Origin of the sequence: Shewanella sp. GutCb (assembly GCF_002836135.1) — a bacterium.
GTDB lineage: Bacteria > Pseudomonadota > Gammaproteobacteria > Enterobacterales > Shewanellaceae > Shewanella.
This window is the reverse complement of record NZ_PJBL01000005.1, coordinates 1-57,671: the sequence shown is the minus strand read 5'-3', so window position 1 is coordinate 57,671 and position 57,671 is coordinate 1. Positions and strand designations below refer to the sequence as shown.

56 protein-coding genes (1 of these 56 running past the window's edge) are annotated in these 57,671 nt (G+C 43.1%); 25 read left to right on the top strand and 31 right to left on the bottom strand.

What is annotated here, in order from left to right; genetic code table 11:
• Nucleotides 1-374: the 3' end of a PAS domain-containing hybrid sensor histidine kinase/response regulator gene (locus tag CXF86_RS05395; protein ID WP_101089705.1), read on the top strand. The gene continues 3,055 nt to the left of window position 1, outside the view; only the last 374 of its 3,429 coding nucleotides appear in the window; its start codon lies beyond the left edge, outside the window; the stop codon is at nt 372-374.
• Nucleotides 375-429: 55 nt separating this feature from the next.
• On the opposite strand, the gene CXF86_RS05390 is transcribed toward CXF86_RS05395, so the two are convergent.
• Nucleotides 430-762, bottom strand: coding sequence for a hypothetical protein (locus CXF86_RS05390; RefSeq protein WP_101089706.1), 333 nt, complete (start codon nt 760-762; stop codon nt 430-432).
• 401 nt (nt 763-1,163) lie between these two features.
• On the opposite strand from CXF86_RS05390, the gene CXF86_RS05385 reads away from it, so the two are divergent.
• Nucleotides 1,164-2,453, top strand: coding sequence for an NAD(P)/FAD-dependent oxidoreductase (locus CXF86_RS05385; protein WP_102038533.1), 1,290 nt, complete (start codon nt 1,164-1,166; stop codon nt 2,451-2,453).
• A gap of 60 nt (nt 2,454-2,513) precedes the next feature.
• Here the strand turns inward: CXF86_RS05385 and CXF86_RS05380 are convergent, their stop codons facing one another.
• The gene (locus CXF86_RS05380) at nt 2,514-3,173 is read right to left on the bottom strand and encodes a response regulator transcription factor (protein WP_101089708.1); all 660 of its coding nucleotides are present in this window, start codon (nt 3,171-3,173) and stop codon (nt 2,514-2,516) included.
• Nucleotides 3,174-3,389: 216 nt separating this feature from the next.
• Nucleotides 3,390-3,815 (bottom strand): acyl-CoA thioesterase, encoded by a 426-nt coding sequence (locus CXF86_RS05375; RefSeq protein WP_101089709.1) that lies wholly within the window; start codon nt 3,813-3,815, stop codon nt 3,390-3,392.
• Between the two features lie 275 nt (nt 3,816-4,090).
• On the opposite strand from CXF86_RS05375, the gene CXF86_RS05370 reads away from it, so the two are divergent.
• Complete coding sequence (locus CXF86_RS05370; RefSeq protein ID WP_101089710.1) at nt 4,091-4,513, top strand: GNAT family N-acetyltransferase; 423 nt, start codon at nt 4,091-4,093, stop codon at nt 4,511-4,513.
• A gap of 158 nt (nt 4,514-4,671) precedes the next feature.
• On the opposite strand, the gene CXF86_RS05365 is transcribed toward CXF86_RS05370, so the two are convergent.
• On the bottom strand, nt 4,672-5,736 hold the full coding sequence (locus CXF86_RS05365; protein WP_102038532.1) for a 3-deoxy-7-phosphoheptulonate synthase: 1,065 nt from the start codon (nt 5,734-5,736) through the stop codon (nt 4,672-4,674).
• A gap of 236 nt (nt 5,737-5,972) precedes the next feature.
• Entirely contained in the window at nt 5,973-6,785 is an 813-nt protein-coding gene (locus tag CXF86_RS05360) for a posphoenolpyruvate synthetase regulatory kinase/phosphorylase PpsR (RefSeq protein WP_101089712.1), read from the bottom strand.
• Between the two features lie 125 nt (nt 6,786-6,910).
• Here CXF86_RS05360 and ppsA point away from each other — a divergent pair, with 125 nt between their 5' ends.
• The 5 genes from ppsA (at nt 6,911) to CXF86_RS05335 (ending at nt 14,481) form a co-directional block, all read left to right on the top strand.
• Nucleotides 6,911-9,286: a phosphoenolpyruvate synthase gene (gene ppsA / locus CXF86_RS05355; protein WP_101089713.1), complete on the top strand. Its 2,376-nt coding sequence runs from the start codon at nt 6,911-6,913 to the stop codon at nt 9,284-9,286.
• Nucleotides 9,287-9,772: 486 nt separating this feature from the next.
• Complete coding sequence (locus CXF86_RS05350; RefSeq protein ID WP_101089714.1) at nt 9,773-12,838, top strand: D-2-hydroxyglutarate dehydrogenase YdiJ; 3,066 nt, start codon at nt 9,773-9,775, stop codon at nt 12,836-12,838.
• Nucleotides 12,839-12,964: 126 nt separating this feature from the next.
• On the top strand, nt 12,965-13,399 hold the full coding sequence (locus CXF86_RS05345; protein WP_102038531.1) for a DUF1285 domain-containing protein: 435 nt from the start codon (nt 12,965-12,967) through the stop codon (nt 13,397-13,399).
• 147 nt (nt 13,400-13,546) lie between these two features.
• A complete protein-coding gene (locus CXF86_RS05340; RefSeq protein WP_101089716.1) occupies nt 13,547-13,966 on the top strand; it encodes a MarR family winged helix-turn-helix transcriptional regulator in 420 nt (139 codons plus the stop codon).
• 98 nt (nt 13,967-14,064) lie between these two features.
• Nucleotides 14,065-14,481, top strand: coding sequence for a PliI family lysozyme inhibitor of I-type lysozyme (locus CXF86_RS05335; protein WP_102038530.1), 417 nt, complete (start codon nt 14,065-14,067; stop codon nt 14,479-14,481).
• Between the two features lie 8 nt (nt 14,482-14,489).
• On the opposite strand, the gene CXF86_RS05330 is transcribed toward CXF86_RS05335, so the two are convergent.
• Together CXF86_RS05330 and CXF86_RS05325 are read right to left on the bottom strand one after the other, a co-directional pair.
• The gene (locus CXF86_RS05330; protein WP_101089718.1) at nt 14,490-14,834 is read right to left on the bottom strand and encodes a hypothetical protein; all 345 of its coding nucleotides are present in this window, start codon (nt 14,832-14,834) and stop codon (nt 14,490-14,492) included.
• 168 nt (nt 14,835-15,002) lie between these two features.
• Nucleotides 15,003-16,034 carry a Leu/Phe/Val dehydrogenase gene (locus tag CXF86_RS05325; RefSeq protein ID WP_101089719.1) on the bottom strand — a complete coding sequence of 344 codons (1,032 nt, stop codon included), beginning with the start codon at nt 16,032-16,034 and terminating at the stop codon, nt 15,003-15,005.
• Between the two features lie 268 nt (nt 16,035-16,302).
• On the opposite strand from CXF86_RS05325, the gene CXF86_RS05320 reads away from it, so the two are divergent.
• Nucleotides 16,303-16,740 (top strand): DUF4826 family protein, encoded by a 438-nt coding sequence (locus CXF86_RS05320; protein ID WP_101089720.1) that lies wholly within the window; start codon nt 16,303-16,305, stop codon nt 16,738-16,740.
• A gap of 264 nt (nt 16,741-17,004) precedes the next feature.
• On the opposite strand, the gene CXF86_RS05315 is transcribed toward CXF86_RS05320, so the two are convergent.
• The 6 genes from CXF86_RS05315 to CXF86_RS05290 form a co-directional block, all read right to left on the bottom strand.
• On the bottom strand, nt 17,005-18,132 hold the full coding sequence (locus tag CXF86_RS05315; RefSeq protein ID WP_101089721.1) for a cupin domain-containing protein: 1,128 nt from the start codon (nt 18,130-18,132) through the stop codon (nt 17,005-17,007).
• A 107-nt stretch (nt 18,133-18,239) separates the two neighbouring features.
• Nucleotides 18,240-19,610 (bottom strand): adenylosuccinate lyase, encoded by a 1,371-nt coding sequence (gene purB / locus CXF86_RS05310; RefSeq protein ID WP_101089722.1) that lies wholly within the window; start codon nt 19,608-19,610, stop codon nt 18,240-18,242.
• A 29-nt stretch (nt 19,611-19,639) separates the two neighbouring features.
• A complete protein-coding gene (hflD, locus tag CXF86_RS05305) occupies nt 19,640-20,257 on the bottom strand; it encodes a high frequency lysogenization protein HflD (protein ID WP_101089723.1) in 618 nt (205 codons plus the stop codon).
• A gap of 3 nt (nt 20,258-20,260) precedes the next feature.
• Nucleotides 20,261-21,376: a tRNA 2-thiouridine(34) synthase MnmA gene (mnmA, locus tag CXF86_RS05300; protein ID WP_101089724.1), complete on the bottom strand. Its 1,116-nt coding sequence runs from the start codon at nt 21,374-21,376 to the stop codon at nt 20,261-20,263.
• Between the two features lie 143 nt (nt 21,377-21,519).
• Nucleotides 21,520-21,972: an NUDIX hydrolase gene (locus CXF86_RS05295; protein WP_101089725.1), complete on the bottom strand. Its 453-nt coding sequence runs from the start codon at nt 21,970-21,972 to the stop codon at nt 21,520-21,522.
• Nucleotides 21,965-22,648 carry a pseudouridine synthase gene (locus CXF86_RS05290; RefSeq protein WP_102038529.1) on the bottom strand — a complete coding sequence of 228 codons (684 nt, stop codon included), beginning with the start codon at nt 22,646-22,648 and terminating at the stop codon, nt 21,965-21,967. The genes CXF86_RS05295 and CXF86_RS05290 overlap by 8 nt, the downstream gene beginning before the upstream one ends.
• 296 nt (nt 22,649-22,944) lie before the next feature.
• Here CXF86_RS05290 and CXF86_RS05285 point away from each other — a divergent pair, with 296 nt between their 5' ends.
• The gene (locus CXF86_RS05285) at nt 22,945-25,170 is read left to right on the top strand and encodes an NADP-dependent isocitrate dehydrogenase (RefSeq protein WP_102038528.1); all 2,226 of its coding nucleotides are present in this window, start codon (nt 22,945-22,947) and stop codon (nt 25,168-25,170) included.
• A 95-nt stretch (nt 25,171-25,265) separates the two neighbouring features.
• Here the strand turns inward: CXF86_RS05285 and cspD are convergent, their stop codons facing one another.
• Complete coding sequence (cspD, locus tag CXF86_RS05280; RefSeq protein ID WP_101089728.1) at nt 25,266-25,472, bottom strand: cold shock domain-containing protein CspD; 207 nt, start codon at nt 25,470-25,472, stop codon at nt 25,266-25,268.
• A gap of 505 nt (nt 25,473-25,977) precedes the next feature.
• On the opposite strand from cspD, the gene clpS reads away from it, so the two are divergent.
• On the top strand, nt 25,978-26,286 hold the full coding sequence (clpS, locus tag CXF86_RS05275; RefSeq protein WP_101089729.1) for an ATP-dependent Clp protease adapter ClpS: 309 nt from the start codon (nt 25,978-25,980) through the stop codon (nt 26,284-26,286).
• Between the two features lie 36 nt (nt 26,287-26,322).
• On the top strand, nt 26,323-28,581 hold the full coding sequence (gene clpA / locus CXF86_RS05270) for an ATP-dependent Clp protease ATP-binding subunit ClpA (protein ID WP_101089730.1): 2,259 nt from the start codon (nt 26,323-26,325) through the stop codon (nt 28,579-28,581).
• 148 nt (nt 28,582-28,729) lie between these two features.
• Here the strand turns inward: clpA and infA are convergent, their stop codons facing one another.
• The 3 genes from infA to aat all read right to left on the bottom strand — a co-directional run bounded on the left by infA (nt 28,730) and on the right by aat (nt 30,492).
• Nucleotides 28,730-28,948, bottom strand: coding sequence for a translation initiation factor IF-1 (gene infA / locus CXF86_RS05265; RefSeq protein ID WP_005500725.1), 219 nt, complete (start codon nt 28,946-28,948; stop codon nt 28,730-28,732).
• A 112-nt stretch (nt 28,949-29,060) separates the two neighbouring features.
• Nucleotides 29,061-29,792 carry an arginyltransferase gene (locus CXF86_RS05260; protein ID WP_101089731.1) on the bottom strand — a complete coding sequence of 244 codons (732 nt, stop codon included), beginning with the start codon at nt 29,790-29,792 and terminating at the stop codon, nt 29,061-29,063.
• Nucleotides 29,782-30,492, bottom strand: a complete 711-nt coding sequence (gene aat, locus CXF86_RS05255; protein WP_101089732.1) for a leucyl/phenylalanyl-tRNA--protein transferase — start codon at nt 30,490-30,492, stop codon at nt 29,782-29,784. Before aat ends, CXF86_RS05260 begins: the two co-directional genes overlap by 11 nt.
• A 53-nt stretch (nt 30,493-30,545) precedes the next feature.
• On the opposite strand from aat, the gene CXF86_RS05250 reads away from it, so the two are divergent.
• Both CXF86_RS05250 and CXF86_RS05245 read left to right on the top strand, forming a co-directional pair.
• Complete coding sequence (locus CXF86_RS05250) at nt 30,546-31,022, top strand: outer membrane lipoprotein (protein ID WP_102038536.1); 477 nt, start codon at nt 30,546-30,548, stop codon at nt 31,020-31,022.
• Nucleotides 31,023-31,598: 576 nt separating this feature from the next.
• On the top strand, nt 31,599-32,789 hold the full coding sequence (locus CXF86_RS05245) for an AAA family ATPase (protein WP_102038527.1): 1,191 nt from the start codon (nt 31,599-31,601) through the stop codon (nt 32,787-32,789).
• A 372-nt stretch (nt 32,790-33,161) separates the two neighbouring features.
• On the opposite strand, the gene CXF86_RS05240 is transcribed toward CXF86_RS05245, so the two are convergent.
• Nucleotides 33,162-34,529 carry an aminotransferase-like domain-containing protein gene (locus tag CXF86_RS05240; RefSeq protein WP_102038526.1) on the bottom strand — a complete coding sequence of 456 codons (1,368 nt, stop codon included), beginning with the start codon at nt 34,527-34,529 and terminating at the stop codon, nt 33,162-33,164.
• 105 nt (nt 34,530-34,634) lie between these two features.
• Here CXF86_RS05240 and CXF86_RS05235 point away from each other — a divergent pair, with 105 nt between their 5' ends.
• Nucleotides 34,635-35,240 (top strand): LysE family translocator, encoded by a 606-nt coding sequence (locus CXF86_RS05235; protein WP_102038525.1) that lies wholly within the window; start codon nt 34,635-34,637, stop codon nt 35,238-35,240.
• 68 nt (nt 35,241-35,308) lie between these two features.
• On the opposite strand, the gene CXF86_RS05230 is transcribed toward CXF86_RS05235, so the two are convergent.
• Nucleotides 35,309-35,959, bottom strand: a complete 651-nt coding sequence (locus CXF86_RS05230; RefSeq protein ID WP_102038535.1) for a glutathione S-transferase — start codon at nt 35,957-35,959, stop codon at nt 35,309-35,311.
• Nucleotides 35,960-36,228: 269 nt separating this feature from the next.
• On the opposite strand from CXF86_RS05230, the gene CXF86_RS05225 reads away from it, so the two are divergent.
• Nucleotides 36,229-37,212 (top strand): oxygen-dependent tRNA uridine(34) hydroxylase TrhO, encoded by a 984-nt coding sequence (locus CXF86_RS05225; RefSeq protein ID WP_102038524.1) that lies wholly within the window; start codon nt 36,229-36,231, stop codon nt 37,210-37,212.
• A gap of 49 nt (nt 37,213-37,261) precedes the next feature.
• On the opposite strand, the gene CXF86_RS05220 is transcribed toward CXF86_RS05225, so the two are convergent.
• On the bottom strand, nt 37,262-38,041 hold the full coding sequence (locus CXF86_RS05220) for a slipin family protein (RefSeq protein ID WP_374702324.1): 780 nt from the start codon (nt 38,039-38,041) through the stop codon (nt 37,262-37,264).
• A 22-nt stretch (nt 38,042-38,063) separates the two neighbouring features.
• A complete protein-coding gene (locus CXF86_RS05215; protein ID WP_102038523.1) occupies nt 38,064-39,458 on the bottom strand; it encodes an NfeD family protein in 1,395 nt (464 codons plus the stop codon).
• A gap of 298 nt (nt 39,459-39,756) precedes the next feature.
• Here CXF86_RS05215 and yegD point away from each other — a divergent pair, with 298 nt between their 5' ends.
• Both yegD and CXF86_RS05205 read left to right on the top strand, forming a co-directional pair.
• A complete protein-coding gene (gene yegD / locus CXF86_RS05210; protein WP_102038522.1) occupies nt 39,757-41,127 on the top strand; it encodes a molecular chaperone in 1,371 nt (456 codons plus the stop codon).
• A 48-nt stretch (nt 41,128-41,175) separates the two neighbouring features.
• Complete coding sequence (locus CXF86_RS05205; RefSeq protein ID WP_102038521.1) at nt 41,176-41,664, top strand: CreA family protein; 489 nt, start codon at nt 41,176-41,178, stop codon at nt 41,662-41,664.
• A gap of 149 nt (nt 41,665-41,813) precedes the next feature.
• Here CXF86_RS05205 and CXF86_RS05200 read toward each other — a convergent pair whose 3' ends face one another.
• On the bottom strand, nt 41,814-42,389 hold the full coding sequence (locus CXF86_RS05200) for a type II secretion system protein (RefSeq protein WP_101089740.1): 576 nt from the start codon (nt 42,387-42,389) through the stop codon (nt 41,814-41,816).
• Between the two features lie 245 nt (nt 42,390-42,634).
• Between CXF86_RS05200 and CXF86_RS05195 the strand changes: the two genes are divergently transcribed.
• From CXF86_RS05195 to CXF86_RS05165, 7 genes are all read left to right on the top strand, one after another.
• Complete coding sequence (locus CXF86_RS05195) at nt 42,635-43,675, top strand: XdhC family protein (RefSeq protein ID WP_102038520.1); 1,041 nt, start codon at nt 42,635-42,637, stop codon at nt 43,673-43,675.
• Entirely contained in the window at nt 43,672-44,397 is a 726-nt protein-coding gene (locus CXF86_RS05190; protein WP_102038519.1) for a nucleotidyltransferase family protein, read from the top strand. The genes CXF86_RS05195 and CXF86_RS05190 overlap by 4 nt, the downstream gene beginning before the upstream one ends.
• Nucleotides 44,398-44,499: 102 nt before the next feature.
• Nucleotides 44,500-44,979: a (2Fe-2S)-binding protein gene (locus CXF86_RS05185; protein WP_101089743.1), complete on the top strand. Its 480-nt coding sequence runs from the start codon at nt 44,500-44,502 to the stop codon at nt 44,977-44,979.
• Nucleotides 44,976-47,222, top strand: a complete 2,247-nt coding sequence (locus tag CXF86_RS05180; RefSeq protein WP_102038518.1) for a xanthine dehydrogenase family protein molybdopterin-binding subunit — start codon at nt 44,976-44,978, stop codon at nt 47,220-47,222. The genes CXF86_RS05185 and CXF86_RS05180 overlap by 4 nt, the downstream gene beginning before the upstream one ends.
• A gap of 268 nt (nt 47,223-47,490) precedes the next feature.
• Nucleotides 47,491-48,537, top strand: a complete 1,047-nt coding sequence (rsgA, locus tag CXF86_RS05175) for a ribosome small subunit-dependent GTPase A (RefSeq protein ID WP_102038517.1) — start codon at nt 47,491-47,493, stop codon at nt 48,535-48,537.
• Between the two features lie 359 nt (nt 48,538-48,896).
• Nucleotides 48,897-49,388, top strand: a complete 492-nt coding sequence (locus CXF86_RS05170; protein WP_102038516.1) for a DUF1097 domain-containing protein — start codon at nt 48,897-48,899, stop codon at nt 49,386-49,388.
• A gap of 104 nt (nt 49,389-49,492) precedes the next feature.
• A complete protein-coding gene (locus CXF86_RS05165; RefSeq protein WP_102038515.1) occupies nt 49,493-50,950 on the top strand; it encodes a methyl-accepting chemotaxis protein in 1,458 nt (485 codons plus the stop codon).
• A 184-nt stretch (nt 50,951-51,134) separates the two neighbouring features.
• Here the strand turns inward: CXF86_RS05165 and xthA are convergent, their stop codons facing one another.
• The 9 genes from xthA to CXF86_RS22680 form a co-directional block, all read right to left on the bottom strand.
• The gene (xthA, locus tag CXF86_RS05160) at nt 51,135-51,941 is read right to left on the bottom strand and encodes an exodeoxyribonuclease III (RefSeq protein ID WP_102038514.1); all 807 of its coding nucleotides are present in this window, start codon (nt 51,939-51,941) and stop codon (nt 51,135-51,137) included.
• Between the two features lie 17 nt (nt 51,942-51,958).
• Nucleotides 51,959-52,258 (bottom strand): YciI family protein, encoded by a 300-nt coding sequence (locus CXF86_RS05155; protein ID WP_101089749.1) that lies wholly within the window; start codon nt 52,256-52,258, stop codon nt 51,959-51,961.
• A complete protein-coding gene (locus CXF86_RS05150) occupies nt 52,258-52,803 on the bottom strand; it encodes a septation protein A (RefSeq protein ID WP_101089750.1) in 546 nt (181 codons plus the stop codon). Before CXF86_RS05150 ends, CXF86_RS05155 begins: the two co-directional genes overlap by 1 nt.
• Before the next feature lie 331 nt (nt 52,804-53,134).
• Nucleotides 53,135-53,506 (bottom strand): hypothetical protein, encoded by a 372-nt coding sequence (locus CXF86_RS05145; RefSeq protein ID WP_101089751.1) that lies wholly within the window; start codon nt 53,504-53,506, stop codon nt 53,135-53,137.
• A 457-nt stretch (nt 53,507-53,963) separates the two neighbouring features.
• Nucleotides 53,964-54,674 carry an HAD family hydrolase gene (locus CXF86_RS05140; protein WP_101089752.1) on the bottom strand — a complete coding sequence of 237 codons (711 nt, stop codon included), beginning with the start codon at nt 54,672-54,674 and terminating at the stop codon, nt 53,964-53,966.
• Between the two features lie 491 nt (nt 54,675-55,165).
• Nucleotides 55,166-55,759 (bottom strand): hypothetical protein, encoded by a 594-nt coding sequence (locus CXF86_RS05135; RefSeq protein WP_102038513.1) that lies wholly within the window; start codon nt 55,757-55,759, stop codon nt 55,166-55,168.
• A gap of 427 nt (nt 55,760-56,186) precedes the next feature.
• Nucleotides 56,187-56,549: a GNAT family N-acetyltransferase gene (locus CXF86_RS05125; protein WP_257985293.1), complete on the bottom strand. Its 363-nt coding sequence runs from the start codon at nt 56,547-56,549 to the stop codon at nt 56,187-56,189.
• A 227-nt stretch (nt 56,550-56,776) separates the two neighbouring features.
• Nucleotides 56,777-56,986 carry a hypothetical protein gene (locus CXF86_RS05120; RefSeq protein ID WP_102038512.1) on the bottom strand — a complete coding sequence of 70 codons (210 nt, stop codon included), beginning with the start codon at nt 56,984-56,986 and terminating at the stop codon, nt 56,777-56,779.
• A gap of 152 nt (nt 56,987-57,138) precedes the next feature.
• Nucleotides 57,139-57,671: hypothetical protein (locus CXF86_RS22680; protein ID WP_180961018.1), on the bottom strand; the 533-nt coding region annotated here is incomplete at its 5' end.

The following is a 57,671-nucleotide window of genomic DNA, read 5'->3' as shown; positions in this document are numbered from 1 at the left end:
CGGGCATCAAAGTATTATGCATTGATAATGAAGAGGCTATCTTAGCCGGGCTTGAGAGTTTATTGACGCGTTGGCAATGTGAAGTGATTTGCGCCAGTGATTTTGCTGATGCTCGAATTAAATTAGGCCTTAAAGGGGTCGCGCCTGATATCGTTCTTGCCGATTATCACTTGGATAACAATCAAAATGGGGTCGATGCAATGGACGGTGTACGTAGTCTTTATGGCGAGCATTTACCAGGCATTTTGATTACCGCCAATACGCGTAAAGATTTGATTGATGATGTACATGCTCGTGGTTATCACTACATGGCTAAAATGGTCAAACCTGCTGCGCTAAGAGCCTTGATTTCAAGCTTGATAAGAAAAGGGTAGTATAGATATAAAAATGGCACACTGATTAAGCGTGCCATTTTCTATCAATGACTTGTTACTCAACTTTTACTGGCGTTAAACCTTTATCACGAGAATCTACTGCACTTTCGACATCAAATCCGCCTGTTTTCCAACTGTTGGCTTCTTTAGCATCAAAAGATTGGTTCTTCCAGTTACTGGCATTCGTTAGGTTAAAGCCTTGTTTTGACCAACTTTCAGATTGCTCTGGGCTAAATCCACCGCCTTTCCATGCTTGAGCTTGTTCAGCGTTAAAACCAATATCTTTCCATGCTGCAATGTCTCGCTCAGACATGCCTTTCCACGTGGCAGGCGATGACGCACAGGCACTGAGGGCGAAGATCACAATAGCTAAACCGAGTTTTTTCATATCACAGTCCTTCTTTTGAATCGTTACTTAATCTGCCGAACCTGCAGAGAGCAATCCCTGAATACCTATCGACAATGAATTTGTATCATTTTTAAGCTATACCGTTCGCCATCGACGCGCCTTGGGATGAAATCCCAGCACTTTGAACTCATCACCATTTAATGATTAGGGTATTAAACGCTTACTATTGAAGATAGTCGCTGAAATATCACTCGACAAGTTATAGCTTCGAATAGACTAAACAGCCCTCAGTCTGAAGAGAGGTAACAACGGATTAACTTATTTCATCGAGACTAGTATTGGTTTTAAGACTGCTTGACCAAACGATACAGATGGATATACTGAACACAATGTAAAAAATATAAAACAAGAAGTAATCTATTACTCAAAAGGAAATTGTCATGCCAGAACCGCGCTGCAACTCATACTATAACGCTACCATTACAGATGAGACTGATTATCCTCAATTAGAGGGCGATATTCGCGTTGATGTTGTGATTGTTGGTGGCGGTTTTACCGGTGTGGCGACGGCGGTAGAGCTGTGTGAAAAGGGCTATAAAGTCGCAATTGTTGAAGCTAATAAGATAGGTTGGGGGGCGACAGGTCGTAATGGAGGGCAGGTCACCGGTAGTCTTTCTGGCGATGCCGCGATGACTAAGCAATTAAAGAACAAAGTGGGTGCTGAAGCTGAAGATTTTGTGTGGAATATGCGTTGGCGTGGACATGAGATTATTAAAGCCCGAGTCAAAAAATATGCCATTGAATGTGATCTTAAATTTGGCCATTTACACACCGCTTATAAAGCCAGTCATATTGACGAGCTGAAGCAAACCTTCGATGAAGGCTGCCGCCGTGGTATGGAAAGTGAGCTAGCGCTATTATCAAAAGAGCAGTTGCCCGATTACATCAATACGCCTTTGTATCATGCAGGTCTACTTAACAAACGCAATATGCACCTCCATTCAGTCAACCTTTGCATTGGTGAAGCGAGATCTGCTGAAAGTATGGGAGCGCTGATCTTTGAAGGATCAGCTGTATTGAATATTGAAGACGGTATACTGGCTACTGTCACAACTGCAAAAGGCAAAATCACTGCTAATAGCGTGGTGCTAGCGGGGAATGCCTACCATAAATTAGCGCGTAAAAAGCTACGAGGAATGCTGTTTCCTGCATCGCTTGGCAATTGCGCTACTGCACAATTAACGCCTGAGCAGGCGCAAAACCTTATTCCCAAAGATGTCGCAGTTTATGATACTCGCTTCGTATTGGATTATTATCGTTTAACGGCTGATAATCGCTTGATGTTTGGCGGTGGAACCAATTACTCAGGCCGAGATTCAAAAGATGTTGCCAAGGCACTTAGACCGGCGATTGAGCGAACATTTCCTCAGTTAAAAGGGGTCGAAATAGAATACCAGTGGACGGGAATGGCAGGCATAGTGCTAAACCGTATTCCACAACTGGGCAAAGCATCAGCCAATGTTTTTTATTGCCAAGGTTACTCTGGGCATGGCGTTGCAACGTCCCATATCATGGGTGAAATAATGGCCAATGCTGTTGTTGGAGAGCTACAAGAATTTAGTTTGTTTGCTGAAATGTCGCACTTACGGATCCCAGTCAATGAATGGGTTGGAAATCAGGCGCTAGCATTAGGAATGATGTATTACAAAGTGATGGAGAACTTTAGATAGTAAATCAAGCATAAAAAAACCGCATTTTATTGCGGTTTTTTATTGATAATTTTTATTGGATTAAAGGTCGACTTTTTCCATCTCTAGCTGCTGTAATGCGATAACAGCTTGAGTTCTATTTCGAACGCCGAGCTTTCTGAATATTGCTGTAGCGTGGGCTTTAATCGTGGCTTCTGATACGCCTAAGTCATAGGCTATCTGCTTATTAAGCAAACCTTCGGCAAACATCTGTAGCACCTTATACTGCTGTGGCGTCAGATCCGATAGCTTACTGGCGACTTGATCGGTGCCATCGTCACTGACCTCTTTTAGCTCAACCCCCTCAGGCAACCAAACATCCCCGAATAGAACCGCTTCGAGTGCTGTTGCAAGTGTCTCCATTGATGAAGACTTAGGAATAAACCCCGAACTACCATAATGAATGGCACGGCTAATAGTCGTATTATCTTCATGAGCGGAGATAACAACCACCGGGAGTTCTTGATAGTGAGTTCTAAGATGGATCAGCGTTGAATAACCGTGAGAGCCGGGCATCTGCAGATCGAGCAATACAACATCATATTCAATGTCTTTATTGTCTAATAGCTTTTGTAGCGCATCAGCGCTATCAGCTTCAAACCATTGGGTATTTGTAAATGCAGATGACAAAGCTTGTCTCAATGCATTTCTAAACAAAGGGTGGTCGTCAGCAATAATTATATTTAAGTTTTCAGGCTTCATGGCTTTATAGGGTTATTTTCGTTGCGCGTGAAGGTGCTTCAATGTAACAGATAAATGATAAGGGGTTCTATGGATTTATTAGGAAAGGTTATAATTTCGCGAAACCTTATACAGAGTTAGACTTTGGTCTAAAGACTAAGCTAGCGTTTAATAGATATGTTTAAGCGTTGAAATAAAGCAATGAGGATTATGCTCATAACCCTCAATCTAAGCGGGTTACTTCGGGGTCCAAACTTTGGTGGGTTTTCTTTCATCATCAACCGCGACAAAGGTAAATACACCGCGTATTGCATGCTCACGATGATCTCGATACATGTCTTCAACGAAGATGTTCACTTCAACTTTGATTGAGGTGTTACCCACGTGAACCACTCGCGCAATAATTTCTGCTAACGAGCCAGCAGGGATCGCTTTATTGAAATCGATTTTGTCTGAGCTCACGGTGACTAGCGTTTTACGGCAAAAACGAGTGGCCGCAATAAAAGCCGTCTCATCCATCCAAGATAATGCTTCACCACCAAAAAGGGTATTGTGATGGTTGGTTATTGATGGAAAGACCGCTTTGATCACGCGAGCTTCAGATTGCTCAATTCTAAGCGACATAGCGTCACTAAATTGAGTCGGTGTTTGAGTTAAGGGCATACGGCAACTTAAGGTTATGCATTAATAGGGGCGCGATTATAGTCGTTTGTTGGCATCCAAAAAAGATAATTTATAGCTATGTTGAAATGGACTAAAGTCCACTTGAGCAATAACGATGACTGCATGTCATTGGGTACTGTTTATGTGAGTTTTACTCGCTTTACAATTGCATTTATTTTCAATACCTTGATACACATTCATCGATATGGGAGCTATACAAGGGATCAACATTCGAACTATTTGTATGGCTAGATAGGGTAAAAGGAAAAACGTCAATGCACCAGATAAAACGTAAAGATAAGCTATCACAGCAGGAGCAAAGTACGATTTGGGATGGCATTGAAGGTTTTAGCCAAACTCAAGTCCCTGCGACTGGACGATATGAACTGGCATTTTTGTTGCGTGATAGTGATGGTTTATTGCTTGGCGGTGTCCAAGGGAATTATGACAATTTTGGCTGGCTATGGATTGATTCGCTATGGGTATCAGCGGCTTTGCGTGGTCAAGGGTATGGTATTCGTTTATTAAATGAAATTGAATCGGAAGCTCGCATTAATGGTTGTAAAAATTCACATTTAACCAGTTTTAGCTATCAAGCTGTTGATTTCTATAAACAGCAAGGCTATCGCGTTTTTGGTGAGCTTGAAGATTACCTTCCAGGACATAGCCGTTGTTGGTTAAGAAAAAACTTGGTTTAAGTATTTTGATTTAAGCATTATGCCGGGTTTGTGCTGCAACGTATTTGGGTAGTTAAGTAACGAGCAGCGAGGAGGACATAAAAAAACGCAGTCACTATCTATAGCTGACTACGTTTTTAAGCGGTTAAATCTTGCTAGTGTATAGCTTTAGAATAAGGTTACTTTTTCAATAACTCGATTCTTGCACGAGATGCTTTAGCTAAATCTCGTAGCAATACTTCTGAGTCTTCCCAGTGAATACAAGCATCGGTAATACTTTTACCATAGATAAGTGATTCACCTGCAACAACCTTTTGATTACCTTCTTCAATAAAGCTTTCAGCCATAATGCCCGCTATTGCGGTAGAGCCTTTGCTCATCTGCTGCATGATAGATTCGGCAACATCAAATTGCTGTTTATGCTTCTTTTGGCTGTTACCGTGGCTAAAATCAACAACGATACGTTGAGTTACACCTACGCTATTAAGTTGTGTTGCCACTTTTTCGATATCAGCTGCATGGTAGTTAGGTTGTTTACCACCGCGTAGAATGATGTGACCAAATGGATTACCGTGCGTGCGGTAAACGGCCATTGCACCGTCTTTATCTGGTGAATAAAAGATATGCGGTGCTTGCGCTGCTCGCACTGCATCGACTGCGATATCTATATTGCCATCGGTACCATTTTTGAAACCTACAGGGCAAGAAAGTGCAGAGGCCATTTCACGGTGAATTTGGCTTTCAGTGGTACGCGCACCAATAGCGCCCCAAGTAATCAGGTCGGCAATGTACTGACCATTGACCATATCAAGAAACTCGGTTGCGATAGGTAGCTTAAGTTCAGAGATCTGCTGTAACAGGTGGCGTGCTTTACGAAGGCCTTTATTAGGGCTAAAGCTACCATCTAGATCTGGATCTGAAATAAGGCCTTTCCAACCAACCGTAGTACGAGGCTTTTCAAAGTAGACGCGCATTAGAATGCACAGGTCATCTTTATATTGCTGGTGCAATTTGGCTAAACGCTGAGCGTACTCGAGTGCGGCTTCAGTATCATGTATCGAACAAGGGCCGATAATGACAAGCAGTCGTTGATCTTCGCCATTGATAATAGCTTCAACTTCACGTCGCTGCTCGACTAGATAGTCTGCTGCGTCTTGCGTTAAAGGGTATTCAGAAGCGAGTTGTGCAGGTGAAATTACCTTACATAATAGGGAGGTGCGTAGTTCGTCTGTTTTAATGGTCATTCACAATACCGAGCGTTTGTATGGGCTTTTTGCCTGATTACTTCGGATTATAACGAATAGTAGCGCTATGCACAGTGGCAAATATGGGAAATTTAGCGCTAATTTGCCTCTTATTTGAAACTATTTGATTTAAGTTATACCCAAGCCGCTTGGAAATGCATAAATCAGGGGGCATTCTCATGTGGCTTGGGCAGTAAAGCTTTTGTTCTAAAAAGCCCTTAATTTGCTTTGGAAGTTTAAAACATGTGGCGCTCTAAACTGGTGGCTTCGAGGATTTTGGTAGCAATCTCTTCAACGGAATGATTGGTGGTGTTTACAAAAGGGATGCGTTCTCTTTTGTACATCATTTCGACCTCTTTCACTTCCATCCTACATTGGCGTAATGACGAGTAACGACTGTTCGACATGCGGCTTTGACGGATCTCATGTAAACGCACAGGATCAATGGTTAGGCCGAATAACTTATCTTTGTTGCGCTTTAAGGCATCTGGAAGTTTTAAATTATCCATGTCATCTTCAGTAAAAGGATAGTTCGCTGCCTTTATACCAAACTGCATTGATAGATACAGGCTTGAAGGGGTTTTACCGCAGCGAGATACTCCGAGTAAAATGAGGTCCGCTTTGTCCATATGTTTCATGGTTTGGCCGTCATCGTTCTCCATTGCGTAGTTAATCGCTTCTATTCGTGCTTCATAACTGTCATTGGTTTTACCATGAGTACGGTGTAAAGCTGGCGTTGCAGGCATGCCTAATTGTTTCTCTAATGGCGCGACAAAGGTGTTCAAAAAGTCATAATCCAAACCTTCACTGCTATAGATGATGTTTCTAATCTCAGCTTTTACGATGGAATGGAAAACCAGAGGCCGTTCACCTGTTGTAATAAAACAATCATTAATTTGTGCCTTAACGGACTCAGCTTTTTTTTCTGTTTCAACGAACGGAATCGTAAGTGCGTCAAATTCAAGGGGAAACTGTGATAAAACTGCATGGCCAAACACTTCTGCTGTGATCGCCGTCCCATCTGAGATATAAAATACTTTACGTAACATTTTGGCCTCTTGTAGTAATAAAATTACAAATAAAATTATACATTTACGCTTGTTGCCGTGGAGTGTAAAATGCCGCTGCTCTCGTGTGAAGAGCCAAACTGAAATATACTTGCGGAGATAGAACTGTGCAGCAATACGTACTCTGGTATCAAGAATTAGGCATGGGTGACGTCAACAAGGTAGGCGGAAAGAACGCTTCTCTTGGTGAGATGATTAGCAATCTTTCAAATGCAGGTGTTCAGGTGCCTGGTGGATTTGCTACAACGTCTTTCGCGTTCAATGAATTCCTTGAACAAAGCGGACTTAACCAGAAGATATACGAAATTCTAGACGTTCTAGATGTAGATGATGTTAACGCACTCGCTACAGCCGGTGCACAGATCAGACAGTGGGTTATCGATACACCATTCCACCCAGCATTTGAGCAAGCAGTTCGTGAGTCTTACGACAAGCTTGCCGCTGAAACCAGCGACGCATCTTTTGCGGTTCGCTCTTCAGCTACTGCAGAAGATATGCCGGATGCATCTTTTGCAGGACAACAAGAAACATTCCTTAACGTTAAAGGTTACGAAGCTGTTTTAGTTGCGACTAAACACGTATTTGCTTCGCTATTTAACGACCGCGCAATTTCTTACCGAGTTCACCAAGGTTATGACCATAAAGGCGTAGCGCTTTCAGCTGGTGTACAACGTATGGTGCGCTCTGACACTGCTGCTTCTGGTGTAATGTTCACTATGGACACTGAGTCTGGCAACAATGACGTGGTATTTATTACTTCTTCATTCGGTCTAGGTGAAATGGTTGTTCAGGGTGCTGTTAACCCAGATGAGTTTTATGTGCACAAGCCATCTTTGGTTGCTGGTCATAAAGCCGTTGTTCGCCGTAATATCGGTAGCAAGCTTATCCAAATGGTTTATTCAGACGATGAATCTCACGGTAAGCAAGTTAAGATTGAAGATATCGCTGCTGACAAGCGTCGTGAATTCTCAATTAATGACGCAGAAGTACAAGAGCTTGCCAAGCAAGCAATGACAATCGAGAAGCACTACGGTCGTCCAATGGACATCGAGTGGGCAAAAGACGGTAACGACGGTAAGTTGTATATTGTTCAAGCTCGCCCTGAAACTGTTCGTTCTCGTGAAGATGTACAGCTTATCGAGCGCTACCATCTTAAAACTAAAGGTGATGTCGTTTGTGAAGGCCGTTCAATCGGTCACAAAATTGGTAAAGGCGTTGCTAAAGTCCTTAAGTCAATTGACGATATGGACCAAATCCAACCGGGCGATGTACTTGTTACTGACATGACAGATCCTGATTGGGAACCTATCATGAAGCGTGCAAGCGCTATTGTGACAAACCGTGGTGGCCGTACATGTCACGCTGCAATTATTGCACGTGAACTCGGTGTTCCAGCGGTTGTTGGTTGTGGCGATGTCACTGAACGTATTAAGAACGGTCAAGAAGTGACTGTCTCTTGTGCTGAAGGTGATACTGGTTTCATCTATAACGGTCTGCAAGATTTCGAAGTGATTTCATCACGTGTTGATTCTATGCCTGATCTGCCAATGAAAGTGATGATGAACGTGGGTAACCCAGACAGAGCATTTGATTTTGCTCGCCTGCCTAATGAAGGTGTTGGTCTGGCGCGTCTTGAGTTCATCATTAACCGTATGATTGGTATTCACCCTAAAGCATTGCTTGAGTTCAACCAGCAAACGGCTGAGCTTCAAGAAGAGATCCACGAGATGATCGCGGGTTATGAATCTCCAGTTGAGTACTATGTTGCTCGCTTGGTTGAAGGTATTGCGACTATCGCTTCTGCGTTCCATCCAAAGAAAGTGATTGTTCGTATGTCTGACTTTAAGTCAAACGAATACGCAAACCTTGTTGGTGGTGACCGTTATGAGCCAGAGGAAGAGAACCCAATGTTGGGCTTCCGTGGTGCAAGCCGTTATATCTCAGAATCGTTCCGTGACTGTTTCGCACTTGAGTGTGAAGCGATTAAGCGAGTACGTAATGACATGGGTCTTAAGAACGTAGAGATCATGATCCCGTTCGTTCGTACCGTAAGCGAAGCTGCGCAAGTTATTGAGCTGCTTAAAGAGGAAGGTCTTGTACGTGGTAAAGATGGCCTCCGCGTTATTATGATGTGTGAGCTTCCATCAAACGCGCTGCTTGCTGATCAGTTCCTTGAGCATTTCGATGGTTTCTCCATTGGCTCAAACGACTTAACGCAGTTAACGTTAGGTCTTGACCGTGACTCCGGCATTATCAGCCATCTATTTGATGAGCGTAATGAGGCAGTAAAAGTACTACTTGCAATGGCCATTAAAGCGGCTAAAGCAAAAGGCGCTTACGTGGGTATTTGTGGTCAAGGTCCTTCAGACCACAATGATTTCGCGGCTTGGTTAGTTGAACAAGGCATCGATACTGTATCGCTAAACCCTGATACCGTTATCGATACTTGGTTATATTTAGCCAAAGCACATAACGAAGCTTAAACGCTAAAATGCGGTGTTAAATCGGTATGATTTAACATTTCATTAAAAAATAAAAAAGCCGCTATTTAGCGGCTTTTTTAATACCCGAACAACTTGGACATGTTCGTTTAAGAGGTATTATACCGATTCCATTCTAGTCGTATTAGGTAGGGGCTTCCTTCTAATACTCTCTGTCAAAAAGAACGCACAGCGACTGCATCTAGCTCTCAGCTCTGATCTACACTCCTGCAGATAACATGTGCAAAGCCTTACTCTATGGGGATTGTTGTCATCTAGAATGCACTTTAGTCTGTAATGTTGATGTTGCAAAGGGATCCCGACCCCCTAATCAATGCAATCTCCAGAGAGGGGGGGATGTCAGTCATGCAGGAGCATATTACTGAAATCGCCTAAAGCGTATAAATTCCCACTGAAGCCTGCATTTTCAAGTAGCTTGGGTATATAATGCTGAGATAAACCTAAGAATAATAATTAACAGAAGCTGCTATGTTACCGAAATTATCTCATCAACAAACGCTTGAACCAATATACCTTTCTTTTTTAACGAGATTAGAAGAGGGAACATTTTCTGGTGATATAGATACTCGCTATAGTGCGCGTCTAGCCCAAGCGACCGATAATTCGGTATATCAATTTTTACCTCAAGCGGTGATATATCCTAAAACGGCTGAGGATGTCCAGCTAGCACTGCAGCTTGCTTATCAAGATGAGTTCTCCAAGGTTGTCTTTAGCGCGAGAGGCGGTGGCACAGGCACCAATGGTCAATCATTAACCCATGGCATTATTGTTGATATGTCACGCTATATGAATCACGTGCTAGAGGTTAATGCGGCTGAAGGCTGGGTAAAAGTGCAGGCGGGTGTGGTTAAAGATGCGCTCAATGATGCATTGCGGCCCCATGGTTTCTTTTTTAGTCCTGACTTATCGACGTCCAATCGTGCGACATTAGGCGGAATGGTCAATACCGACGCCTCGGGCGCCGGTTCACTCGTTTATGGTAAAACCTCAGATCACGTACTCGGGCTAACGAGCATTTTATTTGATGGTAGCGAGCTTCAGACTCAGCCGGTAAGCGAGAGCCAATTAAACGATGTTACATCGATAACCGATAACGTATTAGGACAGCAGCTAATCACCACGATTGCACAAATGTGTAAAGGTAATCGAGAACAGATTGAGCAGCGTTTTCCTAAGTTAAACCGTTTTTTGACCGGTTATGATCTTAAAAATGTTTGGGATGACACCTTAGAGAACTTCGACCTGTCACGTATTTTGACCGGTTCAGAAGGCACATTGGCAGTGATCACCGAAGCCAAGTTGAATATTACCCCGTTACCGACGTGCCGCATGATGGTTAACATCAAGTATGATTCATTTGTATCTGCGTTGCGTCATGCGCCCGATTTAGTCAAAGCCAATGCCACCGTGGTTGAAACGGTCGATTCCAAAGTGCTCAACCTGGCGAAACAGGATATTATTTGGCACTCGGTGTCTTCCTTAATTACCGACGTTCCAGGTAAAGAGATTGACGGCCTAAACATGGTTGAGTTCGCTGGCGAACAAGCCGATGTTGAAGCAAGATTGGCTAAACTTGAAGCCATGTTAACCTCGCAAATGGCCAATAGCGAAGCTGGGCTTTTGGGTTATCAAGTCATTGCTGACAGAAGCAGTATCGATACTATTTATGCGATGCGTAAGAAAGCGGTCGGTTTATTGGGCGCGGCAAAGGGAACTCGCAAGCCGCTCGCATTTGCAGAAGACACCGCTGTACCGCCAGAAAAGCTGGCTGATTATATTATTGAATTTAGAGCGCTGCTCGATAGCCATCAACTGCAGTATGGCATGTTTGGTCATGTCGATGCTGGTGTGTTGCATGTGCGTCCAGCGCTCGATATGTGCGATGTAGAAGATGAAAAACTGCTAAGAACAATCTCTGATCAAGTGGCAGAACTCACGTTGAAATATGGCGGTTTGATGTGGGGAGAGCATGGTAAAGGTGTTCGCGGTGAATACGGACCAGCGGTTTTCGGTGAGCATTTGTATGGTTTGCTCGAAGAGGTTAAAGGTCTGTTTGATCCGCACAATAAGCTCAATCCAGGCAAGTTAGTTGCGCCGAAAAACAGTGGACCGATGATTTACAATGTCGACAGCGTTAAGCGCGGCAGCTTTGATAGACAAATCCCGATCCAAACCCGAAACGTTTTTCCTGATGTGATGAACTGCAATGGTAATGGCTTGTGCTTTAACTACAGCGCCTATTCGCCAATGTGTCCATCGTTCAAAGTCACAGGTGACCGAGTTCAGTCACCCAAAGGCCGTGCAGGACTCATGCGTGAATGGCTGCGACTGCTTGAAGCTGAAGGCATAGATGTCAACGAGCTGACTCGCTCTAAGCCGTTAGGTTGGCTGCAACGAGCGCAGAATTCATTAAAAAGTGATAAAGAGTATGACTATTCACATGAGGTGATGGAGTCTCTTAAAGGCTGTTTGGCGTGTAAAGCTTGCTCAAGTCAGTGCCCCGTTAAAGTGGACGTACCCAAATTTAGAGCGCAGTTTTTTGATATTTACTACAAGCGTTATCTGCGTCCCGCAAAAGATTACTTAGTCGCAGGCATTGAAGACTCGCTGCCCTTAATGGCTAACGCGCCAAGACTGGTGAATGCGGTATCGCAAAATAGCTTAAGCAAATGGGTCATAAAGAAGTCTCTCGGTTATGTTGATGCACCAGCCTTATCAGTTCCGACGTTAAAGCAACGTTTAGAAGGACACGCTAGCAGAGGCTATGATTTAGCTGCTCTGCAACAAATTCCAGTCTCGCAGCGCAGTGAATACGTATTAGTAGTACAAGACCCTTTTAATAGTTTTTATGAAGCGGGAACTGTGCTGCATTTCATCCAGCTAATTCATAAATTAGGCCTCAAGCCCGTATTACTGCCGTTTAAACCTAATGGTAAGCCTATTCATATTAAGGGCTTCTTAGATAAGTTTGCTCGGACGGCTAAGTCGACTGCTGATTTCTTAAATGAGGTGGCTCAGCTTAATATGCCGATGGTGGGCATCGATCCTGCGTTAGTACTTTGTTATCGAGACGAATATGCAGAAGTACTCGGTGGCGCCAGAGGGGACTTCCATGTCCAACTTGCGAATGAATGGTTATTGGATGTCCTCAAAGCTGAACCTAAGCAGCAGGAAAGTGAGCCTGCCTGTGACGGTTCAGAGCGCAGTAAACCTGAATTCACTTGGTTTAGTCACTGCACAGAATCAACCACCAAGCCCAATACCGCAAATGAGTGGAAAGGGATTTTCGAGCATTTTGGTGCCAAGCTTAATACGGTGAATCTAGGGTGCTGTGGTATGGCAGGAACATATGGCCATGAAGCTGAAAATCTTGAGCGCTCTAAAGCGCTGTACGGTATGTCTTGGGAGCAAACGTTATCGAAGCTGCCGCAGTCTCAAGTATTGGTTTCAGGTTACTCTTGTCGAAGTCAGGTGAAACGTTTTAGCGGTTATAAACCAAAGCATCCGATAGAAGCATTGCTAACGTTACTGTAACGGTACCCATCTTAAAAAAACTAGCTAATGGCTAGTTTTTTTATATTAGGCGAAGTCGGTATCTCTATACCCAAGTGGCTTGGGTATAGAGTAGACTGAATAAAGTGGACAGAAGCAGGGGTGGCTATGACATCAAAGGAATCAAACTTGACCGATGCAATAGCATCTTTGACACCAAGTGTCCCTTTGTGCACTGATACAGCGATTTTCGAGATCACTGATAACGGTGACTGGTTCTATCAGGGAGGGCTGCTACCGCTTAAGTTTAGTAAGCTTTTTGCCAGTATTTTAAATAGAATTGATGATGAGTACTTTCTCATCACGCCAGTGGAAAAGCTAAAAGTCGAGGTGGTCAATCAAGCATTAATCATTGTTGATTATGATGCTGATGGCAAGGGCGGATATGAGCTGGTATCGAGTATTAATACCCGTCACCACATTTCAGCGTTTGAAGGGTTTATTGTGAGTGACGATAAAATAATAACAAGGGTAGAAAGGGGAGTGATTGCACGACTTAATCGAGCCTGTTTTTATCGTTTTATTAATGAGTTTATAGCCTGACAGCCCCTTAAGCTAAATGTGCTATTTCAAGCTAATGATTTATAAGCTGTTTGATTGAATTTTGATAATTAGCTAACCCGAAGGCTAGTTTCTTTTAGCGTAAGTGATAAGATTGAATGAAGCGCTATATAGCAGTGGAGGTGCTGATTGAATCGATTTGAAAGCTTAGGTTACTTGGTCTCTCATCTGAATGTAGACCTACAAAATGCATTAGATCAAAAGCTTAAACGCTATGATCTGGACATAAAACTCTGGCCAGTGCTGTTTTCACTTTGGCAGGAAGAGGGCGTGACACAAACTGAGCTTTCCAAACGTTGTGATGTGGCTAATTACACCATGACCAGATTACTCGATCAGCTGCAACTACAGCAGTTAATCACCCGCCAGCAAGATGTCGACAATCGCCGAGCCTTCAATATCTATTTGACTAATAACGGTAAAGCTTTAGAGCAAGATCTGATTCGTGAAGCTGAGCGAGTGAATGAAACCTTTCTTGATAACCTAAGCCTTGATGAACGTACTATATTTTTAGCTCTGATCAATAAAATCAATCGTTTTACCGATTAATGTTACGGCTAAATATTGTTGATATCCTGATGCGACAATCAATGATTAATAATCACCACCATACTTTCTAAAGGGTACACGTTTAAAATGGAGTTTTTATGAATCGAACGCTGCTAATTATTGCCGTTATTGCCGGTTTAACGTCTTGCTCGGTCAATATCAATAAATCAAAAAAGAAGCAACCGACGATAGAGACAGTTGAACAAACTCGTCCTGCTGAAGGGTTTATCCAATCGATTACTCTGGCTAATGGTTCTACTTTGGTGGTTGAAGAAGGGCGCCTAGAACCTCGTTCTATTGGCAGTATCAGTGTTAAATTGTATAGAGATCTGTATGTGGGTGACTTTATTGCTGCGGTTAATTTTGTTCGCGACGGAACAATCGTTAAAGCGATACTGATTGAGAATGGCACGGATAGTCAAAAGTTATCGATTACAACCGTGACAGCAGGAAGTGGTAATTATCAAGCAAGTCAGTTAGTTTGCGTCACATCGAACGATATTCAATTATGTTGATATAAAAACTAACTCATTGTAAGCACTAATACTGCGAGTAAGCCAACAGCAAGGATGCCTTGTTGGATCATTAAGCGGCTTCTATACAGCTCTTTTTTGCCCTGCTTTAGGCTCGCCACTAGGTTGTTCTGTTTATAAATACGACAGATAATTTGCTCAGTCATTGGGTCGAGACAGAGATGTAACTTCGCAGGTTTACCATCTTTAAGCATCACATTATGCTCGCTCTGATAGCCAAAGTTTAGTTTTCTCGATACGCGTTTTCCATTCACATATGCTTGTTCTAAACCGCACCAATTACTGGCTTGTAGTTCAATGTTTTCTTGGTTGAGATCATACTTAAAACACACCATTTTACGACCCTCAATTTCCCTAGGGCCTTTAATTCAAGCAGAGGAATATGACCTTTGCCAGTTTGATAAAATGAAAATTTTATGAACAATCGCTATGTATATGGAACTATGCAGATAATAGTCAAAAAAAAACCAAGCAAATGCTTGGTTTTTTCAAGGTGCTAGGTTTTACTTAGCGGCATTAATGATTTTGCGCGCCATTTCATCAGCAACATCACCGGTTGTACGGTTTTGCTCGTCTGACTGTTTGAAAATAGTCAGTAGCGTGTTGTAGATCTCTTCTACTTTGGCTGTTGCTGCGGTTGCATCATAGTCTTTTTCAAAAGAGACATTGATAATACCGCCTGCATTAATAACGTAATCCGGAGCATAAAGGATATTTTGCTCCTTTAACAACTCACCATGACGAACTTCAGCTAGCTGGTTATTGGCACAACCAGCAACAATAGTCGCCTTTAACATAGGAATAGTGATGTCGTTGATTGTTGCACCGAGTGCACAAGGGGCATAGACATCCACATCTTGATGATAGATATCTTGAGGTGCTACAACGGTGGCACCAAATTCAGTGGCCACTTTGTCTAACGACTCTTGATTGATATCGGTAACGATGAGCTCTGCGCCTGCTTCGTGAAGGTGGCGACACAGGTAGTAACCAACATGTCCGACGCCTTGAACAGATATCTTAAGTCCCTTAAGGCTGTCTATGCCACGCTGATGCTTTACAGCAGCTTTAATGCCCAAGAAAGTACCAAGTGCGGTATATGGCGAAGGATCGCCACTCTTACCTTCTAAACCTGCCATATAAGGGGTTTCTTGATGTGCAATCATAATATCGGTTGTTGATACACCAACATCTTCAGCAGAATAGTACTTTCCACCTAGGGTATCGATACAACGGCCGAAAGCTCTAAAGAGCGCTTCACGATCTTTGATTTTTGGATCGGCAATAATAACTGACTTACCACCGCCCATGGTGAGGCCAGCTAATGCATTTTTATAGGTCATTCCACGAGAAAGACGCAGTACGTCAGTTATCGCTTCATCGTCAGATTCATAGTTCCACATTCTACAGCCACCAACAGCAGGGCCTAAGTTTGTGTTATGAATTGCAATAATGGCTTTGAGGCCGCTTTCTTTATCCTGACAAAAAACTACTTGTTCATGGTCGTCAAAAGAGATGTGATTGAATACTGCCACTTGTTGATCTCCGCTATGAGCATCAATAATGCCGCTACTGCTAGATTACAGTGCGATCTGTTTGTTATATTTATTGCAGAACGATAGCATTTAGCGATACTCTCAACAAAGTAAAGATTAGGATTATTTGTGATCTGTGTGGCAATCCTGCTTTCCACCTTACGTTAACGTAAGGCTATGAGTGTTATTGATGCTAGTTAAGTGTGTAAATTATTAGAGAACTGCTGTTTTTAGGGACTCAAAAGAAAAATAAGAAAGGAAGGAAGAGATGGCTGAACAAGAAGTCGATCAAGCTCAAGACCAAGAAGCATTAAGACAAGAGTGGATCAGAACTCAATTTCAAAAGGCAAACAAGTTTCTCGCTGAAAAAGGGGTTTTGCCAAATAAGGTCCATGCTGATGAAAGCCGCTATTTAGCGCCATTTGTTGCTATTTGGAAAATGGACTCTAAAAAACCCTCTAAGCAGACATTTTGGGTGATGTCCGGTGACCTGCCTTCAGACTACGTTGATGTCAACGTTGCTGCTACTGCTAGAGATGCGGTTCGTCATTTTTCTATGATGTGGCAAATGAAAGCAGAGAATATTCAGCGCTCAAGTTTGGTCAACGATCCTGCGCAAGCTAAGTTTGCAAACTTACTTATCTCACGAGCTGAAGGACTGTATAAAATGCAGGCCGATGATAAGATCTGGGGTCCTGCTGCTTAATCTATTTCCATTAAGTTAGTGATGTAAGCGCCTGAATAAATTATATTATTCAGGCGTTTTATTTTGTGCGACTTTTCTAATTCAATATTTTTAGCACATAGCCCACTTTTGTATATCCAAGACTGCAGTTCACTACCCAATCATGACCATTATCGATAACGGCATTATTGTGTCTTCAAATCGTGTTGTTTAATCTTGGAGTTGCCGGACAAAAAAGACCGCGTTGAAGCGGCCTGTTTAAATAAGAATATTTGTTTTTTGGTATTAGCCTAAGTAAAAGTAGCCACGATTAAGCAGTATCAAAATCAAATCTTGAGTTGCGCTGTTTTGTATCAGCTGTTGAGTTTTCTCAGTATCAAAACTGAAGCTATTAGCTAAAACCGTGACCTCGGCTGTGATGTCTGTTGAATGCACAAAGGCTTCACCGTTAATAAATACTCGAGATATCGTGTCATTTTCTAGCTGCAACAATTTTAAGCCACCAATACGGTATAACTGCGCGCCTTGATCAATATCGTCCATCAGCATCTCGGCTGTGTAAGGGTCCTCAGGCTCACATAAATCCAATTCAAATCGGTTCTGACTCAGCATGTTACCCAACATCATTTGATAACTTTCTGGTGAACTGGCCAGTTCGCTTATCAGTGCCATCATATCTTGCTGGTGGCTGATGCTCACTTGGCTAGCAATGGTCGGTTCAGATGTTGATGTAAAGCGCTTTAGGCCGGTATTGGTATCAATGAGTGCGTCAGCTAATGAACTGAATAGCTCTTGTTGGCTTGGGGCTCTATAGCCTATTGAGTAGCTCATCGCCGTGGTTAAGGTTTGGCCTTGGTGCGGATAACCTGGGGGAATGTAAAGCATGTCGCCTTTTTCCAGAACCACATCAATGATGGGAGTGAACCCTTCAATTAATGGCGTGGTTGGATCATTATTTTTCGGCGCATACTGGCCTTTTTCACCCACAGTCCAGTGACGCTCACCTTCACCTTGGATAATAAACACATCGTAGTTATCAATGTGCGCACCCACGCCGCCGCCAGGCGTTGCAAAAGAGGCCATTAAATCATCGAAGCGCCAGTCTGGAATAAAGCGGAAGGCATCAATAAAGTGAGCAGAATCAGGATGCCAATGATTTAACGCTTGTACCAGCAATTGCCAATGGCTGCTGCCAAACTTATCATAATCTTCAAAAGGTCCTTGGCAGATCTGCCAATCGTTGTCTTTTGTCACTACAACGCGAGAAGAGACTTCTTCCTCACAGGCTAAGCCTGCAAGTTCATCTGGGCTGATGATCTCTTCAAAGTTAGGAAAGGCATTTTTGATAAGTAACGGCTTTTTTTGCCAATAGTCGGTAAGAAAAGCATTGGTGTCTAAGTTAAGACTGTACATGTTTTGGCAGCACTCATAAAAAGGATAAAAATAAAGGCGATAAGCCTAAGCTTACCGCCTTATTTGAACCATTAGTAGTCAGTTAAGCTACCAAGGGTGTTGTTCGTTTACTTAAGCTCATCAACAAAAGTTTCAGCACGGCCAATATAATTGGCGGGTGTCATCTTCTTAAGTTCAATTTTCACTTCATCTGGTAGCTCAAGACCATCGATAAAGACAGCAAGTTGCTGACCGTCAATGCGCTTACCACGAGTGAGTTCTTTTAGCTTTTCATATGGCTTTTCGATGCCATAACGACGCATCACTGTTTGTACTGGTTCTGCAAGTACTTCCCAGTTGCCATCAAGTTCTTTGCGAAGTTGCTCTTCGTTAACTTGTAGCTTGCTGATCCCTTTCAATGTCGATTGATAAGCGATAAGCGAGTGAGCGATACCCACCCCTAAGTTACGTAAAACAGTAGAGTCAGTTAAGTCACGTTGCCAGCGAGATATCGGGAGCTTAGCCGCTAAGTGTTGCATTAACGCATTTGCAATCCCTAAGTTACCTTCAGAGTTCTCGAAATCAATTGGGTTAACTTTATGCGGCATGGTTGAAGAACCAATTTCACCGGCAATGGTACGCTGCTTAAAGTGACCTAAGGCGATATAGCCCCAAATATCACGATCGAAATCGATAAGAATGGTGTTAAATCGTGCTAACGCGTCAAATAGCTCAGCAATGTAATCGTGTGGCTCAATTTGAGTCGTGTACGGGTTCCAGTTGATGCCAAGACTTGTCACGAAACGTTGTGAAAGGGCATGCCAATCAACTTCTGGGTAAGCAGATATGTGAGCATTGTAGTTACCTACAGCACCATTGAGTTTGCCCATGATTTCAACGTTTGCAACTTGTTTAAGCTGACGTTCAAGACGCACAACAACGTTAGCCATCTCTTTACCTAAGGTAGAAGGCGAAGCTGGTTGACCGTGTGTACGCGACATCAGCGGTACCGTCTTGTGCTCTCTTGCTAATGCTTTAATCGCATCAATAATTTTCTGGCAATCGGGCATAACTACTTGATCACGCGCTTCCGTTAGCATTAATGCATGAGAAAGGTTATTGATATCTTCAGACGTACAAGCAAAATGAACAAACTCGTCAATAGCGACAAGTTCAGCATTATCCGCGATACGTTCTTTAATGAAGTATTCAACGGCTTTAACATCGTGGTTAGTGGTTGCTTCAATATCTTTTACGCGCTGGGCATCTGCTTCGCTAAAGTTATCTTTAATCTGATCAAGTAAAGCAAGTGCTGCTTCACTAAAAGGGGGAACTTCTTCAATCTCTGGGCTGCTAGATAGCAGCTTTAGCCAGTTAATTTCGACTTGAACGCGATATTTGGTCAGGCCGAACTCGCTGAAAATCCCTCTTAATGAGGTGGTTTTACTACCATAACGACCGTCTACCGGAGAGATAGCCGTTAGTGCGGAAAGTTCCATTAGAAGCTCCTTGATGAACTTGTCTTAAATTATAGGGTGAGGCTTTTCATAGCTGTATCGACTATTGTTTTTCTTGCGAAGACAAGATGCCTACGCTTGCCTCCTAATTGTCGCCATAACACTGCGCTGCGCATGGCAGACAGTAGCAGGGCGCGAATTTTTTGCTGAGTTTGGGTGCGTTTGAGAAACTCAGGATTACCCGAAATCTGCAGTTTTGGGCCGAGTTCGCTAACTATATCACTGTAAATGCCGGCGAAATTAGCAATAACTTGCTCATCGGTAATGTCGAAGTGTCCAAGTTGGCGGTGTATTTGACTTATCCGCTCAGACAACATTCCCATTGCATTGGCTGAGCGCGTTAGTTTGCGCTCCAGTGCCAGAATACCCACCAGGTAGCGGGTAACTTCAACATCTTTTTGCTTACTGTCACCCAGCTGGGCAACAATCATTTCATAGCCTTTCTTTAACGCTTCTTGGTCAGCGTAAACATCGGCTGTCGATTCAGGGTTAGTCACTAACACTGAATTTAAACTTGCCGCTAGCGCTTCTTTATCGGAGTCGCCATTTCTTGCGATGTATTGTACTTGGGCTACGGCTTGCAATATGCCAGCAAAAGCCATGGTGCGTTCAAACAGCTGGTCGCTCATGGATTAATCTCTTATTAGTACGTCGATTATTCCGCCGCCAAGGCAGATTTCACCATCATAAAACACAGCTGATTGGCCTGGTGTAACTGCGGCGACTGGCTCATTAAAGATAACGCGAATTTGATCTGCACTGTCATAAGTCACAGTACAGGGTACATCCTGTTGGCGATAACGGGTTTTTAGAGTGATTTTGGCGCCATTTTCTGGCCCTTTTCTATCAACCCAGTGCAGTTGATTAGCGATTAAGCCATTAGACATCAAGCGGGGATGGTGACCACCTTGGCCGACAACTAATACATTACGCACTAGATCTTTTTCAACAACATACCAAGGGTCATCATTACTGTTTTTAAGGCCACCAATGCCTAGGCCTTTGCGTTGGCCTAAGGTGTGATACATCAAACCTTGGTGCGTACCAATGACTTCGCCTTCGCTGGTTTCAATATCACCAGGTTGCGCCGGTAAAAAAGTGGCTAAAAAATCAGTAAACTTGCGTTCACCAATAAAGCAGATGCCGGTGCTGTCTTTTTTATCGTGGGTGATGAGTCCCATCTCTTTGGCTATCTCACGGACTTCGCTTTTGTCTAACTCACCCACAGGGAATAGTGAACGTGCAACTTGCTCGTGGCTGAGAGTATATAAGAAGTAACTTTGATCTTTATTGCCATCAACACCGCGTAGCATTTGGGGGATACCATCAATGTCACGGCGGCGCACGTAGTGGCCCATTGCAATGTAGTCTGCATCGAGTATTTCATCTGCAAACTCAAGAAAAGCTTTAAACTTAATCTCTTTATTACACATGATATCTGGATTAGGCGTACGACCCGCTTTGTATTCTGCAAGGAAATACTCAAACACGTTGTCCCAGTATTCTGAGGCAAAGTTGACGGTATGTAATTTAATACCTAGCTTGTCACAGACAGCCTGTGCATCTTTTAGATCATCAGCCGCCGCACAATATTCATCCGTGTCATCTTCTTCCCAGTTCTTCATGAACAGGCCTTCGACTTGATAGCCTTGCTTCATTAGTAAGTAAGCAGAAACAGAGGAGTCAACACCACCGGACATGCCGACGATGACTTTTTTACCTAGATGAGTGGGTTCGATTGATGTCATAAATCCTAAAAACCTTTGTGTTTAACGAGTGTCGCAGCCATATATTAGCTAAATATATGGGTAAAAAATCTAATTACAAGGGAGCCTAACATCAGCCGCTTTCTGCGGGGGCATATTCTACCATGCATTGGGAGACTGAGCTATCAAAGCAATTGATCATTTAGTATTTCGAGAGGATAGCGCTTATTGTTTTGATAATCTTCAATGCATTTAAGCACTAGCGGGCTTCGTAGCTTAGATTTAAGCGCAACTATTTCAGTAAATGTAAGCCATTTAGTGGTCTGTATGGCAGGATCTAAAGGCGTAGAAATCAAGCATTTTTTAAGCGTTAAATAAAAGGTATAACGCACAAATGCAAGTTGCTCAGTTGCGGTATATTGATATATTGCCACGAGTCCCTCGGGTTCGATATCGAGCCCTGTTTCCTCTTGAACTTCGCGAATACACGCAGCGACAATCGATTCATTTGCCTCAAGGTGGCCAGCTGGCTGATTATATCTAATTTCACCATCAATCAGCTCTTCAACCAATAAGTAACGATCGTTAGAGGCAATGACGCAGGCTACCGTGGTGTTTGGTTTATACCGTTCAGACACTTTTAGACCTCATATCCAATTGGCGGTACTGGCCATTGGGTAGATCATCTAGACTCCATTGGCCTATTTTATAGCGGATTAATCTTAAGGTAGGAAAACCGATATTAGCGGTCATTCTTCTCACCTGACGATTTCTGCCCTCACAAATCTCAATGGTTAACCACGTCGTTGGAATGTTGGCACGCTCGCGTATAGCGGGCGTGCGCGGCCATATTGTTGGGTTTTCCATGATATTAATTTTTGCTGGTAAGGTTAGACCGTCTTTAAGTTCGACCCCTTGGCGGAGTTTATCGAGATCGACTTCGGTGGGGGCGCCTTCGACTTGAACCCAATATGTTTTAAAGGTTTTCTTTTTAGGTTCAGTAATTTGAGCTTGTAACTTACCATCATTAGTCAGTAATAAAAGGCCTTCACTGTCTCGGTCTAATCTGCCCGCGGCATAAACATCTTGAATAGGAATATAGTCTTTTAAGGTTTTACGGCCCTGTTCATCTGTAAATTGACAAAGTACATCAAATGGTTTGTTGAACAATACGATGATAGGGTCTTGCACCTCTTTAGGTTTAGCGCTTGGTCGTGATTGGCGGTAGGGCTTGTTTGCCGATGTTGCAGAGAAGCCATTTGGTTTGGTGAATTTATTATGTTGTATTTTTTTCTTTGAAAATGGCTGAGTCACGCGAATTAACTTTTAAAAAGGGGCTAATTATTACATTGTACTGCTCATTGGCCATTAGTGGAATTTGAATCTTGCTCGGAATGTTTTATGATGTCGGCCATAAAAGTGTGATCCGCAACTAAAATCGCGTGTTTATGCGATCTCAATTGAGAACGTAGCGGCAAACAATATAAAAAATTATCGCACAGCGTGAGTGACGATAAGTATCGAAAGTGACTGAATTTTTTACCTTTTAATCATAAAGATAGACATAATTATTATAAAAATCTTAAATTTAAAATAATGTAGGACAAAAAATGAACGATAAATCATCAACGATCATCTATACCGAAACTGACGAAGCTCCAGCACTCGCCACTCTTTCTTTGTTACCTATTATTCAGAAGTTCACTCAAAGTGCAGGTGTTAACGTCGAGACTCGTGATATTTCACTGTCTGGCCGGATCATCTCTGTTTTCCCTGAAAACTTAACCGCTGAGCAAAAAATCAGTGATGCGCTTGCTGAACTTGGCGAGCTGGCTAAATCACCAGCAGCTAACATCATCAAGCTGCCAAATGTCAGCGCATCCGTGCCGCAGCTTAAAGCCTGTATTTTAGAACTGCAGAATAAAGGCTATGACATTCCTAGCTATCCTGATGAGCCCGCAAGCGATATTGAAAAAGATATCCAAGCGCGTTACGACAGAATTAAAGGCAGCGCGGTAAACCCTGTATTGCGCGAAGGAAACTCAGATCGCCGTGCACCCGGTTCGGTAAAGAAGTTTGCTCAAAAAAATCCACATTCAATGGGGAAATGGTCTACAGACTCTAAGTCTCACGTTGCTCATATGAGTGAAGGTGATTTTTATGGCAGTGAAAAATCGGTCACTGTTGCAACAGCGGGTAGTGTTTCAATTGTATTGAACAAAACCGATGGGTCTGAACAAGTATTGCGTAGTGCTATCGCATTGAAAGCCGATGAAGTGATTGATTCTGCTGTCATGAGCAAAGCAGCTTTAGTGAGTTTTTACGAGCGTGAATCAGAAAAAGCTAAACAGCAGGATGTTTTATTATCACTGCATTTAAAAGCGACCATGATGAAAGTATCGGATCCGATTCTTTTTGGTCATGCGGTTAAAGTTTACTACAAAGATGTATTTGCGAAGCACGGCAAGTTATTTGAAGAACTTGGCGTTGATGTTAACAATGGTGTGGGTGATGTTTACGCCAAAATTGCCACTTTACCTGCAGATCAAAGAGCGGCTATTGAGGCGGATATCGCAGCAGTATACGCATGCAGTGCTGAACTGGCGATGGTTGACTCTGACAAAGGCATTACTAACTTACACGTTCCAAGTGACGTCATTATTGATGCCTCTATGCCTGCCGCTATTCGTACTTCAGGTAAGATGTGGGGTCCAGATGGTCAGCTAAAAGACATGAAAGCAATGATCCCAGATCGTTGTTACGCTGGCGTTTATCAAGAAACCATTGATTTCTGCATCAAGCATGGCGCATTTAACCCTAGCACTATGGGAAGCGTGCCAAACGTTGGCCTTATGGCCCAAAAAGCAGAAGAGTACGGTAGCCACGACAAAACATTTGAAATTGCAGCGGCGGGTAGCGTTAATGTCGTTGACCAAAGTGGCGTAGTGCTAATGTCACACAAGGTTGAAGCCGGTGATATTTTCAGAATGTGCCAAGTTAAAGATGCGCCAATTCGTGATTGGGTAAAGCTTGCGGTTAATCGTTCACGCTTGTCAGCGACTCCTGCAATATTTTGGTTAGATGCTGATCGAGCGCATGATGCTGAAATCATTAAAAAGGTTGAGCTGTATCTAAAAGATCATGATACCAATGGTCTTGAACTGCACATCATGTCTCCGGTTGACGCGACACGCTATACGCTTGAACGTGTAAAAGCGGGTAAAGATACTATCTCAGTAACGGGTAACGTGCTGCGTGATTATCTCACTGATTTATTTCCTATTTTAGAACTGGGTACCAGTGCTAAAATGCTTTCAATCGTGCCACTTATGAACGGTGGCGGCTTGTTTGAAACGGGTGCGGGTGGCAGTGCGCCTAAGCATGTTCAACAAGTTGAGAAAGAAGGTCATCTTCGTTGGGATTCATTAGGTGAGTTTTTAGCGTTAGGTGCATCATTAGAGCATCTAAGCCAGACAACCAACAACGCAAAAGCACAAGTATTAGCTGATACGCTAGACTTGGCCATTGGTCAGTTCCTTGATACCAATAAGTCACCGTCACGTCGTGTAGGTGAGCTTGATAATCGGGGTAGCCATTTCTACCTAGCGATGTATTGGGCACAAGCGTTAACGGCGCAAACACAAGATAGCGAGCTACAAACACAGTTTGCGCAGTTTGCTGAAGACTTGGCGAGTAATGAAGAAAAGATTGTTACTGAGCTAAATAGTGTGCAAGGCCCAGCAGTAGATTTAGGCGGTTATTATCGTTTAGATGCTGTGAAAGCGGCTAACGCTATGCGCCCAAGTGCGACGCTAAACGCACTTGTTAACGGCTAAAATATTCAGGCCTGTATTGCACAGGCCTTTTTTAATAAGCAATAAAAAGCAGAGTAGATCACTACTCTGCTTTTTTTATTTCAAACACATCTAATTTAGTTAGCTGTTGATATTGCTGACGCGTGCATACCTTTTGGTCCTGCTTCCACTTCGAAACTGACGGGTTGGCCTGCTTTTAGAGTTCGATAGCCTTCCATTTCGATGGTAGAATAGTGCGCAAAAACGTCTTCACCGCCAGCATCAGGGCAAATAAACCCGAATCCTTTGGCGTTGTTGAACCATTTAACAGTTCCGCTTGCCATACTTCCACTTCCTTCTGTTGTTCACTTCCCAGTAAGATAGTCAAACATATCAGCGAGGAAAATCCTCGCGTACTGAACAGAATGAAAGCAGAAAAGTTGCTTGTCAAGATAAAATTAACAAGTAGGTAACATTTTTACAAACAAAGTAGCACATACTATTTGGTATGATACCAATTGCATTAAAAGTTTGACCATTCAGCGGGAATTCAAAGCCCTGTAGGCGAGATGGGGGATTGAAGCTAATAGTTATTCTATATCTAAAGCCCACAACGAAGCTTAAAGGGCTTTGAAACCCGCACTAAGTGAGCGCCTCAGATTTTCCACTTCTGCTTTGCAGTGCTTTAACAGGGAATAACCCTTTTTCACCAATGTGCCTTGAATTGAAAAGTCTGAGGCTCTCTGGATTGGTCAAATACTTAATGCAATTGGTATGATTTGTGGTATTAAATAGATTGAGTTCGATAATCAATTGGAACAAGCCAAGACTAGAGGCTAGTATTGAAACATGAGTAGAACAGAAAACGTAGAACACGTAGAAGAGAGTGTTGAATCAGAACTAAAACAACCTTCTATGTATAAAGTTATATTGAATAACGATGATTACACTCCAATGGACTTCGTTATTGAGATTTTACAGCTATTTTTTAGAAAGGATGAAGCACAAGCCACTGAAATAATGCTTGCCATTCATCATCAAGGAAAGGGGATTTGTGGTGTTTTCCCTTTTGGTATTGCAGAAACTAAGGTTGCTCAGGTAAATCAGTTTGCAAGACAAAACGAACATCCGTTACTGTGTTCTTTAGAGGAGGCCTAATTTGGTTGAATCTGTTTTTAATTTTTGGGGGTGCTTATGCTAAATAAAGATCTTGAAGTCACCTTAAACCTGGCTTTTCAGCAAGCCAGAGATGCACGTCATGAATATATGACGGTTGAGCATCTATTGTTGGCGTTAATCGATAATCCGGCCGCACAAGAGGCGTTAGTTGCTTGCGGAGCAAACCTCGATAAACTCCGAGGCGAAGTCTCGAGTTTTATTCAACAAACTACGCCTATCATTTCCGATCCTGAAGAAGAGAAAGAAACTCAGCCCACGCTCGGTTTTCAGCGCGTTTTACAACGAGCCGTTTTTCATGTCCAATCATCTGGGCGTAACGAAGTTACTGGCGCAAATGTGTTAGTGGCTATCTTTAGCGAACAAGAATCTCAAGCTGTTTATCTATTGCGCTCAGGCGATGTGACTCGTCTAGATGTGGTCAATTTCATTTCACACGGTTCGTCAAAAAATGATGTTGATACCGATGCCGAACCCAATCGCATTGAAGATCAAACTGAGACGGAAGAAGAGCGCAGCATCTTGTCGCAATTTACCTCTAACTTGAATGAGTTAGCTAAAAAAGGTGAAATCGACCCATTGATTGGTCGCAGCGAAGAGATTGAACGTTCAATTCAGACCTTGTGTCGCCGCCGTAAGAATAACCCCTTGTTAGTGGGGGAAGCCGGTGTCGGTAAAACGGCAATTGCAGAAGGGCTAGCGTACCGTATCGTCAAGGATGAAGTGCCTGAAGTCATGAGTAAGGCAACGGTTTACTCGCTTGATTTAGGAGCATTGCTTGCGGGGACTAAGTATCGTGGCGATTTTGAGAAACGCTTTAAAGGTTTGCTCAAAGAGCTTGCAAATGATAAACATGCGATTTTATTTATCGACGAAATCCATACTATTATCGGTGCAGGCTCCGCATCTGGCGGCGTGATGGATGCCTCCAACTTACTTAAACCGCTGCTTTCAAGTGGTAATTTAAGATGTATGGGCTCCACAACGTTCCAAGAGTACCAAAGTATTTTTGAGAAGGACCGTGCATTGGCACGTCGCTTCCAAAAAGTGGATATCAATGAGCCCTCTGTTGCTGAGACGACCAAAATCCTTCAAGGACTGAAGTCGAAATATGAAGAATATCATAATGTGCGCTACACGCAGGCGGCGTTGAGTGTTGCTGCAAAGCTGTCTGATAAGCACATTAACGATAGACATTTACCTGACAAAGCGATTGATGTGATCGATGAAGCGGGCGCTCGAATGGCGATGTTGCCTGCCAATAAGCGTAAAAAAACCATCGGTCAAAGTGAAATCGAAACCATCATCGCAAAAATGGCGCGTATACCTGAGAAGTCGGTATCGAGTTCTGATAAGGATATGCTCAAGAACCTTGAGCGTAACCTTAAGATGGTCGTATTTGGGCAAGACATCGCGATTGAGGGGCTTAGTGCCGCTATTCGTCTATCTCGTAGTGGACTCGGCGGTGAGAATAAACCTGTCGGTAGCTTCTTGTTTGCCGGTCCTACCGGCGTCGGTAAAACGGAGGTGACGAGTCAGCTGGCTAAATGCCTTGGCCTTAGTCTTGTTAGATTTGATATGTCTGAATATATGGAAAGCCATACGGTGTCACGCCTGATTGGTGCTCCTCCTGGGTATGTCGGTTATGACCAAGGTGGCTTATTAACCGATGCAGTGATTAAGAACCCACACTGTGTGGTATTGCTCGATGAAATAGAAAAAGCCCATCCCGACGTCTATAATCTGCTGCTGCAAGTGATGGATCACGGTACGTTGACAGATAATAACGGCCGTAAAGCCGATTTTAGACATGTCACTGTCGTGATGACCACCAATGCTGGTGTACAGGAAACGGTTCGTAAATCGATAGGTTTTAAGCAACAAGATCATACTCAAGATGCGTTATCGGAAATCAACAAGGTGTTCTCACCTGAATTCCGTAACCGTTTGGATTCCATTATCTGGTTTAACCACCTTGATATGACCGTTATTGCTAAGGTAGTTGATAAGTTCTTAGTCGAGTTACAAGCTCAGCTAGACGACAAGTCAGTGATGCTCCATGTCAGTGATGAAGCGAGAACCCTATTAGCGGCGAAAGGTTACGACAAGTCTATGGGGGCAAGGCCAATGGCGCGCGTAGTGACGGATTTAATCAAACGTCCACTTGCAGATGCGATTCTATTTGGTGACCTTGAAAAAGGCGGTGTTGCCCATGTTGATGTGAAAGGCGATGAGATTGTGATTAAAGTTGAGTCACAGCAAAAAGCCATGCATTAAATGCCGTTGAGTGGAGTCATCATTTGGCTCCATTCTTTGTTGATTGATAGCGATGCTTAGCATCGTTATCAAACATCACCGAATTGCAGATAATAAAAAGCCGGCATAAGCCGGCTTTTTTTTCGATACGTTATAGGCTAATAATAACTTAGCGTGAACGGAAGACGATGCGTCCTTTGCTCAAATCGTAAGGGGTCAGCTGAACCGTTACCTTGTCACCCGTAAGAATACGGATATAGTTTTTACGCATTTTTCCTGAAATGTGTGCCGTTACGACATGACCATTTTCAAGTTCTACACGAAACATTGTATTTGGCAAGGTTTCAAGGATTGTGCCTTGCATTTCAATGTTGTCTTCTTTCGCCATTAATCAGTTATCCTGTTAGCCTTCAAATATTAAAAACGGGCATATCATGCCGTAAATTCACGTCACTGTAAAGAAAAGGTTGAGTGAACCACAGCTGTAGAGCCGTTATTGCTTAAATGTTTATGTTTTTGATCTTAATCTCTGTAACCCAGCCAGAACGCGTGAGAATTTGGTGGGGACGGTAGTCTCGTTTGTAATTCATCTTTCTAGAATCATCAATTTGATAGCCTAAATATAAAAATTGTTTCTGCATCATTTTGGCTATCTTGGTTTGCAGCAATATTAACAGACTTCCTAAAGATCGTTTATGCTCATTTGGATCAAAATAGCTATAAATGGCAGATAAACTGTTCGGAAGCACATCTGTGACTGCTACACCAATCAGTTTGTCAGCGATAGATAGCTCTATAAACACTGGTTGAGTCCAATTTGCGGTGGCAAAACTATCGTACTGTTCTGGTGTGGCAGGGTACATTGGACCGTCTAAATGGCGTGTATTAACATATCGCTCATATAAGGCATATTGCTCATCTGTTTTATGATCGACAATTTTCCAGCTTAAATCTTGATTATTTTTTAGGGTGCGCTTTTGTCTTTTTGATAACTTGAATTCATCGATTTCAAGTCTAATGGGTAAACATGCGTTGCAGTGAGGGCATTGTGGTTTATAGATCATACTGCTGCTGCGACGAAAACCTAACGCCAGTAGCTGCTCAAATAATCCCGCATCAATGATATCCTCTTGCAATACTAAGAGTTGCTCTTGTTGCTCCTCTAGGTAGCTACAAGGAAAGATTTTGGTTTTTCCAACCGTGACAGGTCTAGATTTAGAGTTAGAGTTCAATCGGTACCTCTGCAGTTAACCAGCTGTTCGGGTTAACGTTGCCGTCTCTTAGGTGCTTAAGGAGCGCGAGAAAATCTTTTCGTGTTATTGCTTTTGCGCCCAAGCTGTCCAAGTGTGGGTTAACTACTTGTGCATCAATGAGTTTAAAGCCACACCGTATTAGGTGTTGCTGTAATAAGATCATAGCAGCTTTAGAGGCATTAGTACGAAGGTGGAACATCGATTCTCCGCAAAAAACTTGTCCAATAGCCAGCCCATAAAGGCCTCCAATGAGGCTGCCTTCTTCCCATACTTCAATTGAGTGAGCATGGCCTTGATGATGCAACTTAAGATAAGCCTGCTGAATATCATCTGAAATCCAGGTTTCATCTTGCTTAGCTCTTGGGGCTGCGCAAGCTTGAATGACAGCGGAAAACTGTTTGTTAATGCTATAGGTCCACTTTTGTTTTTTTAAATGTTTCAATAAGCTACGGCTTATTTTTAAATTTCCGGGAACAAAAACCGCACGCGGATCGGGAGACCACCACAAAATGGGATCATCTTGATTAAACCAAGGGAAAATCCCATTGTAGTAAGCATTTAGCAGCCTTTCAGGTTGCAGATCGCCACCAACCGCGAGTAGCCCATTAGGGTCGCTTAGCGCTTGCTCTGCTGGTGGAAAATCTTGTTGATCTTGATTTAAATAGGACAGTGAGTTCACAATTGAGTAAAATTAGGCAATGTACATACCTTTAAGTTAGCGGAAAAATGCATATGTTGAAACCTCATCTTATTGTTTTTACGGTTATCAGTTTATTATTTAGTATACCCCAACTAAGCGCTGCGCCTTATGATCGTAATCAGGCTGTTGCAGTTGAAAAAGTTGAATTTGGTCAAGTGGTTTCGGTAAGAAACATTACCGAGAAGCAATTGGTTGAAGATCGCAATACTGGCTGGAAGACATTTGGGGGGGCGTTAATTGGTGGTGTTGTAGGGCATCAATTTGGCGGTGGTTCAGGCCAAGATGTCGCGACAGTCTTGGGCGCGCTTCTAGGTGCTGGTATAGGTAATCGCTACGGTGATAGCTCATATTATCAAGAGCTTAAGTTAGTTGAAATGATGATTACCTTAGACACGGGTGAACAAGTGATGGTGATCCAAGACTTAGATCAAGGGATGATTTTTAACGTCAATGATGACGTTAGAGTGGTTTATCTTAAAGGCTACGTCAGAGTCGACCAGCAGATGTGATTGGCATTGTGGCATCGGATTTTACCCATAGGCGCAGCTTGATAAAGCGGCGCCTTTATTTTTAGTCGGAACAAAATTAGTGGCGCTTCGCCCATTCTTTTGTAAAGGGCAAAGTGCTTGCGTCCGCTCTTGATTTCATAAGAGTTAATCCCTCAGGGCTCCAGATGAAGTTGTTGATCTTCTGACTATTTTTTTAAAATCGTTATCGCCTCTATTTGCCATCTGCATAGGCAAGATATCTAAATTCCTTGAAGTCCATATATGGATGCACGAGAAAGACTATGGCCGAGCCCTCATGTTTCTGCTTTATCAAAGCGCTTTTAAATCAGTATTTTATGGTGGCTTCTATAACGTCCTATTATTTGATGCACAGCCTCTAGCAGCGGTCACTCGAACCTGAGAGCCTAGAACATCGGTTCCCCTGCAATGCAAAACTAGGCTAGGTGCCGTTCTCGGAAGTATACGTTTTAACCACGTGCTATAGCGCACATACTGAGGATACCTTGGTAGTACCCTCGACTATGTTGGTAGTATTCTCTACGACGTCCATTAGGCATTTATAAGAGAGATAAGTAAATGAACGCGTTATTACTACAAGTAAAGACACTCACCAACGGTGATCCTTTGTTGACAGCTGTCATTGTCGGAGTATTGACATTAACGTTAAGTGGACTAGTGGGCTATATGTTAAAAGGCATCCCCTCGAAGATGTTAAGCTGGGTCAGTAGCCTGCTGTCGATACGGCTGACTATAGACGACAGCCAGCAGGCGCGTACAGAGGTATTCAATAAACTGTCCTTTCTGATAAGTAACACTACCGTTCCGCTGTTTTCACGCTCTATCTCTGAGGCTGTGTACTTTGACTATCGTGCGAGTTACGACGGTCTTATCAGTGTTAAATCTATTGGTTACGGCATGCACGTGTTTAAATACGATGGTTGCTTCATGCTGGCAACTCGGTCCAAGGTCGATAGCACTATGCCGTACGATACTATTACTATAGCGGTACCATGGTGGTCGAGAGATAAACTATATAGTTTTTTAGAAGATGTTCGTGGAGACATATCTACTGAGCCAAAGGTTAATATTTTCGAGGACACTGAATGGTGTCGCTATGGCACATTGAAGTCATCAGGTTTTAGAGAATTAGTGCTAGATGGAGGGTTTAAGCAGGAGCTACTTCGTGAAGTAGGTAACTTTGCAAGTAGAGATAAATCGGTTGTAAGTAAGCTAACCTTACTGTTACATGGACGAACGGGTACCGGTAAGACCGGTATAGCTAGAGCCTTAGCCGTTGAGTATGGTCGCGATCTATACATACTTAATCTTTCTACTGTAAACGATGTCACTGTTCATAAGGCGATTAGAAAGATACCGCCTGGAGCCATGTTGTTAATAGAAGACTGTGACTGTGTAAAGGCTACGGTATCACGTGCTGCAGAAAGTAACGTAGATAATCCGCCGCTAACCTTAGGTGGCGTACTTAACGCGCTAGATGGAGTCATTCCTCTTGAAGACTGCCTTGTAATAATGACCACTAACCATCTTGAAAGTCTCGATCCTGCGTTGATACGTAAAGGTCGTGTAGATGTCAGTATTGAAGTACCGCTTATAAGTGCAAAACAAATCAATGAAGACTACCAGGAGCGTTTTGGCGCAGTTATCAATAGAACTGAACCTATGTTAGGTTGTGAAGTATATGAACTCCATCGTAGAGCCAGCTTAAGGTATGGTGTGTGTTGTAAGCCTCTAGGTCTATTAGGGTAAAATATGCCGCGTACATAAAAGAAAGGGGAGCAGAGCTTGATGGCTCCTCACGAATTTAAAAACTAGCTTATGTTGCAGTGATGAATAACCACTAGCATCTCGTGCTTAAAATTGACATAAATAAAAGAGCGAATAAAAAGAGCAAATAGAGTTAGGTTTTTTGCATAAATGAAGCTATTTTTCTAATCTAAGTCAGGTTAACTAGAACTAATAGTCTAAGTTGTTTATGCCCAAAAATGCGTTAGAAACGATCAAATACTACGTCGTCATAGCTCGATTTATAAGCTAATGTTACCAATTCAGTTCAATCTTTATTGTTGTTCTCCAACGACTCAAAGAGCGGTGCACACAGCCCGATGCTTAGAGGCTGCTTCAAACAAATGAGTAGCTGCTTTGACTTAGCTTTACTATCGTCGATTCAATCACTGCCAGCTGCTTTTCAAACTCGATTTCATCACATGTACCGCCAATGCTTAACCTAATATGATTCTGTTGATCATCAAAATCGTCACCATCACGAATTGATATTCCTTCTGCAGCAAGTGCAGCGACCACATGATGAGATTTCAGCGGTAGAGAAAGTTGTAGCCAGCCATTTAGCCCACGCCATGTTTGGTTTAAGTTCAAGCGCTCTCCCATAGCAATGCACAGACGTTGTCTGTGGGCTATTTGTAGTTCTCTGTCCCCCATAAATGACTTATTGCCAATGATCCTGCAGGCAAGCTCGGTATTGAGTGGCGACACCATCCAACATTGGCTGTAAAGTGCCTGCTTAATTTTAGCCAGCAAAGGGGAAGGGCACAGCAGAAAGCCTTGGCGTAAGCCACCACAAAACAGTTTTGATAAGCTTGATAGATAAATCACCTTTTGTTGCTGGCTACTTTCCGCTGAGGCTTGGTCTAAGCACCACATCGGCGTGTGCCATTCATTAGGCAAGCAGTAGTTCACATCGTCTTCAATAATAATGACGTCATATTGGCGTGCGAGATCGATAATGGTTTGCCGTTGCTGCAAGCTGTATTGAATGCAAGTCGGATTTTGGTTATTGGGCGTAAGGTAAATAACCTTAGGTTGGTAGCGAATCATCTTCTGTTCAAGTTCATCGAGCGCTAAGCCATCTTGGGTTAACGATACCTTCTCTATGTTAAGACAGAGTTGTTGCGCAGCGACTTTTATTCCTGGGTAGCAATTGTCTTCACATAACAGGGTTTCACCCGCATTCATTAATCCATTTAGTACTGAAAATATGGCTTGTTGTGCGCCATGGGTAAATACTATTTGATCGCAAGTTTGCGGGATATTACGTCTATGCAACCATTGGCTGAACTTGAGTTGATGCTGCGGCAGCGGATCAGCGTGGTATTGCATTAGCTGACCAATCGTATGCGGCTCTTTAGCCAGCTGGCTAAGAGCATCACTTATGATGGTAGTCTGGTTAGTTAAGGGCTGTTCACAGGTTGCAAAATTGGCGGCTTGCGGCTTGGATTTAAACTCTCGGCCTTTTACAAATGTGCCAGCGCCCACTTTGGCAAACACATAACCACGTTGCTCTAGCAGAGCATAGGCGCGCGTTACTGTGCCTATGGTAACACCAACGTTATCTGCTAGTTGCCGCTGAGGCGGAAGTTTACTGAGGGGCAATAATAAACCATCCTTTATCGCATCCTCAGCCGCCTCTGCAAGACGAACATACAAAGGCCCTTTGTAGTTATCGAGTGTTGGAATCCAAATTGTACCCATGACAATAAAACCATTGATCTCTATTTTGTATTGATTACTATGCGCCTTATATTGTGATTGTGTCAATTATTGTATGCGTACAATGTTGAGAGTAGGAGAAACTAAATGGATTCTATGTTGGCTTTAATGGCATCTGCGGCAATTTTTTGCGCGACGATGACAATGACGCCGGGCCCCAATAATATATTGCTTGCCACATCAGGCGCTAACTTTGGAGTTAAGCAGACGCTACCACATATTATTGGGATCCGTGTCGGGCAAACTTTATTGCATATTGCGATTTTATTAGGGGTTGGGGGGCTATTTCAAACTTGGCCCGTACTGCATAGCGGGTTAAAGGCTGCGTCTGTATTATACCTTGTCTATTTGGCCTATCGAGTGGTCAACATGCCTGTAGATGCAGATTATGAAGCTGCAGACAGAAAACCGATGTCGATGAAAGAGGCTGCGCTTTTTCAATGGATTAACCCGAAAAGTTGGATGGCAATTATCACTCTTTGTACTGCTTTTACGGTGAGCGGAGAAGCCTATTGGACTAGTGCGATATTGGGTTTATTGGTGTTTAACATCGTCGGTTTTCCAGCATCTTTCACTTGGGTCATACTCGGTGCGGCAATCAAAAATAAATTAAATTCAGCTAAACGACGCCGTTGCTTTAATTGGAGTATGGGTGGGTTACTTATGGTGATAATACCTATGATTGTGATATGAGTATCCCAGCTGTATTTTCTGCTACAGATGCCTGATAACGAAGTTACATTATTATTTTTACCAATTACTTACTGTCCAAAAACAAATGATTGATCACTCTCTAGCCAAGTCGGGAATTTTTGCATAACCGTGATAAATTCATCACTTTGAAGGTGGTTAGCTAGCCATAGTTGTACATTTTTATAAGCGGATTGCTCGAACCATGCTTTGTCGACATGAGCAAATTGCCTAATAAAAGGGTAGATGGCGTAGTCTGCAATACAGGGGGTCGCCCGTAAAAGCTGAGGGTGTTTGCTCAACAGATTCTCCAGCTGGGCGATAAACACTTCACCTTGCTCACGATAATACTGCTCATTGTATTCGGGGTGACGGTCGGCATATTTGTATTTATCTAGCCAAGATTTAAAAACCTGATCATTATAATCAATCAGTGCTTTAGCCGCTTCTTGCTTGTCGCTCGTCGCTGTTAGAAGTAGATCGTGGGGATCATTTTGCGCCAGTGCCCAACACATGATCTCAAAGCTCTCTTCAATCACTTCGCCATTTTGTAAAATTAATACTGGAACTGTGCCTTTAGGAGACGCTAAAAGCATCGCCTCTGGTTTATGTTTTAATACAATTTCACGCAAGCTAACAGGGGATTTTGCGAGAACTAGACCGAGCCTAGCGCGCATAGCGTAAGGGCAGCGTCGAAATGAATATAATGTGGGTAAGGTCATAATAATATTATTTGAATAAAAACTAGGGGCCATTTTTAACTGACTTAAGTGAAATAACAATCAATATTCGATTTTACGCGAATGGTAGCGTAAAAAATAAGACAACTTATTAAGTAAAAAATTCGATTAACCTTACTTTTTGTACCTGTTTGTTCTGATGTGATTCAGGTAGACTCCGCGCTTAATTTTGCGTAGTGGCTCACATTTTGTCGCTGCAGTACTAAATGCACTGAAGATTAAGCTTCAGCGAGCAGTAATAAGAGGTTTGTATGTCAAAAGTTGTTGTCTGTGCTATGTATAAGTTTGTGTCACTTCCTGAGTTTGAAAACATCCAAAAACCATTACTCAGTGTGATGGAAGCGTCGGGTGTTAAAGGCACATTGTTACTGGCAAACGAAGGTATCAATGGCACGGTTGCTGGCTCTCAAGCTGCAATTGATGCACTGCTCGCATGGTTATCGTCACAACCCGGGCTAGACAACATCGTGCACAAACTGTCTTTTGATGACGATATGCCTTTCTATCGCACTAAAGTTAAGCTTAAAAAAGAGATCGTGACCATGGGCGTCGAAGGTATTGACCCTAACAAAGTGGTGGGCACTTATGTTAAGCCAAAAGATTGGAACGCCCTGATTTCAGATCCTGAAGTGCTTTTGGTCGACACTCGTAATGACTACGAAGTCCAAATTGGTACCTTTAAAAATGCACTCGACCCACAAACAACCACGTTTAGAGAGTTCCCTGAATACGTTAAGCAAAACCTTGATCCGGCTAAGCATAAGAAAGTGGCCATGTTTTGCACTGGCGGAATTCGCTGTGAAAAATCGACAGCATATTTAAAAGAGCAGGGCTTTGATGATGTTTACCATCTAGAAGGTGGTATTTTGAAATACCTTGAAGAAGTTAAGCAGGAAGAAAGCTTGTGGGAAGGTGAGTGCTTTGTGTTTGATAATCGCGTCGCCGTTAATCATGATCTTGAAAAAGGTCAGTATGACCAATGTAATGCTTGCCGTATGCCTATCACCGTAGAAGAGAAAGCGTCAGCTCAGTTTGAGCAAGGTGTTAGCTGCCCTCATTGCATCGACACTGTGACCGATAAGCAACGTGAACGTTTTTTAGAGCGCGAGCGTCAGGTGCAATTATCAAAACAGCGTGGTGAAGCACATATCGGTAGCGATGTGAGCCAGGTAATAGAGTCTCGTAGAGCTAAGAAAGAGCAGCTTAAAAAAGCTCAAAATGAAAAAAATCTATAACGAGCACTCCAGTTAAACGAAAGGCAGCCTAGGCTGCCTTTTTTAGTTTTTACTCGCCATTGTTATTCGAGGGTTCGGTTTTTCTTTTTGCTAGACCAGCTGACTTCTCATCAGTATTCATTACACCATTGAGCAGGTCCATCGGCAATGGGAATAAAATTGTCGAATTTTTCTCACTGGCTATTTCAGTTAAGGTTTGTAAATATCTCAATAAAATGGCATTCGGTTCAGTGGCAAGTGTGGTCGCGGCTTCGACGAGTTTGCTCGATGCTTCCATCTCGCCCGAAGCATGGATGACCTTAGCACGACGCGTTCTTTCCGCTTCCGCTTGGCGAGCGATGGCTCTCACCATGGTCTCATTAAGATCAACATGTTTTATCTCGACGTTGGATACTTTTATCCCCCAATCATCAGTACGACCGTCAAGGATCACTTGTATATCGGCATTGAGCATCTCGCGATTGGCTAACATTTCATCCAGTTCATGCTGCCCTAATACCGAGCGTAAAGTGGTCTGTGCCAGTTGAGATGTTGCTTGTAAGAAGTCTTCGACATTGATAATGGCTTTTTGAGAATCAATCACCCGAAAGTACAGCACTGCATTGACCCTTACTGATACATTATCTCTGCTGATAACATCTTGGCTAGGCACATCCATAACAACGGTTCTTAGATCGACTCTTACCATCTGTTGAATAAATGGAATGACGATGATAAGTCCTGGTCCCTTTACGAGTTGGAAGCGCCCTAATAGAAAAATGACACCTCGTTCATATTCTCTCAAAATCCTGAATGTACTAATAAGCAGCGAGATAATGACAAAGATCATTACCGCACCGAATACTGCGCCGTTATTGATTGCGTACTCCATTAGAGGCCTCCTTAGCTTCAACGAGCGATACGAGTAGCGACAGGCCGTTAATTTCTATTACCGTTACGGCCTGACCTTTACTGAGTTTTATGGGACTGATTGCATTCCAACGTTCGCCATTCAAATTGACAAAACCTTGGCCTTCAAAATCATAAATTACCGTTGCGTTTGCGCCGATAATCGCTTCAGGACCCGTCACCACTGGGTTCTTTTTAGCCCGCCAAATAAAGCCTAGGGCGAATAAAAAAAACAATGTACTCAATACCGCCACACTGGCGATAAGAACACGTGATACTTGAAATTGGGGTTGTGCGGTATCAAAGAGAAATATCGATCCAACCACAAATGCGGTAATACCACCTAGGCCAAATATCCCAAAGCTGGGCAGCATTGATTCTGTTATCAGTAACACAATACCAAGAAGCAACAGTGCTAATCCCGCATAACTCAAGGGCAACATTTGGAATGCATAAAGAGCAATAATGAGTGAAATGGCACCGGTCACGCCCGCTAGCCCAACGCCAGGGCTATAAAACTCTAACAGCAAGCCGTAGACGCCGATGATCATTAAAATATAGGCAATATTGGGATTAGTGATTGTGGCTATAAACTGATTTTGCCAACTTGGCCGTTTATCCACTAATACTGCACCTTTTAGCTTTAGGGGGATTTTTGTTTCGCCAAAAGTAATGATGGTTCCATCAAGACGGCTAACGAGTTGTGTCGGAGACTCGGCAATCAAATCGATGACATTGAGTTCCAAAGCCTCACGCGCCGTTAACGTTGCAGCCTCTTTTACCGCAAGCTCTGCCCATTTTTCGTTTCGTCCTCTTAGTTGAGCTAACGAACGTATGTAGGCAATAGCATCATTAAGCACTTTTTTCTCCATTGCTGATGCAGTGATATTACTCGGTTTATCTGCTTCACTTTTATCCGCTGGAACGCTTTTTTCGGGACTAGGAGCACTTGGGCCTATTTGAACTGGCGTAGCCGCGCCTATCGTTGTTGCCTTTGCCATCGCTGCGACATGGCATGCATATAGAATGTAAGTGCCGGCGCTAGCGGCTCTGGCACCTTTAGGGTAAACCAAACATGCCACAGGAATATTGGAGGCCAAAATAGTTTGATTGATATCGCGAAGGCTAGAGACCAATCCGCCAGGGGTATCCAAAGTTATAATAATGAGTGGTGAGGTGTTTTGACTGTTTGCGACGTTAATTTCAGCGGTAAGATGTTCGCTTACTGCTGGCCCTATTGGACCTTTGATGCTAATTACGGGGATTTCTGAGGTAAGACTATTTTTTTCCGCACTTTGCACGCCCATGCAAAGCAATGAGATAAAGGTTACGAATAAGGCTAGCTTCCAGCCATACATAATAAGACCTTAGTTGTTTATCTAGTCGAGTCCCAGTGTCGGCATATGATTTAAGTTTAGTCGATTTTTACTCAATTGACTGAAATAGGCTCCCATTCGAATTTAAAAATGCTGATGGATATCCGCAAACGAAATGGAGTGAACTCGCTGCGCAGTTTTTCTTTACATTTCTCAAGTTATTGTCACAAGTGAATAGAAATCGTCGTTACTGATATTTTTTCAAAATAACGCTTTTTGCATCTTATTAACTGTGCTATTTTTCACGGCTTTTTTATGGGTAATAGGTAGGTATAGACGAATGTTTGTAGGATTTGATTACGGTAGTGCCAATTGTGCGATTGGTATTATGGATAACGGGCAGGTGGACTTGGTGCCTTTGTCTGGTGAATCGAAATATCTCACGTCTACTCTATACGCAATGGACAGAGAGTTGATTGCGGATGCCGTGTTAAGACAATTACCAGAGCCTCAGAAGGCCGAATACACCCGACTTAGATCTGCACAGCTAAGCCGAGCTGCGCATGCCCGCCGTGAACTGGATCTGTTACCTAACGAGCAAGCGGTGTTTGTCGGCGATGCAGCAGTAGAAGCCTATTTTGAGATGCCTGATGAAGGGTTTTATGTTCGCTCTCCAAAGTCATTTTTGGGTGCAACAGGCTTGAGAGATAATCAAATTGCGCTTTTTGAAGATATTGTCACATTAATGATGATGCACATTAAAGGCGCAGCAGAAAAAAGCATGGTCGCCACTGGCAACAAGATCACCCATGCGGTTATTGGCCGCCCAGTGAATTTTCAAGGCGTTGGCGGCGAGCAAAGCAACCAGCAAGCTGAGGCTATTTTATCGCTTGCAGCAAAACGTGCCGGATTTATTGATGTCGATTTTCTGTTTGAACCCCTGGCAGCGGGTATGGACTATGAAGCTTCTTTAGATGAAGATTTGACTGTGCTAGTAGTGGATGTTGGTGGTGGTACGACTGATTGCTCGATGGTGAAGATGGGGCCGAGTCATATCGATAAGCGTGACCGTAGCGTTGATTTCTTAGGCCATAGCGGCCAACGAATCGGCGGTAACGATCTTGATATCGCCTTGTCTATGGCTGCATTTATGCCACATCTTGGGTTGGGAAGTTTGATGGTCAATAAGCTACCTGTGCCAAGTAAACCTTTCTGGAATGCGGTCGCTGTTAACGATATTAGTGCGCAGCGTGATTTTGCTACAATAAAATCAAAAAAACTCATCGAAGATCTGGTGAGCGAAGCACGGCAACCTGAGTTGATAAACCGTTTACTCAAAGTGCAGAAAGAGCAGTTAGGCTATAAATTAGTACGCAGTGCAGAGCAAAGTAAGATAGCCTTATCTAGCGAGAACAGTATCGATACTCAACTCGAATATATAGATGCAGGCTTACATGCCAAAGTGACTGAAGCTGATTTTGAAAAAGCGATAACCATACCATTAAACAAAGTTGAATCATTAATGCGTGAGGCATTGAGCACATCAGGGGTTAAGCCCGATAGAATTTATGTCACCGGTGGTACCGCTCGAAGCCCAGCCATTTACCGACGTATTTCAGGCTTATTCCCGGACATTCCAATTGTTGTTGGTGATCACTTTGGTAGTGTTACTGCTGGATTAACACGTTGGGCGCAAAGAGTTTTTGCATAACGTTTTGTTCGTATCTCTCTGGCTCTACACAATGTTAAAGGATATAAAATGAGTAAGTTAGCACTAATAAAAGCCAGTATGCTTGGCGCTGTTGCCATGTTGACGTTAGCAGGCTGTGGCGATGACGTTGGCAAAGTCAGTCTTGGCTTATTTACCACTAAAGATATCATCATAGATGCACGCCCCGATCCTAAAATCGCGGGTGTTACCTGTCATATTAGCCGTATTGAAGCGAACCTCAGCTTGGCCGACCCTTCAGACATGAGTATCTCATGTCGTCAGACGGGGGTTATTTCGGCCGCAGATATAGCGAGTATCGATAAGAGTAAAAATGGTGAAGTGGTGTTTAAAGCGTCATTAAGTATTCTGTTTAAGACGCTAAAAGTACGCCGTATTTATGATGCTGAGAATCAGACGTTACTTTATCTGTCTTACTCGACAAAAGAGACCAATGGCAGCCATAAACATGCATTGTCTACGGTGCCGTTATATGGCACTCAAGCGTGGGTTGAGCCTTCAACAATGTCGAAGCACTAATATCGAAAAATGACTATCGACGCACTAATATTGCACTTTAATCTTGTAATGGATAAATGTTGGGATATTGGCAAGTGCTGTAGATGATAATTAAAGCCGCCATCAAGCAATTGTACTGGGCGGCTTTAATTTATGAGGTTAAATGCCGATTAATTGTCACTTATAATACTGACGACGGTGCCCGCAACAGAGTCGTACACAATCTTAATGTCTGCTGTTTTACGTCCCGCAACATCATTAAGCGTGCGTAATACATAGCTGCATTGGGTCTGTCCGGTTGAGTTGGTATCAGCTTGGTGGCGATAAGCTTGAAAATCACTGCCATTATCGACGCTTGATAAAGATACGCTGCCGGGTTCTTCAAGTAATGTTTCCCACAGATCAACACAGCCCTGTTCGCCCTGACCAATGTTGGTTGGTTGCCCCATAGGGTTGCCTTTATCAATCCCCAGAGGAAAACCCAACGTATTCATATCTAGCTTGCCACCCGCGTAGTTCGGCAAATCATTAAGTGAGCTATTGTTTCCCAATATTTGCCAACGGGTGTGGCTAAAGGTTATTGCCTGTTGGTAGGCTCCAGCGATAGCCTGAACTCGGCTAACTTCGGCATCTCGTCTAAAATCGATAAACTGTGACGCCGCAATAACGGCTAGAATACCGAGAACGATGATGACGACCACCAGTTCAATTAACGTAAATCCTTTGTTCTGACTATTTGCGGCCATGCAATTTTGACTTCCAATAAGGTGTTGCTATTCCACTAATAGTAATCGATTTGTTAAAAAACGGAAATAAAAAAACCGTCAACGAAGGCGTTGAATCTCGGTTATTTGAACTATGTACAAGACCCGCTTATATTTACCTTACGATAAAACACCTTTTGTAACGGTTTGCGGCTTTCAATTGCCAAATAAGTTGATTAGTTTTAATCACTAGATTGAGTATCACACTCAATGGGGGACACGGAATTATGTCGAATCATATTGAAGATCTACTGAGCGAATGGCAGTTAACACCCCACGATGGATGGGTGTTAGCAGTGGTGACTAAGGTTCAAGGTTCTGCCTATCGTAAAGCGGGCGCGATGATGCTATTTCACCCATTAGGGAAAAGTATTGGCTTAGTTAGCGGGGGGTGTTTAGAAGGGGATCTTAAAAGGCATGCCCAGCGGGCTATTCAATATGATACCGCAGTAAAGCTGGTATACGATGCGACCGACGAGTCAGACACCACCTATCAGTTGGGGTGCGGCGGCATCATTGAGCTTATGCTTTTTCCGTTAACATCTAAAAATCACTACTTACAACTGCATCGCCTTGCTGAAAATCTGCAAGCGGGGATCCCTTGTTTATACGAGTTGGTACTCCCTGATGAGGGGACGACCTCAGACCTATTTGTAGCGACGGTCGTCAACCCATCAGAGAGTCACTACCCCCCAAGTGATGTGCAAAAACCTGTTATTTTTACGCTGGAGCAAACTGGTCATCACCCTATGCAGCAAGAGCATCGATTAGTGATCCCTTGTCGTCCACGTTTTCATATTGCCATATTCGGTGGCGGCTTAGACGCTCAGCCCTTGGCTAATATTGCAAATCAGCTAGGTTGGCAAGTCACTGTGATAGACGAACGCACCAGTTATGCCCGTCATCATGACTTTCCGTCATCAACAATCATCAAACAAACGCCAGCTAAATTAACCAATGACATAATGAATCGATTCGATGCGGCGGTTGTCATGCAGCACAACCTCACATTAGACGCTAACGCGATATTGCGTTTGAGTCAGACTCAAATCTGCTATGTCGCTTTATTAGGGCCGCCACATCGTAGAGAAAAGGTGCTGGCGATTGCGGGGGTGTCGGCAAATGATTTCAGTGGGGTATTTTCAGCCCCTGCGGGCCTTGCACTGGGAGGCGAATTACCTGAGTCCATTGCGCTAAGTATTTTAGCCCAATGCCACGGGGTATTGCATAAGGCTCATCAAGTCTCGCTAGATAAGGTGATGACGTGACAGAACTTTTGAACAAGGTAAGCAAAGGTGCTGCGGACAACAACGCCTTAATTAACGAGATAAATAGCACTCATAAATTGGTTATAGCGTTACTTGCCGCTGGCGCTAGTAGCCGTTTTGAAGGGATCAAGCTCGCAGAACCTATTGATGTTATTAATACAATAGGCCAAGTGAAGCGTCAGCCGCTATTACTTCATAGCCTTGATAAACTTCAATCTGTTGCTAAGCAGCTCGAATCAACCTCTCTGCATTGTGACGTTGTTGTGGTGCTTGGCGCGCATCATCAAGCGTTAATGGCCCTGATACCCGCTGGTGTGCGTGTCATTACCAATCCTCAATGGCAGCGAGGATTATCCAGTTCAATAAAAACCGCAGTCACAACGGCAAAACAGCTAAACGCTGATGCGTTGATGGTGACGCTCGCCGATCATATTGGCGTAGATAAGGACGCCTACACACTTATAGTTAAGCGTTGGTTATTAGAGAGAAAAACCTGTTGCGCTTGTTATCAACACAGTATTGGCGTGCCTGCTATTTTCAATGCGGATCTATTCAATCAACTGCAGCAACTTACGGGCGATAAAGGCGCTAAACCTTTACTGAAGCAGCTCGCATCCCAAGATAAATTGACCGTTGTTGAAGTGCCAGGGATCGCCGTCGATATCGACCAAAGAGAAGATGTTGTAGCTTGGCAGCAAGCGATAAAACAACAACTGAGCTAACACTAATAAATACACCGTCATAAACATCAAATAATTAAATTATAACGTCATCAATCTTTCGCGGTGATTGAGGCTATTAGAGCGACAGATGAGGAGCGAGTAATGAATGATGAGAAACTGACACTCAGTATAAATGGCAAGAGTTTTGCCCTCGATACCGATCCTAAAATGCCCATACTATGGGCCATTAGAGATATGCTCGGTATGACGGGAACCAAATACGGTTGTGGCGCAGGCTTATGCGGCGCCTGTACTGTTCATATTGATGGCAAACCGGCTCGCGCTTGTTTAACCAGTGTCGCCCAAGCGCAAGGGAAACAGGTGACAACGATTGAAGGTTTAGCCGCGGAAGAGCTTAAGCAAGCCTGGAGTGATCATAATGTGCCACAATGCGGCTATTGCCAGTCTGGACAGTTAATGTCTGCCGCTGCGTTGCTCGCTGAAAACACCGCTCCTACCGATGCTGAAATCGAATCTGCTATGTCAGGCAATATCTGCCGTTGCGGCACATACACCCGGATCAAATCTGCTATTCATAGTGTGTCAAAAAAAGGTGTTGCTAAAAAAGGAGCATCATCATGAGAACCTTTACTGCAGTACAAAATTTCAGTCGTCGCGACGTGCTTAAGCTCTTTGGTGCTACAGGAGGTGGTTTAGCGTTAGGCGCGAGCGGACTGAGCTGGAGCCCGATGGCCCTGGCACAAGATAAAGAAGCACGATTAAACCTGTTTATCGCGATAGGCGAAGACAACAAAGTCTATTTAACTTGTCATCGCTCAGAGATGGGGCAGGGGATCCGCACCGGGATCCCACAGATATTGGCAGATGAGTTGGAAGCTGATTGGCAACATGTTGTTGTGGTACAGGGCTTAGCAGACAAACGTTATGGCAGCCAAAATACCGATGGATCACGCAGTATTCGTAAACACTATGAAGCAATGCGGCAGATGGGTGCGATGGCGCGTACCATGCTTGAGCAAGCCGCGGCCGACATCTGGCAAGTGCCAGTAGCTGAGGTTAGTGCTAAAGATCATCAAGTTCATCACATAAATTCTGGCCGTAAACTGAGTTATGGCGAGTTGGCCATCGCAGCATCAAAACTGTCAATGCCTGCCGAGGATGCGGTAAAGCTAAAAGACAGCAAAGATTTTAAGCACATTGGTAAATCACATACCATTGTTGATATGCAAGACATGCTAGTCGGTAAAGCCAAATATGGTTACGACGTGCAGATGGAGGGGATGCTCTATGCCAGCATCACCCGACCACCTGTATTGGGCAGTAATGTTGCTACGCTTGATGATAGTGCGGCGCGTGAAGTCGCTGGAGTGGTTGATGTTATTCGCATGAAAGTGCCTACAGGTGCTCCTGCTTTTCAGGCGTTAGGGGGCGTTGCAGTAATAGCCACCAACAGTTGGAGTGCAGAGCAAGGTAGAAAGGCACTTTTAATCACTTGGACTGAATCTGCAAATGACAGCCACGATACAACCGAGTACCTAAAGACCTTGTCAGAGCGTGTCAAACTGCCGGGCAAGCTCGCGCGGCAGCAAGGCAAAGAAACCAAAGATTGGCCGGAAAAGTCGACGATCAACGCACTATACACGGTGCCTTATTTAGCGCATGCCCCTATGGAGCCGCCAGTGGCAACGGCTTCAGTCACCGAAACGGGCTGTGAAGTATGGGCATCGACCCAGACACCACAAAGCACGGCGCAGAATGTGGCGGCTAATCTTGGCTTCAAAGAGGAACAGGTTAAAGTTAATGTGACTCTACTTGGTGGCGGGTTTGGTCGTAAATCTAAACCTGATTTTAGTGTTGAAGCGGCGCTACTGTCACAAAAACTGCAACGACCCGTTAAAGTCAGCTGGAGCCGAGAAGATGAGATCCAAAATGGCTATCTTCATGCAATCAGTGCCCAGTTTTATCAAGCCAAACTCAATGACAATAAGATGCCCGAGGCGATGTTACAGCGCTCGGCTTTCCCATCGATTAGTTCAACCTTTGCTGAAGGTGTCGATTATCCTTCGGCGGGCGAGTTGGATCTCGGCTTTGTTGATGTGCCCTTAGCGGTTGAGAGTTACCGTTGTGAAGCGGTTAAAGCGGAGGCTCATACACGAATAGGTTGGATGCGTTCGGTGTGTAATATCCAGCATGCTTTTGGTATTGGCAGTTTTGTTGATGAGCTTGCCAGTAATGCCGGAGTTCCTTGCACAACCATGTGGAAGACGCTGTTAGGCAAGGCTAGAAAAGTTGATTTTGCTGATCAAGGTTTTAAATATGGTAATTATGGTGAAGAGCTATCGCGCCACCCTGTTGATGTTGGCCGCTACCTCAATGTGATTGATATTGTTGAACAGGCAATCAATAAGCAGCCAGCCGTTAAAGCGGGTCAGGGCTGGGGCTTTGCGGTTCATCGAAGTTTTACCAGTTATGTTGCCGTGGCGATATTGGTTGAAGTAGACGATAAGCAAAACTTAACGGTGCTTAAGTCTATCGCTGCTATTGATGCTGGATTAATTGTTAACCCCGACCGCGTGACGTCGCAAACAGAAGGCGCGGTGATGTTTGGCCTTAGCTTAGCGATGATGGGCCAGATTAGCTTTAAAGAGGGTAAAGTTCAGCAATCGAACTTTCATGATTATCCATTGCTGCGCATTAGCCAATGCCCAGAGATAGAAGTCACTATTGTACGTTCGGATGCGCCGCCAGCAGGTGTTGGCGAACCTGGTGTTCCCCCCGTTGCTCCAGCGCTGACGAATGCTATCTTTGCGGCAACTGGCAAGCGAATTAGAGATTTACCGGTGAATAAATTACTTAATATTTAAACATCTCTTTTTAGGATAAATAACAACAAAGCAAATCTAATAAAAAGTGCCTTAATGGCACTTTTTTTATGCATTTTTTAACTTGGACATTTTCGTTGGATGTCAGGCTCCGTTATTGTCGGTATAAGCTCGTGCAATCTGTCGCTTTTGTTCAATTAAACTGTTGAGCAAGTCATTAATATGAAACTCTTAGCTGAAAGGTGGCATCAGCGCCGCTACAGTATCAATTATTGCTTATTATCTACTAAATCGTAGATGGAGGAAGACCATGGAAAACCCCACGATGACATTAACCCAACTCGGCTGGCGGCCGTTTTTCCAGCAACAACTTAGCCTAGAAGAGTTATCGCTGTTCAGTATTGGTCGTGTGGTTGAGCAGCACAGAAGTCACGTCGTGGTGATGAGTGAGCAAGGACAAGTGAGATTAACGTTCTCGGCGCAGGCTGAGCGCCTATGCGTTGGCGATTGGGCATTATTTGATGACTCACAGCGGGTGCATCGCCATTTGGATCGTCAGTCCTTGTTCCAACGAAAAGCGCCAGGCTCGAAAGTGGCGACTCAGCTCATTGCTGCAAACCTTGATAGTGTCATGATTGTCTGTTCTCTCAATCATGATTTCAACCTGAGCCGAATTGAACGTTACCTAGCGCTAGCGAAAGAAGCGCTGGTGGATCCCGTGGTGGTATTAACAAAGGCGGATCAGTGTGCTGATGTGGATGACAAGCGCCAGCAAGTGCAGCAGCTAGATCCGTTGATGATGATCCATGCCGTTAACGCGCTCGATAGTGAAGCGCTTAAAGCGCTATCGAGCTATTGCCAAACAGGCAAAACAATTGCGTTTTTAGGTTCATCCGGTGTGGGGAAGTCAACATTGGTCAATGGTTTAATGGGCGTTGACGCGCAAGTTACCCGTGCTGTGCGTGAAGATGATAGTAAAGGACGTCACACCACAACCTCAAGAGCGCTGAAGTGGTTACCTCAAGGTGGACTGCTTATGGACACACCCGGTATGCGAGAGCTACAGCTTAGCCATTGCGAACAAGGTGTTAGTGATACGTTTAGTGAAATTACCGCATTAGCACAGCAGTGCCGATTTAGCGATTGCAGTCATGAAAGTGAGCCTGGTTGTGCGGTCCAAGCAGCCCTGCATGATGGCATAGTGACGGAACGTCGACTGACGAGCTATCGCAAACTGATGCGTGAACAGGCATTGAATGGCGCGACACTGGCGGAGAAAAGAGCCAAAGATAAGGCGTTAGGGAAAATGATCAATGGCGTGCAAACCGCTTCACGCAGGAACAAGAAAAAAGTTTGAGGCTTTAATATGTTTCTTTGTGAGTGCTCCTGCGTTGAATAAAACATCTCGTTTGTAGATGTTTTTTTGTGCCTGACAATCGCAGCTCGATCAGCATAAGGCTATTTTGTTTGAAATAACTCGGTTGCTGAGGCTCTTATTACCGCTGATTTCATACTCCTATTGGGTTAGTTGTATGTCGGAGTATTGTATATTTGTTACGCTTTCGGTTGTTTTGTGCACTAGATTCGACTTTGTTAGCGCTTTTTTGTCGTAGATCGTGTTTTTTAGCCTACAAAAGATGGTAATTTAGCGACCTTGATATTAAGTACTGTGTATCGGCATAGTCAAAGTGTGTATCGCGTTATAGAGAGGGCTTTATGGAGCATCGTTGGCAAATAGCAATTTCAGCAGGATTATTGGCAGCCGTATGGGCTGGCTTTGCTGATGTATTTCAACTTGTCACCTGGATAGGTTTTCTTGGTTGTAGCACTTTTTTTGCACAAACCGAAACGGGTGTGAAAGGCATGCTGATGGCGATGGCGACGAATGTCTCTGGTGTCTTTTGGGGTTGGCTAATTATTTCTGGCAGCAGTTTTTTTGTCTCTCCGGTTATGGGCTATACCTTCACGGGCATCGCAACGGCTGCCATGTGTTTACAAGCAAGTTATCAAAAGCTCGCCTTTATACCCGGCGCATTTATCGGTTGTTGTATCACCTTTGCAATGGGTGGCGACGTAGTGGCAATTTTACCCCCCTTACTGGTGGGCGCGATGCTGGGCTACAGTATGAGTCTACTGACGACTCAGCTAATCAGCTTGACCCAAAAACTACAAACAATATTTGCTGAAAATACAGCAAAAGAGTCATAATTCAACATTGAATATAGCGAGTAACTCAACACTGTGCCGTACTGGGCGAGTGAGTCTATCAACGCATTATAAAGGTCAAATATAAGGGCCATGGGAATTTTACGATGAAGCAAATTAATTTTCGAACAGTCGATGCGGTATTAATCAAGCTCAGTCTAAATGGAAAGTTCTGGTCTATCTGCACTATGGTTACGCTCATCACTGCAATGGTGGCCGGAGCAAACTATTTCAATAGCAAACAACAGATTGAAGCCGCTTCAATGGCGCGCGCTCAAGCCACGGTTGAGGCTTATGCCAATATGGCGATGACCCAATCTCTTACTGGGCAATCGCTAACTGATTTTGCCGGCGAAAATGGATTGAGTGTTGCTTTTAATTCTGAGACGAAACGCTCAAATGATAATCTTAGCGTGAATGCCCCCGTTGACGGTGAGTTCATTAACTACACGGTTAATGTAAGTCGTTGGGAACAGCCAGCTTTGTCAAATATGAATAACATGCTTTGGTTGGCTCTTTTAGGTCTACTGCCGTTATATCTTGTGAGTTATTGGGTATCAACTTCGCTTGGTGGCGGCTTGTGGGATATGTACCAAGCCATAAAAAGACTTGCTGATGGTGATCTTAGTTTTAGACTTAACTTTTTTGGTAAAGATGATTTCAGCTTAATTGCCCGCGAAATAGACCGTAGCGCAGATAACATGAGTGAAATGGTGTCTGCAATTGCACGTAACGCGCAAACGCTTTCAGAGGCCGCTGGTGAGTTTCATCAACAGGCGAGTCAAAATGAAAAGTTAACCACTGCACAGCATCAGTTCCTCGATACGGTCGCGGTTGCGATGTCGCAGATGACAGCGGCAGTTGAAGAGGTGTCTCAGAATGCTTCTAGCACCTCAGAGCAAACTCAAACCAACTCATCTCAGGCGGCAAACAGTAAAGTTCAACTGGCTGAGGCGGTAGCAAGCATTGGTATATTAACGGGCAAAATTTCAGAAGCGTCAGCTTCAGTGGAAGATCTTTCCTACGCTGCAACGCAAATTGGTGCAGTAGTAACCACCATTAACGGTATTTCAGAACAGACTAATCTGTTAGCGCTTAACGCCGCAATTGAAGCGGCCAGAGCGGGCGAGCAGGGCAGAGGCTTTGCCGTGGTCGCTGATGAAGTGAGAACGTTAGCGAGCCGGACACAAAAAGCGACAGTTGAAATTCAATCTATGATTGAAGGTTTACAAGCGGGTACACATAAATTGAGCTGCATTACTGGCGATATCGTATCGCAAGCGGGCAAAGGCCGCGAGGCTATCGTGTCAGTGAGTAGTGATGTTGATAACATGGCGTTATCGATCAGTACAGTATTCGATATGAGTGCACAAATCGCAGCATCATCTGAAGAGCAAAGTGTTGCATCTCGGGAAATTGGCTCTCAGTTAGACGATATTCGAGGCCAAGCTGAAACGATTAAGCAAACCACTGAACATTCAATTAGTCTTGCGACAGACTTAAATGATGCTTCTCAGGGGTTAGAGCAGTTGTTAAAGCAATATACTTTGGCTAAAGCCACCTAATGTTATAAACGAGTTTTATAACGCGAGGCTTAAAGGTCAGTTTGACTCAGCAGAGCTGTCGCTTTGCACTAAGGTTAGTTCCTTTGCCTATAACGACACCACAGCGCTATCTTTGCCTGATCAGATAATAAAAAATCCAGCAATCATTGCTGGATTTTTTTATTAGCTGAAACCACCATTTAGATTAACTAAAGGTGCTCCAAATAGGCGCGTGATCTGAAGGCTTTTCAATACCACGTAGGTCGTAATCAATATCAGATTCAACCAGACGCTGTGCCAGTGATTTGGTCGCTAAGACGACATCAATGCGCAGGCCGCGGTTATCGACAAATCCTTTGCTGCGATAATCAAACCACGAGTATCGCTCTGTGCGCGTTGGATGCAGTTCGCGGAACGTATCCACTAAGCCCCAGTCCATTAAGGTCTTAAGCCACTCACGCTCTTCAAGTTGAAAACTACACTTACCTGTTCTTAACCAGCGCTTGGCATTGGGCTCACCAATACCTATGTCTAAATCGACAGGCGATATATTGATATCGCCAATGATGGCAATATCTTCATCAGCACTGTGATACTCATTTAAATATACCATTAAGTCTTTGTAAAACTTGCGCTTAGCGGGATATTTTGTCTCATGGCTAATATTTTCGCCTTGAGGGAAATAGCCATTTAGCACGGTAAGCGGACGGCCATTTTCCTGCATAAAAGTCCCCATGATCATACGGCGCTGAGCGTCGTCTTCATCGGTTGGGAATCCTTTTTGAAGCTTTAATGGCTCAGCCTTCGACAACATGGCCACACCATAGTGTGCTTTTCCGCCATGATAATGCACCTTATATCCCATTGCTTCTACATCAGCAAGTGGGAAGGCTTCGTCATGCACTTTGGTTTCTTGTAAACCGATGACGTCAGGCTGGTGGCTATCGATTAAAGCTTGCAGTTGATGCAGTCTTGCTCGCAATCCATTGATATTAAATGAAACTATCTTCAATTTTGAGTTCCTTTTATTTACGGCAACACTAACTTATAAGGCTTTACAACCACGCTTTCATATACACCCGCGGCGATATAAGGGTCGGCATCAGCCCAGCATTGTGCATCTTCAAGTGAGGGGAAGTCAGCAACCACGAGTGAGCCAGTGAAACCTGCTTCGCCTGGGTTTTCACTGTCGATAGCGGGGTGAGGCCCTGCGATGAGTAACTTGCCCTCATCAGCTAAAAGCTGCAGACGCGCTAAATGGTCTGTACGAACAGATAAGCGTTTTTCTAAGCTGTTTTCAACATCTTGCGACGAAATCATATACCACATTATTTAAGTTCCTTACGATCTTCTTCAGACATGTTTTTAAAGAGATAAAATACCGTGAGTACCGTATTGATCAGTGTCAAAGCGGTTAGACCAAATACCTTAAAGTTTACCCAAGTTTCTTGCGATAGGCTAAAGGCAACGTAGATGTTAACGAGAGAGCATGCCACAAAAAACAGTACCCAATACCAAGTCACATGGGCCCATATCTTGTCAGCAACAATTAACTCTTTGCCCAGCATGCTTTTTAAAATGGGTTTATTCATAAACTGGCTAACCACTAGCGCGATGGCAAACAGAGCATACACGATAGTGACTTTCCATTTTATAAATGAGTCATCGTGCAAAATCAAGGTTAGCGAGCCAAACACGGTGACCATTGCAAAGGTAATGAGGTGCATCTTCTCCAGTTTTTTATACAGGATGTAGGTAATGATGAGCTGCAATGCGGTGGCCGCAATCAATGCGCCACTGGCAACGTAAATATCAAAAAATTTGTAGACGGCAAAAAAGATAACCAGAGGCAGAAAGTCGAGCAACTGTTTCATAGGATAGTGTCAATTCAAAATTCATAAAAGTGTGCTTGAGTTTAACATGCAAGCCATGAAGGAAAAAGGGTAACGGGTTCACTTGAGCACTTCGGTAAACCCATGTTCAGTATGGCTGCATTAGGGTTAATGAATTGCCACCATCTCGCACATATTGCGCTAGTTAGTTGTTGCAAAAATTTGGCAAAAAGAGTGTCGCTGCTGATTAGAACCGTTACGCTTTAATTATATGTGGCAAAACAAGAGGAAAAGCTTGAAGGCAGCGGTATTTGTTTTAGCTTGAAAACAGTGATTGAAGGTATAGTCTTTCAGAAATGCTGTCATGGGCTTACTATTTATTTACTTCACGGACAGTTACACTGTAGGAGAGGTCATCACCTAACGAAAGACTAGCCTCATTATTAACAAGGGTGCTTATAGAGGGTAACTTAAGCTCATTTCGTGTTTCAGGATCAGATATAAGATATTCAATAACTGTATAATTCAGAGTGGCATAATTATCATGCACATAAGACTGACTGATTAACAACAAAACTGTGTCGTCTGTTTTTTTCAGGGTTTTGCTTTCCTGTAAACCTATCTCCTGCTTTCCTTGGTACATTCCGTTAATATCGAGCGTCACCTCAACGATATATTCCGCATGAGAACTGAAGGACGAAATTATTATACTTAAACAGAAAAGGCACCTAATAACTTTACTCATTACTCATTATCTCCTCTAATAGCCCTGCGCTAGAACTCGACTCCAACAGGCTACAGTACTTCAATATTCCATAACACTGTGACATTTTATTAAACGTTAATCAATCCTGAGGACCCCCAATATCTGTAAAGTAAGGAGCGCCATAAAGTATATTGATTAAAGGGGGATTACCCCTGGGGAAACCGCATAAGCATTTGATGTAAAAGGTCATGAGTATGAGATTTGAAATACAGACGGAGACGGATGAAAATAGGTAGTTAATACGCTGATATTTTGGGGTTAATGATATAAAAAATGATTAACTATCGATGCTAAAGGATCGTTGTAACTTGTGAAATTTTAACGAATGACATCAGATGCTAAACTAGCGTGAACTCTCGCGCCGCTATTTACTATGTAAAGGCATCAATCTGACTTGGAAATAAGGACGCGGCTGCGCGCGGCCTATGCTTATTCGTTATGCGTATTTCCCAATGATAGAAAGGAGATCTTCAACATTGTTTGCAATGTAGTCAGGCTTAACTTCCCAACTTTCAGGCTCAGAACGACTATATGCGGCCGCGACAGAAATCACCTTGGCACTATTTCCAAGCGCGGACTGTAGATTACGGGCAAACTTGGCATCAGCTTCATGGTCACCGATGTACATTAACAATTGACTATTTGTATGACCGAAAATTGATTCCACACATTTGATACCACCAAATGGATGAGGCTTTTGGTTGCCATTTGATACATCATCGTAACCAATAATCGCTTTAAATGGAGCGTCTATTCCATTATCTCTAAGTACACGACGAATATTGTTTTGTGAATTCTGAGAACAGATACCATGATGAAGTTGTGAAAACTGCTCAACGACATTTTTAATACCATCAAAAAGCGTCACTTCAGTTTGATTTTTCTCTTGGTGCTCTGCCCACATACTGCCAGCTCGGATCATTTCGTCATGAGATAATCCGTAATAATCAACATAGAGCTCTTGCCAGTTTTTAGCACCGTGATTGGCTTCATGGTAAAAATCTTCGCTGAGCAAATACTTAGGCAAATTGTTACCTGTTAAATGTGGAGCAACGATAGATAGAATGGCTTTTGTAATATCAATATTCTTGGGTACTGAATTAACGAGGGTTCCATCGTAATCCCACAGTATTGCGTCTAATTTCATTTCATCACCTCATTATCCAATAAACTTAATTGAATCATACACCTTACGACAAGTTTGTGTATACGCATAACGCCGCATTAAGGTGTGAACAATGCCACCACCATACTTAAACCATTGTGCCATAAACACTTAAGCTGACATAGAACCGAGAATGCCAAGCGTTGAGGATTACTCCTAAATGCTTTGTTAGCAATTGATGCTTTCTAATGAATTAGATATTGTTTTAGCTTTTCTGGATGTAAAACTGCTTTTTAATGCTAAAAATGTGTCCATATTCGTCCCACCGGTAATACCACGACTAGCCAGTTCACCAACCATTACGTTTAGTATATCGACAGAAGCCACCCATCTTGTACGATTCAACGCTACTTTTACTCACATAATTATTATCAAAATCATTACTAATGTCATCTAAAGAGAAGTTAAATAGATGACGCTGCCACTTACCATGGCTGGCACAGCCTTTTCAAGCAATTAGTTGATATTACAACTTAAATTATTGTTAGTACTTGTCTAATATCAAGCTGTTGAACCCAAACATCTTCTTTATGATAGGCCTCAATAGCCAGTGGTGAGATTATTAATTCACCCGTAATATGGTCATCCTCAGTTGTAATTGAAGCATAAGAACCATCCGACAGTCTGATGTTGATCCCCCAGTCATATATGACAACTTCATCTGACGGAATTAGCTTCCTAACCTCAGTTTCATCTTGCACTGCACACCGACATCTAAGACGAAGGATCTCTATAGCCTCTATGGTGATACGGTCATTTTCCGTAAACTTAATTTCAGAACATGGGCCGATAGAGTCATTATCACTTTGATACTCAATGTCATCCGGTTTCTGCACTAGCCTAAACTTTGGAAGATGGAAATCATGACCTTGAGGGCTGGTATTCCATTCGTTCGTCAGCTCAACAAAACTGGCTTTCTTCCTAAAATATAACGGTGGAAAACATGTGACATTTCGCTGATTAAAATTGAAATACGCAAATTGAGTTATTAAGTTAATCTCTTGGCCTATTAGAGACTGTAATGATTCTATCGATTCGCGGTCTAATTTATAACGAAATTCTTGCATGGCTTGCTCCCTAAATATAATCTTATCTCAATACATTATTTTCTGCTAAAAATGTCCGAGCATGAGTATATCCCCATATTGTGACAGTAAGATTATTTCACCGCATCCCAACGTAAGTTAAAAAAATTAATTGTCACCCAATGAGCGAGCTGCTGCACCAGCAATGACTTCACCTTGCTCATTTTTTATTTACACTGCTAAAGGAATTCGTTCGCTTACTTCCCAATTAGCCCAATTGAGGTCATCGATCTTTTTATCAAGGTAATCAATTAACTTTTGTTCAGGATTTTCTAACACTTCAATATTCATTCAGACTCCAATTTATCTGGTACTGCTAACGCCTCTCTAATAAGTGAGCCATGTGCTGGCGGGCGATTTGCTCAGCAAATGGGATGACAGTCTTGGTGAATCTGAATTTAGCAACTTGTTATAAGGCCGACTTACATAGGCCGTAAACATAATCATCAACATACTTATGGTTGATTAAAGAGTTTTGATGTAAACAGCCTTCACGAACAAATCCCACCTTTCCAAGTAAGTTAAATGAGCTATGATTGTGAATTGAACATGTGGCTACTAATTTATTTAGATCAAGTTCTTCAAACGAATAAGCTTTAAGAAGGTTTAACGCCTCACTAGCAAAACCTTTCCCTTGAGCATTTGTCTTAATCATAAATCCGACTTCACCAATTTTAGCTTCACGGTTAACAATTTTAAGACCTATACTCCCCAGTTTTTCACCAGTAAATGATTCTGTAATACCTAATGAAAGCCAGCCATCACTTTCCAAAATCTAAGGTTTTGACCTTGCATCAAATGCTTCTTTTGCCTCATCATATGTACAAGGCTCATATACATGTTCCATCATCTGCGGGCACATTGATATTTCAATGAAAAGATCCATATCAGTGTTATCGAAAGGAGATAGTTTTAATCTTTGACCTACAAGTTGCACGTTTACCTTCCTTAGGCTTTATAACGCCCTGTAATTTATCCCGCTTGAACAGCTTGTTATGTTTACATTTCTAAGACGCTAATTCCAATCGATTTTCGGTGTGTCGCCTGTATACAACCATTATTTGTTGCAACTAAAAACTCTGAGTAAACACCTGCGGAAGCATCCAGAACACCTTGCTGTCTAACTTCTCCGTTTGACCAGCCACCAGATAGAATTTTGTAAACATGAAAAGTTGAAGTGATAAGAGGTAAGTTAGCGTAATACGTCATATTAGCCTCATTCATAAAACGAAAGGCTACAATCCATTCAAAAGATACCTTAAGGGCAGCGTCTTCTCCTGTTTCATTTTTTAGTATCTACTAAAATGATCAATCGATCCTGCTCAAGACATACGGATTTTATGTCATTGTTTATTAGCTTGTTAGCAATGCTGTTGATCTAGGCGCTTAAATATTTTTGTACGCTGTTCAGATGAAAAAGTGTAGTAACTAAAAACTATATCTGAACCTCCCTTGCGCTTTATAATCACATCTCTAAGCCAGCCTCCTGTAATTTTATAGCCATCATATTGAGACCATTTAATGATATCTTTTTCATTAAATCGAATATAAATAAAACTTTCCTTATCGATAGTTATACCATTCTCGACGATCTTTGATTCACCCGAATTAAATATTGAAAGCCACAACGCAAATACCACAGGAACTCCGATTGCAAAGTAAACAAAGTCAAAGTTAGGTTCATCTTGGCTAAACAAACCAATTACACTGATTGTAAAAATAATTATTACTATGCTTATTGATTCAGTATAAATTCTATTGAAAATATATTGTCCGCGACTTTGTTCAATCCTCAACTTTAGCCTCCAAATTGCTAACGCCCCGTTAAGCGGATAAAAATGGTTGGCTATAATCGCGAAGCGATGGCCAACTGTTTTTATTCCGTTTAAACGAC

What these genes read in the sequence shown, in the direction of transcription:
- CXF86_RS05205 (WP_102038521.1), top strand. Translation starts at nt 41,176, where the DNA reads ATGAGTAAGTTAGCACTAATAAAAGCCAGTATGCTTGGCGCTGTTGCC.
- CXF86_RS05365 (WP_102038532.1), bottom strand. Translation starts at nt 5,736, where the DNA reads ATGACCATTAAAACAGACGAACTACGCACCTCCCTATTATGTAAGGTA.
- CXF86_RS05335 (WP_102038530.1), top strand. Translation starts at nt 14,065, where the DNA reads ATGAATCGAACGCTGCTAATTATTGCCGTTATTGCCGGTTTAACGTCT.
- CXF86_RS05380 (WP_101089708.1), bottom strand. Translation starts at nt 3,173, where the DNA reads ATGAAGCCTGAAAACTTAAATATAATTATTGCTGACGACCACCCTTTG.
- CXF86_RS05225 (WP_102038524.1), top strand. Translation starts at nt 36,229, where the DNA reads ATGTCAAAAGTTGTTGTCTGTGCTATGTATAAGTTTGTGTCACTTCCT.
- CXF86_RS05350 (WP_101089714.1), top strand. Translation starts at nt 9,773, where the DNA reads ATGTTACCGAAATTATCTCATCAACAAACGCTTGAACCAATATACCTT.
- mnmA (WP_101089724.1), bottom strand. Translation starts at nt 21,376, where the DNA reads ATGACATCAATCGAACCCACTCATCTAGGTAAAAAAGTCATCGTCGGC.
- CXF86_RS05320 (WP_101089720.1), top strand. Translation starts at nt 16,303, where the DNA reads ATGGCTGAACAAGAAGTCGATCAAGCTCAAGACCAAGAAGCATTAAGA.
- purB (WP_101089722.1), bottom strand. Translation starts at nt 19,610, where the DNA reads ATGGAACTTTCCGCACTAACGGCTATCTCTCCGGTAGACGGTCGTTAT.
- CXF86_RS05155 (WP_101089749.1), bottom strand. Translation starts at nt 52,258, where the DNA reads ATGTGGTATATGATTTCGTCGCAAGATGTTGAAAACAGCTTAGAAAAA.
- CXF86_RS05345 (WP_102038531.1), top strand. Translation starts at nt 12,965, where the DNA reads ATGACATCAAAGGAATCAAACTTGACCGATGCAATAGCATCTTTGACA.
- CXF86_RS05120 (WP_102038512.1), bottom strand. Translation starts at nt 56,986, where the DNA reads ATGACGTATTACGCTAACTTACCTCTTATCACTTCAACTTTTCATGTT.
- CXF86_RS05150 (WP_101089750.1), bottom strand. Translation starts at nt 52,803, where the DNA reads ATGAAACAGTTGCTCGACTTTCTGCCTCTGGTTATCTTTTTTGCCGTC.
- CXF86_RS05170 (WP_102038516.1), top strand. Translation starts at nt 48,897, where the DNA reads ATGGAGCATCGTTGGCAAATAGCAATTTCAGCAGGATTATTGGCAGCC.
- CXF86_RS05135 (WP_102038513.1), bottom strand. Translation starts at nt 55,759, where the DNA reads ATGCAAGAATTTCGTTATAAATTAGACCGCGAATCGATAGAATCATTA.
- CXF86_RS05220 (WP_374702324.1), bottom strand. Translation starts at nt 38,041, where the DNA reads ATGATCTTTGTCATTATCTCGCTGCTTATTAGTACATTCAGGATTTTG.
- CXF86_RS05245 (WP_102038527.1), top strand. Translation starts at nt 31,599, where the DNA reads ATGAACGCGTTATTACTACAAGTAAAGACACTCACCAACGGTGATCCT.
- CXF86_RS05235 (WP_102038525.1), top strand. Translation starts at nt 34,635, where the DNA reads ATGGATTCTATGTTGGCTTTAATGGCATCTGCGGCAATTTTTTGCGCG.
- CXF86_RS05360 (WP_101089712.1), bottom strand. Translation starts at nt 6,785, where the DNA reads ATGTTACGTAAAGTATTTTATATCTCAGATGGGACGGCGATCACAGCA.
- hflD (WP_101089723.1), bottom strand. Translation starts at nt 20,257, where the DNA reads ATGAGCGACCAGCTGTTTGAACGCACCATGGCTTTTGCTGGCATATTG.
- yegD (WP_102038522.1), top strand. Translation starts at nt 39,757, where the DNA reads ATGTTTGTAGGATTTGATTACGGTAGTGCCAATTGTGCGATTGGTATT.
- CXF86_RS05140 (WP_101089752.1), bottom strand. Translation starts at nt 54,674, where the DNA reads ATGAAATTAGACGCAATACTGTGGGATTACGATGGAACCCTCGTTAAT.
- CXF86_RS05185 (WP_101089743.1), top strand. Translation starts at nt 44,500, where the DNA reads ATGAATGATGAGAAACTGACACTCAGTATAAATGGCAAGAGTTTTGCC.
- CXF86_RS05200 (WP_101089740.1), bottom strand. Translation starts at nt 42,389, where the DNA reads ATGGCCGCAAATAGTCAGAACAAAGGATTTACGTTAATTGAACTGGTG.
- cspD (WP_101089728.1), bottom strand. Translation starts at nt 25,472, where the DNA reads ATGGCAAGCGGAACTGTTAAATGGTTCAACAACGCCAAAGGATTCGGG.
- CXF86_RS05230 (WP_102038535.1), bottom strand. Translation starts at nt 35,959, where the DNA reads ATGACCTTACCCACATTATATTCATTTCGACGCTGCCCTTACGCTATG.
- CXF86_RS05285 (WP_102038528.1), top strand. Translation starts at nt 22,945, where the DNA reads ATGAACGATAAATCATCAACGATCATCTATACCGAAACTGACGAAGCT.
- clpA (WP_101089730.1), top strand. Translation starts at nt 26,323, where the DNA reads ATGCTAAATAAAGATCTTGAAGTCACCTTAAACCTGGCTTTTCAGCAA.
- CXF86_RS05240 (WP_102038526.1), bottom strand. Translation starts at nt 34,529, where the DNA reads ATGGGTACAATTTGGATTCCAACACTCGATAACTACAAAGGGCCTTTG.
- CXF86_RS05195 (WP_102038520.1), top strand. Translation starts at nt 42,635, where the DNA reads ATGTCGAATCATATTGAAGATCTACTGAGCGAATGGCAGTTAACACCC.
- CXF86_RS05315 (WP_101089721.1), bottom strand. Translation starts at nt 18,132, where the DNA reads ATGTACAGTCTTAACTTAGACACCAATGCTTTTCTTACCGACTATTGG.
- CXF86_RS05165 (WP_102038515.1), top strand. Translation starts at nt 49,493, where the DNA reads ATGAAGCAAATTAATTTTCGAACAGTCGATGCGGTATTAATCAAGCTC.
- CXF86_RS05385 (WP_102038533.1), top strand. Translation starts at nt 1,164, where the DNA reads ATGCCAGAACCGCGCTGCAACTCATACTATAACGCTACCATTACAGAT.
- rsgA (WP_102038517.1), top strand. Translation starts at nt 47,491, where the DNA reads ATGGAAAACCCCACGATGACATTAACCCAACTCGGCTGGCGGCCGTTT.
- clpS (WP_101089729.1), top strand. Translation starts at nt 25,978, where the DNA reads ATGAGTAGAACAGAAAACGTAGAACACGTAGAAGAGAGTGTTGAATCA.
- infA (WP_005500725.1), bottom strand. Translation starts at nt 28,948, where the DNA reads ATGGCGAAAGAAGACAACATTGAAATGCAAGGCACAATCCTTGAAACC.
- CXF86_RS05370 (WP_101089710.1), top strand. Translation starts at nt 4,091, where the DNA reads ATGCACCAGATAAAACGTAAAGATAAGCTATCACAGCAGGAGCAAAGT.
- CXF86_RS05330 (WP_101089718.1), bottom strand. Translation starts at nt 14,834, where the DNA reads ATGGTGTGTTTTAAGTATGATCTCAACCAAGAAAACATTGAACTACAA.
- CXF86_RS05250 (WP_102038536.1), top strand. Translation starts at nt 30,546, where the DNA reads ATGTTGAAACCTCATCTTATTGTTTTTACGGTTATCAGTTTATTATTT.
- CXF86_RS05180 (WP_102038518.1), top strand. Translation starts at nt 44,976, where the DNA reads ATGAGAACCTTTACTGCAGTACAAAATTTCAGTCGTCGCGACGTGCTT.
- CXF86_RS05215 (WP_102038523.1), bottom strand. Translation starts at nt 39,458, where the DNA reads ATGTATGGCTGGAAGCTAGCCTTATTCGTAACCTTTATCTCATTGCTT.
- CXF86_RS05145 (WP_101089751.1), bottom strand. Translation starts at nt 53,506, where the DNA reads ATGAGTAAAGTTATTAGGTGCCTTTTCTGTTTAAGTATAATAATTTCG.
- CXF86_RS05375 (WP_101089709.1), bottom strand. Translation starts at nt 3,815, where the DNA reads ATGCCCTTAACTCAAACACCGACTCAATTTAGTGACGCTATGTCGCTT.
- CXF86_RS05390 (WP_101089706.1), bottom strand. Translation starts at nt 762, where the DNA reads ATGAAAAAACTCGGTTTAGCTATTGTGATCTTCGCCCTCAGTGCCTGT.